This is a genomic window from Hymenobacter psychrotolerans DSM 18569 (assembly GCF_900142395.1).
Lineage (GTDB): Bacteria > Bacteroidota > Bacteroidia > Cytophagales > Hymenobacteraceae > Hymenobacter > Hymenobacter psychrotolerans.
Map to the genome: position 1 here is coordinate 57,672 of NZ_FRAS01000012.1, position 55,404 is coordinate 113,075.

Here is a 55,404-nt window from a genome sequence, read left to right on the forward strand (position 1 = left end):
TAGTTGATTTTGAACTCAACCGTGGAAACCAGCTCGCCGCTGGTAAATGCCTGAGAAAGGGCGGCGGCACCGAGGGCAGCATCCATCAGGCCCGCCACTACGCCCCCGTGGCAGGTACCCGGCGACGACAGATGCTCTTCCCTGATAGTCATGGCGTAGAGCACTTCGCCGGGCCCGGTCAGGGTCAGTTGCATGCCGTTGGTGCGGCCGTAGGTGTTTATCTGATTATAGAGGGCTACCAGAGTAGCTACATCAGGAAGCTGTTCCATAGAAGCAGGCAGGAGCGTGAAAAGAGGCGCAAAAGGTAGCTACTTTGGCCTACTTCTGCTGTCATCAGCTTTGCGCCACTCCCCCACTGTCCCGTGTCCAAAGGCTGCTCTTGACCGGTTTGGCTTCGGCTCCTGCTCTATTCATCAGGCAGTTGCTTGCGCATGAGAAAGTGCGGAATCACGCCGAACAGCAGGTGCGACGGGGCCACTACAGTGTACCCGAGCCGCTCATAAAACGGCACTGCTTCTTCGCGGGCATGTAGCACCAGCTCGCGCAGGCGCTGCCGGCGGGCAGCCGTTTCCAGAAACGCCAGAATCCGGCGCCCGACGCCCTGGCCCTGGGCGGCGGGCGCTACGGCCATAAACCGCAGCTGCCCCTGCCCGGCGCCCGACGGATGCAGCCGCCCGACTCCCAGCGCCTGCCCATCGGGAGCGAGCAACAGGGCGTGCGTGGTGGTGGAAGCCGCGTCGTCGTCGGCTATTTCCGAGCCGGGGGGCTGCTGCCAGGGCTGGCGGAGCACTTCGTAGCGGAGTTGGTAGTAGGCGGCCCATTCGGTGGGCGTGGCAGGCGACTGAACGGTCATCATGAGGGCACAATAGCAAGAGTAGAATATATAAAAGTAGCCGCGGCCCAATCATACGCAACGCCTACCTTTGGCGCTTGCCCAACCGGCCCGCCGGTTTGGCGTATGCGCTTCCTAACCATCCTTCTTCCCATGGCATCCTTCGACATTGTAAGCAAAGTAGATCCGCAAACTCTGGAAAATGCGGTGAATACGGCCAAAAAAGAATTGCAGACCCGCTACGACCTGCGTGACACGAAAGGCGGCATCGAGCTGGACAAAAAGGCCAACACCATCCTGCTCAGCTCCGAAAACTCTATGCGCGTGAAGGCGCTGGAAGATATTCTGCTGGGCCGCGTAGTAAAGCAGGGCATCGACGGTACTGCTCTCGACTTCTCGGCCGAAGAGCAGGCCAGCGGCAACCTCGTCAAGAAAACCATCAAAGTGCGCGCTGGCGTCGACAAGGATACGGGCCGCAAGATCAGCAAGGCCATCAAAGACGCGAAAGTGAAGGTGGAAGTGCAGATGCAGGACGACCAGATGCGCGTGACGGCCAAGAAAATCGATGAGCTGCAGGCTGCCATTGCCGTGCTTCGCCAGCACTCTGCCGACATCGGCCAGCCGCTGCAGTTCGTCAACATGAAAAGCTAACCCAGTGGCAGCTCGCAGCAGACGTTCCGTGCTTAGTTTCTAAGCCATTAGCTGCCCACTGCTGCAAAGCTGCTCCCGAAACTTTCTATTCACCTTCCCCCACATGGACTTCGACCTCTCGGTATTTTCCAGCTCCCAGGCCTGGGTTAGCTTGCTCACGCTAACTTTCATGGAAATTGTGTTGGGCATCGACAACATTATCTTCATTTCCATCATTGTCAGCCGCCTGCCGCGCGAGCTGCAGGGGCGCGGGCGCACCATCGGCCTCACGCTGGCCCTGTTGTTCCGCATTGGACTGCTGCTGAGTATTTCCTGGATTGTGGGCCTGAAAGCGGCCCTCTTTACCGTGGAGCTGCCCTGGATGGAAGGTCCGTTCGGCGTCTCGGGCCGCGACCTTATTCTGCTGGTCGGCGGCCTGTTCCTGATCGGCAAAAGCACCACCGAAATCCACACCAAGCTGCAGGGCGAGGAAGAGGGCGACCATGCGTCGGGCAAAGGCACTACGTCTATGCGCAGCGTCATCTTCCAGATCATTCTCATCGACATCGTGTTCAGCTTCGACTCCATCCTGACGGCTGTGGGGCTGGTCGATAACGTGCTGATTATGATTCTGGCCGTAGTGCTTTCAATGGCCGTGATGATGGTTTTCTCGGGCGTGGTTGCCGACTTTGTAAACCGCAACCCCACCATCAAGATGCTGGCCCTCTCCTTCCTGATTATGATTGGGGTGATGCTGGTGATGGAGGCCTTCCACAAGGAAATCGAGAAAGGCTACATCTACTTCGCCATGTTCTTCTCGCTGGTGGTCGAAATCCTGAACATGCGCCTGCGCAAGAAAACCACGCCGGTGCATCTGCGCGACTCGCAGTACGACTAGTGCCCAAATCCAAATCATCCGAACCAGAAGGGCCCCATCTGCGTGCAGATGGGGCCCTTCTGGTTTACAGCCAACGCCAACTGGCTATTCGAAAGACGCCAGAAATATCAGACAGAGGATGCAAAGCACGCCACTCAGAAATGCCAGCCTGAACACATACTCAGCAGGTTGCTTTGGCCAGAGTGCCGCCGCCGCTGCCACGCCCAGCAGGAGCGGCAGCAGCCACACATTGGTATACACGTTGGAAGTGGCGAGGACCGCACCGGCCATTTTCCCGGAGTCTACTTTCACTTCCCATACCTGACTGAACCACGGGCTGTGGTATACTACTACCTGGTCGTCGGGCGCCAGGCTGTCTGCTGAGGCGGAAAACGAAAACTGCTCCGTGTTTATCTGGCAACCATCTTGCTGGCAGCGCATGTGGCTTACGCGCTGCACACTGGCTTCTTCCTGAAAGGCATCGACACATAGCAGCAACGCCAGCAAGAGGCCGGCCGCGGCCACCAGCCGCATAAGTGGGGCAAGTCGGGCAAACTCCTGTTTATACTGCGCCGGCTGCGTTGGCACGTGCCGACGCCGGGCGGCCGGGCGGCCGCGCCGCCGCAGAGCCGGGTCACGGTGTACCGGCGGCACTGGTGCTGCCGGCGGAGCCGTTCCGGTAGCAGGAGCCGACGTCGGCCGTAAGCCAGCATCGTACTGCTGGCGGCGGGCGGCACTGCTCAGGGTTTCGTAGGCTTCGTTGATGGCCAGATAGCGACGGTGCGCGGCCGGGTCGGGCGTGCGGTCGGGGTGCGTGAGCAGCACCAGCCGCCGGTACGCCCGCCTGATTTCCTGAGCCGTGGCCTGCTCACTTACTTCCAGCACTTCGTAGTGGGTCATAGGGCCAGCGTCAGGGCTACTACCGTGGCGGCCTGGTCCTGCACGCGGCGGGTAGCCAGTTCCAGCAGCCGGCGGTTCAGCTCGGAGCGGTGCTCACGATAATACGCCAGCTCGGCGGCCGTATACAAGCCGCAAATCAGCCCTACTACAGTGTAGCGCAGCTTGGTATTGCGGGTCAGCAGTTCTGCCAGCAACCGGTGCTGCTCAGTAGCCGAAGCCCCGGCCAGCGCTATATGATGGTCGCGCACGAAATCGGCCACTACGGCCAGCAGCACGTCGTTTTGCAGCTTTAGCACCGGGCGCAGCGTGTGGTGCAGGAAGTCGGCGGGGGTGGCGTTGCCGGAGGGAGGAAGCACCGCCGGCAACACTGGGCGCAGGGCCAGCAGCGCGGCATCAGGCCGCCCGGCATCAGAAAGTTCAGCAGACATGGTATGGGAGTTTCAGGAAGTAAATAGCATAGAAAAACCCGTCCGGCACAGTGCCAGACGGGTTTTTCTATGCTACTCAACAGAAAGCGGGCAGGCTTAGTGCTGCACAGCTACTTTCTTGGTGATAGTGCCTTCCGACGTGGTGATGCGCACCACGTAGACACCGTTTGCCAGCTCGGCGGTGTTCAGCTTCACGCCAGCCTGCTGCAGCGTAGCAGCCGATACCGACGTAGAGCGAACCACCTGGCCCATCAGGGTCAGCATTTCCACCGCAACGGCCGATTTGCTGCTCACCTGCGTGCGAACTACTACCTGCTCACGAGCGGGGTTGGGGTATACTTCCAGCAGCTGCTCGTTGAGGCGCTTGCTGGTGCTGAGCGTCGAGGGCAGCGCGAAACCGGCCGTGTTGTCGGTCACGTTGGTTGCCAGACCCTGAATAGCGTCGAAGCCCATGCCACGACGGGCGAATGCGCGCCAGATGATGTCTGAGTTGGAAGCACCGTAGAGGATGGAGTCGGCTTTCAGGATGGCGTTGCGGCCATCCAGCATGCCGGGCGTGCAGGGCTGCAGCTTCATGCCTTCCAGCACGAGGCGCAGGGCCATGTTGTTGCCGCCGGTCAGGGCGCTGAAGTCGGCGTTGTAGCCGTGGCGGGCAATCATGGCCCAGTTCATGTCCCAGAGGGCCGTGCACCAGATTTCACCTACTGCGTGCGTTTCCGTGTAGCCAGACGTACCCAGGTTGTCGTAGGTCAGGTCGCTGATGAGCATGTCGGTGCTGTAGCGCTGTGTACGGATACCGTCGCCGGCAACGGGCTCCGACGAAGCGTACGTCCCGATACCACGGGGCGTAGTACCTACGTCGCCGGGCTTGGTGGTCATCCACAAGCCGAAGAAGTCGCTCCAGCCTTCACCCATCGTTTCGTAGCCGGAAGTGTTGGGTAGGCAGCTGGAGTTCAGGCGGCCGCCGGTGAGGCGGGTTGAGATGCCGTGGCCGTACTCGTGCGTGATGATGCCGTTGTCGAAGTCACCGTCGCGGCGGGGCGTAGTGCCGGCCGTGAGCGTCACGGTCTGGCCGGCCGTGATGGCGGCCAGCAGACGGGTACCGTCTACGTAGTTGATGAACAGCGACGGAATCCGGATGCCGATGGAGTCGGGAGCCGTGCCGGCCATCGTCACGAGAGCCGTAGAGCCCACAATGCTGTCCATTACCACCACGAGGCGGGCACCGGCATTCTGGGCATTCTTGATTTTAGCCGAGAAGTTGCAGCTGCCCCGGCGAATGAACGCAATGTTGCCGTTGATAGCCGCGGCATTCACGAAAGGCACGTTGCAGCCGCGCATGGGCTGAGCCGATCCATCGTTTACGGGAACCAGCGTGCCCGTGATGGGGCCAACTACCGACAGCGAGCGGCCTTGCGCGCCTTCTACGGCATTGAGCGGACCTGCTACCGAAGCCGGGGCCGTTACCGTCACCGACGTCACCCCCGACCATTCAAACATCTGCATCCGCGGCGCTGAGCCATCGGGAGGAGTTGAGAAGTTGGCGTTGTTTAAGTTAGGAGCAGTCTTCGCAGCACCATCCTGCGCTTCTGCCAATACCTGGTCATTACCCCCGGGCAGGGCCGTGCCACCTACGGTAGTATAGTTCCTACGCTGAAAATTGCCAGCCGCCTCCGTGAAGCCTTTGGTAGCCATCACATCGTGCACCACGTTGTTCCAGTAGAACAGATTGGTTACGGCTGCGTCCTTGTTGACTTCCGGCTGAGCGGTGGTCGTGAAAGGGAAGTCGAAGATTTGCGTGGCACCGCCTTCAGGGCTGGCACCCTTGCGGAAGATATTAGTACCGTCTCTATCCAGATAAGCAAATACGTTGTTGCCTTTGGTGTTGGTGGAGTCAGCACCGGCCACGCCGTTCACATCGTGCCAGCCGAAGGGCGAGAACGTAGAAGAAGCCGGGTTTACGAGCAGCTGACGAGCACCGTGGCTGGGGCTTTCAATCGTAGCCGGGAAAACGTTGTAGGAATTCGGGGCGGTGGTGCGGTTGGCCGTGGTGGGGGCCGGAGTTGCCAGCACCTGCTGCCAGCCGCGCGTTGCCAGCGCCTTCTGGGTCAGCTCAGCAAACGACACCGGCTCCGATATCGTGTAGTCGTACTTCTCAAGCAGCTGGCCGCTTTGCGCATCTACGCGCACGTTCCAGTGGTGCTGGGCATCCAGCGGAGCCAGCGTCACGTCCCAGGCCAGGGCCAACTCGCCGCCAGCCATGCGCTGATATACCAGCTTCACTGGAATTTTCTCCAGCGAAATACCGCCTTCATTGAACACCATACCAGCGGCTGGCGTACCCTCCTGCTCTACGCTCAGGGCGCGGGGCGCGGGCATGCTAAGGGCGCGGGCAGCGGCAGCCACTGCCTGCGTAGCCGTGAGGGCAGGTGTGGTAGAGCGTACTCGGGCTGCTACTCCGGCCACAAAGTTGTGGTGCATGGTTACCACGCGGCCGTTGGCACCTACGTGCACGTTGGCTACGGCATTGTGAATCTCAATGCCCTGATGACGCTGGCGCAGGTAAACGTGCGTCAGGCCGGTGCTGGCATCCGTATAGTGGCTCGTAACAGCCGGGTTGGCCAAGTCCTGCTCGCTCAGCCCCTGGCGCGAAGCTTTAGTCGTCAGCGCCGACAGCGCCTGAGTCAGCGGGGCTTGTTGAGCAGCCGCCAGCCCAGGTACGGCCAGCATAGCTGCCAGCAGCAGTGCCCGGCTGCCTGGCAGTGTAAAAGTTGATTTCATCCGTTAGGAAAGTAAAAATGGGAAATTTTAAGGGTCGTTAGAGTGAAAACCGGCCTGCTGCCAGGCGTCTCGTTCCAAATCTACACAGGAAATTGGAAATTTCAGGCATAGCACGAAGCGGACCTTACAGCTTGCCCAGTGCCCGCCAAAACTAAGCCGCACCATAGGCCAAGCCGCTGACTTACTGCCCGTTTTGCCAGCCCATCTTGCTCATAAAATCCCACAGCACCACTCCGGCCGCCACGCTCACGTTCAGGCTGTGCTTGGTACCAAACTGCGGAATCTCCACCGCTACGTCGCACAGGGCCAGCACTTCATCTTCCACGCCAAACACCTCATTGCCCATCACTAAAGCATAGGAACGGGCCGGATCGGGCTGGAAGGCGGGCAGCGGCTGGCTGCCGGTAGTTTGCTCCACGGCTACCAGCACGTAGCCAGCGGCCTTCAGCTGGTGCAGCGCTTCCAGCGTGGTAGGCGCGTATTCCCACACCACCGATTCAGTGGAGCCCAGCGCCGTTTTCGTGATTTCGCGCTGGGGCGGCCGGCCAGTGATACCGCACAGCCAGATTTTCTCGATGGCAAAGGCATCGGCCGTGCGGAAGGCGGCGCCCACGTTGTGCAGGCTCCGCACGTTGTCGAGAACTAGGGTGAGGGGGAATTTTCGCGTATTTTTGAAGTCTGCCACCGTCAGCCGGTTCAGCTCTTCCATCGAGAGTTTGCGCATGGCCGCAAAGGTAGGAACGCCCGGCCGGGTGGCCGCTGTTAGGGTTGGACGGTTCATGCGAACTGGCTGCCCTCCTTACCGCGTGTCATCCTGAGCGGAGCGAAGGACCTTGTCACAACTGAACAGACCCTTGCCCGGATGTTGTTTCCATGCCGGTCGTTTTGGTGTAATAAGGTCCTTCGCTCCGCTCAGGATGACAGTGCCCGCCCCCATATTCCTGAATTTCCGTTTTTCCGTGAAAACCAAAGTCGCCGATTCAACTAAAAAGCCTGTCCGCACCCACGGCACCCTGGGCCCCGCTCCCGTGGTCGATACGCCGCTGATGCGCCAGTATTATGAGCTCAAGCAGGCGCACCCCGGCGCCGTGCTCCTGTTCCGGGTCGGCGACTTCTACGAAACCTTCGGGGAAGATGCCGTAACGGCCTCGCGCATTCTCGACATTACGCTCACCAAGCGCGGCGCGGGCACGGCCTCCGAAACGCCGCTGGCCGGCTTTCCCCACCACGCCCTCGACAACTACCTGCCCAAGCTGGTGCGCGCCGGCCAGCGCGTCGCCATCTGCGACCAGCTCGAAGACCCCAAGCAGGCCAAAGGCCTCGTCAAGCGCGGCATTACGGAGCTCGTGACGCCCGGCGTGAGCCTGCACGACAACGTGCTGGACCGCCGTTCTAATAATTACCTCTGCGCCGTGCATTTCGGCAAGCAGGAAGCGGGCATTTCGTTTCTGGATATCAGCACCGGTGAGTTTCTGGTGGCCCAGGGCACTATTGATTACCTGGGTAAGCTGCTCCAGAACTTTCAGCCGGCGGAGGTGCTGTTCTGCCGCAAAAGCCGGGCGGAGTTCGAAGGGCATTTCGGTCCCGACTTCTGCCATTTTGCGCTCGACGAGTGGGTGTTCGGCTTCGACTACTGCCACGACACGCTCACGCGCCACTTCAACACGGCTTCGCTCAAAGGCTTCGGCATTGACGGGCTGCGTGAGGGCATCACGGCGGCGGGCTGCATCATGCACTACCTCGCCGAAACCAAGCACACCGACGTAGGCCACATCGGTAGCGTCGGGCGGCTGGAGGAAGACAAGTACGTGTGGCTCGACCGGTTTACGGTGCGCAACCTGGAGCTGGTACAGGCCCAGCACCCCGGCGGCGTGCCGCTCATCGACATTCTCGACCAGACCGTGACACCGATGGGCGCGCGCCTGCTGCGCAAGTGGGTGGTGCTGCCCCTCAAGGAGCCCGCCCAGATTCAGCGCCGCCTCGACACGGTGGAGGCCCTGCTGCAGACGCCCGAGCTGCTGGAAGACCTGCTGCAGCACCTGCGCCAGATCAACGACCTGGAACGCCTGATTTCCAAGGTGGCGGTGCGGCGCATCAACCCGCGCGAGCTGCTGCAGCTGGCCCGCGCCCTGGAAGCCATCAGCCCGATTCGGGAGCAGCTGGCGGCCTCCGGCATCCGGGCCCTGCAGAAGCTGGCCGACCAGCTGAACCCCTGCGCCGCGCTGCGCGACGAAATCCGGGCTAAGGTTCGGGAAGACGCCCCTATTCTTACCAACCAGGGCGGCGTGCTCAACGATGGCGTAAATACGGAGCTGGATGAGCTGCGGGCCATGGCGTTTTCGGGCAAAGACTACCTGTTTCAGCTGCAGCAGCGCGCCGTGCAGGAAACCGGTATTTCGTCGCTGAAAGTGGCCTACAACAAGGTGTTCGGCTACTATCTGGAAGTCACGAACGCGCACAAAGACAAAGTGCCTGCTTCCTGGATCCGGAAGCAGACGCTGGTGAATGCCGAGCGCTACATCACGGAGGAGCTCAAAACCTACGAGGAGAAGATTCTGCACGCCGAGGAGCGTTTGTTCGTCATCGAGCAGAACATCTACAATGACCTGGTGCTGTTTGCGGCGGAATACGTGGCCCAGATTCAGCAGAATGCCCGTGCCATTGGAGTAGCCGACTGCCTGGCTTCCTTCGCGGCCACGGCCCGCCAGCACCGCTACGTGAAGCCCACCGTCGACGATTCGACGCTACTCGACATTCGGGCTGGCCGCCACCCCGTGATTGAGCGTCAGCTGCCCCCCGGCGAGCAGTACATCCCCAACGATATCTGCCTCGACCAGGACGACCAGCAGATTGTGGTGATTACGGGACCCAACATGGCCGGTAAATCGGCGTTGCTGCGCCAGACTGCCCTGATTGTACTGCTGGCCCAGATTGGCTCCTTCGTACCCGCCGATGCGGCTCACATTGGCGTCATCGACAAGATTTTCACCCGCGTCGGTGCTTCCGACAACCTGAGCAAGGGCGAAAGCACCTTCATGGTGGAAATGACCGAAACCGCCAGCATCCTCAACAACCTCTCCGACCGGAGCCTCGTGCTGATGGACGAAATCGGGCGGGGCACCAGCACCTATGATGGTATCAGCATTGCCTGGGCCATTGTGGAACATCTGCACAACTCGCCTAAAGCGCGCGCCAAAACCCTGTTTGCCACGCACTACCACGAGTTGAACCAACTGGCTGATGACTGCCCGCGGGTGCGCAACTACAATGTAGCTGTGAAGGAAGCCGATGGCCGCATTCTGTTTCTGCGCAAGCTGCGCGAAGGCGGCTCCGAGCACAGCTTCGGTATTCATGTGGCCCGCATGGCCGGCATGCCCACTTCCGTGGTGCTGCGCGCCAACGAAATCATGCACCATCTGGAGCAGGAGCGCACTTCGGCCGGCATAGACCCCGACACGCCCACCGAGTTTGACGACGTACTGGCCGGCCTGGAAGCACAATCTGACGGCAAGATAATTCCGCTGAACGGCGCGGCGGCCGCACCGGAACCGACCCGCCGCGGCCCCAAAGCGCAACCGGCTGCAGCCGTGCACACTGCTCCCCGCCCCAGCTTGCAGCTTAGCATGTTCGAGCCCGCCGACCCGGTTATGGAACGAGTCCGGGAGCTGCTGGAGAAGCTGGACGTCAACACACTCACGCCCATAGAAGCCCTACTCAAGCTTAATGAGCTGAAGCTGGCCGCCGGTGGCAAATAACCAAGCGGCCTCCGCAGGCCCTGAGCAGACTAGTTCCAGCGGCAAAAGGCCCTTTCATATTGTTGTTACTTTCTCCCTCTTCGATTCCGGCGCGCATAGCGCACAACAAGAGCAAAATTTTTCTCCCTGATACTGAGCAAAAACCATCTTGCCGGAGGAAAAAAACGCGTTTTTTTTCAGCGCAGGTCTTGACAGAAAGAAAAGTCGTTGTACCTTTGTCACATCAAAACGCCACTACGGCGCCAAGATCAAAAGCGAGAGTAGCTCAGTTGGTAGAGCGCGACCTTGCCAAGGTCGAGGTCGCGAGTTCGAACCTCGTCTCCCGCTCAAAAAGGATGTTTCTTCGGAAGCATCCTTTTTTTGTTTTATGGTGGCTCTGTTTCAGCTAAAAGCGGCCGCCAGAACAATAATTCAGAGTTATTTGCCCAACTTGCCGCCCTGTCTCCTTCAGGCGACGGGCAACTGCCAGAGTGGTGTAATGGTAGCCACGAGGGACTTAAAATCCCTTGCCCTTGGGCGTACGGGTTCGAGTCCCGTCTCTGGTACTTTTTAGCCTCCGGGCACCTTTAAAGCCCCTTTCAACCTCGTTTCCAAGCTGGAAACGCAGGTTGAAAGGGGCTTTTCTGCGTTCATTGTTTAACACCTGTTTAACACGTGAGTTTAACAGCTACCATCAGCCTCCGTAAACCTGCGCAGAAAAACGGCCTCAATACCGTGCGCCTGCAGGTCATCATCAACCGGAAAGTGGTCATCGTGCCGTTGGACCTGAGCTGGCCGGAGCGGCTGTTCGACGAGAAGTCGGGCCGGTGCCTGGACAAGCTGCCCCGCGATAGGCAGCCAGCCGGCTATAAGGAACTGCTGCGGCACACGGAGGCACTGATGGGCGAGCAGCTGGAGCAGAAGGCCAGCGACAACAACCTGATCATCGGACAGGCCCGCAGCAAGGCCAACGAGATATTTGTCGCTTACCGGCTACAGCCGGAGCTGGTGCTCACGGTAGATGAGTTTCTGCGCCAATACCACAGTGGTGTCAGCAGCACGGACTTTTTAGGCTACATGGAGGCCCGGATAGCAGAGCGTGCCAAGAGAGGGCAGATTTCGGAGTGTACGCGTATCAAGCACGTGACCACGTGGCGTAAGGTGCAGGAGTTTGCGCGGACGCTGCCGATAAACAAGGCCAGCGCCAAGGATAGCAGCCGCCTGCCGGTCCTGCCCTTCAGCAGCTTCACCCATAAGTTTGCCAGCGACTTCGACTCGTGGCTGAAGAAGGTACATAACAGCTGCACCAATACCCGCTCGGGCCGGCACCGCAACGTGAAGGCGTACTTAGAGCTGGCCCGGCGCGACAAAATCACCTTCGAGAATCCCTACCAGTACTTCACCAACACCACGGTGGCCGGCAAGTGGAAGGCGCTGGCGGAAGAGGAGCTTACCGCGCTGGAAACCTACTATGCCAGCACGAAGCCGGGAGATACGCACCGGCGCATGCTCCAGAAGTTCCTCTTCAGCTGCAACTGCGGGCTGCGCCTGGGCGACCTGAAGCGCATGGACGAGGCCAAAGTAACGGGCCAGCTGGTAGAGCTGAAGGTGCAGAAGACGTTCCGCTACGATGAGAAGGAAACGCTGCTGCCCATCACCAAGCGGGCGCTGCGCTACCTGAATGACAGCCGGACCGAAAACGGCACCGATGGCTTCTTCCTCTACACTGACCAGTACACCAACCGCACCCTGCAGAAAATAGCCGACTGGCTAGGCATCAAAACCAAGCTGCACCACCACATCGGCCGCGAGACCTTCGCCACCAACTTCATTCGGCGAGGCGGCAAAGTTGAGGTGCTGCAAAAGCTGATGGGGCATAAGAAGCTGAGCATGACAATGAAATACGTCCATGTTGACGAGGCCATGAAGCAGGCCGAAATAGACCGGATGGATGCGCTCGACGACGCGGCATAGAAAAAGCCCGTTCCAATCTAGGAACGGGCTTTTTCTGTTTTATATCTATGCCTGATCGGCTATTCTCCTACCTGGGTCGATGTGCAGATCAGCCCTGCGCTTGCCCTTGATGTGGTAGAATTTGTACCACCGGCCGTGTACCTTCTTTTTTCGGCCCACTAGCCTGGGTGGCCCCCGAAACTTTGGCCCGTCAATCTGGCCCACGCCCTGAATGGCACTGGTCGGAGCAGCTGGCTGAGCTGGCACCGGCACCACGGCCATCACTGGCACTACTGGCATCACCAAAGCGGTTAGTTCAACCAGATAAACGGGAGCCTGCACCAAGTAGAGGTAGGCCACCTTTTCAGGCGTTGGCCTTACATCGGGAGGTGGCTGAGCCAAAACTGGCCCCGACAGGCTAAACACGATGACCATGCCACTGAGCAGCGCGGCACTGAGTAATGCTCTCATAGGATAGAGAAAAGGTGAATAATGAGTTGAAGAACCCAAAACTCACCTTGGCTCTATCCGAGAAAAAGGACAGGAAACAGGAAGGCTATTCGTTATACAGGTATATACCTTCTTTTAGTCTAATAACCCCTCTGGCTTTTACCTCATCTATCTTATCCTTTTTATTTAGAGGGTAATATGTTTCAAGTCTGTGAATCTTCTTTGCATTGGCATGAGTGCTTTCATTAATTAATTTTGTATGCACTGCAAAAATATCTCCCGCAAGATCTTTTTTAAAATAAAAGGTTAGCTCTTTAGAATTATCTCTAGTTACAGAATCTGGAATAACAGAAAATAAATGCTTCACGTTATCAATGACTTGCTCTAGGCTTGTCATATTAAGCTGAGACTTAGCTGATTCCAAATCTATTTGCAAGAAGCCGTTTCTAATCACATGCCTATTCAAAATATGCATGATAGATACCTTGTCAAACCGTATTGCCATGCCACGAAAGGCAATGTCCAATGTGGGGAGGTTGTGCTTGGCTAGATAGTCGTGATATAACCTGTCGGAGCGAATTCTCAGGTATTCCATCTTTGCCTTCAGATCGTTTGACTTCTGTATCAAATCCTCCCCAGAGTATTTCCTTTTAATTTCTTTCAATTCTATATTATATTCTTTTCTTACTTGTCTAATAAAGTCATCTGAGCTATTTGAATCGTACTTGGCCTCGAAATCCGCAACCCTCTTTGCAAGCTCAGCTACATGGTCGTAGTTTCTAGCTCTTGTGCTTATTACAGGATTGGGGGAAGCTTTTAGATAAAATCCCGTTATAAATGTTTGATCTGCACATAGGGCTTGGTACTTTTTGAATACGCCAGGATCATCGGATTGCGCTCCTATCAGAAATAAGCACAATCCTTCCTCCTCTTCATAAGTCAACGTCTTACCATTATTTGCTTTTTCAAGGGCTTTTTCAATGGATACCCCATTCATGACCGGAAGGCTCATTGTATTAAGTATTTAGATACGGTACTAGGTGAAAGTCCCAGGGCGGTGGCAATGGCCCGGTTCGAAATGCCAGTGGCCTTCAGCCGCTGCACTTGGGCCTGCTTATAGGTGTCGACACCCGGCCGGCCCAGCACCTTGCCTTTGGCCACGGCCTTCGACAGCCCAGCCTTGGTTCGCTCCCCGAGTCGCACCCGCTCCTGCTTGGCAATAGTAGCCAGGATGCTGATGATAGCATCCTTGAACATGCCCGTCGAGTCCAGGTACTGCTCGGTGTAGCTCTTGAACTGCACGCCTGAGTGCGAAAGACGCTGCAGGTGGTTGAGCGTTTCGATAACACCCTCCCGGCTGAAGCGGTCCAGCGCCCAGAACAGCACCACATCGAAACGGCGCTGGTGGGCATCGGTGAAGAGTTGCTTGAATTGCGGCCGCTCGGCCTTGCCGCCCGATTCGGTGTCGAGGTACTCTTTATAGATAGAGTAGCCCAGCCGCTCGGCGAAGGCCCGCAGCTCACGCAGCTGGTTTTCATTGTCCTGCCCTTTGTCACGAGTGCTCACGCGTGCATAAATGGCAGCTTTCATTAGAGTCCTGCGTTTGGAAAGAATTCGTGAAACCGTTCCTTATTAACGTAGTAATTAGCCATTTTAGTGACTGAGCTTATCTCTTCTAAGCTATGTTCTTGTTCGGTATTATCTATTGCTACAAATCTGTTCTCTCCTTTGTATTTGAGATAGGCATCTGCCCCGTCCTTTAGAGAAACCACGTCCAACTCGTAGAAGGGCGTTGTTATTCCTGCTTTCATAAACCCAAGGGTTATGTGGTGCTGTTTGCGAAACGATTCCTTCTCCAAATTCTGCGGTTCAAAATTCCGAACCCCAATAAGATTAGCCAGTGCATCCCAAGATTTCAGAGATACAGAATCTGAGTTCTTATCATTTTGCCAAACCATCAGGTGTGGAAGTGAGCTAGAGGCTGCCATGTGCTAGAAAAACGGATGAGCCTAAAGCTACAAAAACCCCGTCCAAAAAAGGGTATGAAAAACGCTCCCAAGAAACCGCGTTTTTGAGTGCGTAGAGCAGGGTACTAAAAGTGTCCAAGAATCGACCGGTTTTTGGACGGGGTTGCTCAAAACAAAACTGCCCCACCCGGGAAGGCGAGGCAGTCAGAAGCGGTCACGAGCAGCGAGTAGAAGTTAGTCTGCCACCTGTATCTCCTTAATACTGTCAAGGGCCGTGGCCAGATCAGCGACCAGATTGAACATGCGGCGCAGAGTAGCCGCATCCTGTTGCTGTTCGGGCTCACGCATCAGGTAGTTGGAGAGCTGGTGTAATTCGCCTACCAAGTGCTCCCGGTCACCATTATGCTTTGCGTACAGCATCGACATAAAGGGACGCACATCTATAACGGATTTCGATACAGGGTCCACAACGGGTAGCGGACCATCAGGAAGTTGGGGCACCATAAGTAAAAAGAAAAGGGTGAGGGGCTGGGCGTTGCTCTTGCTAACATATTTAGTATAGTGCTAAAAGTATTATAAAGTTTCGGAAAGTGTTTCCCTCTGCTTCATTATCCGTCAAGATCCTACCCTTCTAATCCTCAGGGAGGCACGCTAATCGCCCTTTCGAATGGCCGACTGCGCCTTCAGCGTTGACAACTGCTGCTGGCTCTTTTGCAGTTCCTGCAGACTCAGCTTTACCTCCAGTTCCCGCTGCCATTGGTCGATGCGGGCATTTTGCAGGCGCTGCTCTACCAGGATGTCCTGCAGCAGCTGCACGGTTTCCGTCGTCGCGGAACCCGTGGGCAGTAAGTCCGCCACCATCCTCCGGCCGCCACCATCCGTCGTGGCCCCGCCTTCCGCGTAGCCGCGTAGTCGCCGGGCCTCCAGCCAGCTTTCAACGGCCAGCACCTGCGGGTCGGCCCGCATCCACTTCGGTATCACGTACTCATCCTCGTGCACAATGCCGGCTACGGCGAAACCAGTATTGTCGACGAGTCGGCCACTGGCCCCGACACGCATATCCGACAGGTTCATCATGTTGCTGAACGCCTGAGCACCCTGCGCACCAGCCATCATGCCGGCTCCAGTGCGCCCACCCTCGGCAAAGCTGAATTTCTGCAGCTTGGTCAGGGCAAACGTCGTGCGGGCCACGGCCAAACCGGTCTGCAGCGCCCCGATAATAGCGCCCACTGTCCCCCCTGTTGGGCCGTTGGCCGGGTTTTCAGCCGCATACCGCCAGATTGCGGCCACTTCCTGCGCCCCATCCATGATTAGCTTCGCCCCGCTCAGGGCCGTGTACATATTGTGGTGCTTCTTCCGGGCCGCTTCGTCCTGGAACAGAATGTCGATAGTGGTCTGCAGGGCCGCGCTGCCAAACTTAAGCGTCATGTCGACGGCATCCATCTTGGCTTTCTCGCGCTTCTTGGTGTTGTCCTCTATCTCCTTATTGTGCTCCTTTTCCAGCTTGGTTAGCTCACGCCGGGTTTTCATGTAGAGCGTGGTGGTTTTGCCACCATGCGCTGCCTCCATTTCCAGTTTGGCTTCCAATGACCGGCGCTTCGACTCATACAAGGCCAGGTCGCGCGACTCCTCGGACAGTAGCATCTCGTCGAACATCACTTGAATGGCCAGCTCCCGGTCCTGCTGAGCGGCATCCTCGTCGAGCAGACTCTTTTCGAAGCGGGTTTTGGCATCCTCGTCGGCCTTGGTCTGATACTTCTCCGACAACGCGGCCAACTCCCGGTTCTGCTCATCCCGGATGGCCATCAACTGCTGCTGCTGCTGGGCCTCGGTGCCTTCTACCAGCGCCGCTTTACGGCGGTACTTGAGCCGCACCCCCGCTATTTCACGCTCATGGTCGTCTTCGATGGCCAGCACCCGCGCATCTTCCAGCTTCATTTCCAGTGCCACCTGTGCCTGCAGGGCTTTCAGCCGGGCCAGATCGGCTTTGTCCTGCGCTGCAGCGACTTTCTTCAGCCGCGCTTCCCGGTCCTTGTCTGCTTTGGCCTCATCCGCTTCCGTCATGCCCGTCCCGGCTGCCCTGCGCGTGGGAGCCTCATTTCCCCCGTTGCTCGACGTGGCGCTGGCGCTGGCCGAGCTGTCGCCGGCAGCCAGTGCTGCGGCAAACGCCCGGTTGTATTCCTCGCCGGCCGTGGTGCCGATTTTTCCGAACTCTGCCTTGGCTCCCGCGAAGTCGCGGTTCAGGATGCGCTGCCACGCCCGGCCGATTACGCCGAAGCTGGCCTCGGCTGCCGCCGAAAACCCGGCGAAATAAGCCGGCCCGTTGGTGAGCAGCGCGTAGAGCGTGCGGACCGGGGCCGTCATCACCTGCAGCGCGGCCCGCGCCAGCTCCGATTTCTTGGCCCACTCCACCAGGGCCACGGTGATGTCGGCCAGCACGCCCCACAGGGCTTTGGTTGGCGCGAAAATCAGCCGGAAGATTGCGCCCAGCGCCTCCCCGACTCCTTTGGCCGTAGTGCCTTCCTGGCTGATCAGGCCCAGCGACTGGCCCAGATCCAGCAGCGAAGCCCAGATGCGCTGCACCGGCTCGGCCAGTTCCCGGAACGTGGCTCCCAGCGAGACGAGCAAGGTGTAGAGCACCGTCATGGCCCTGTTGGTCACCGTGCTCATCATCGTGCCACCGCCCTCAAACGCCTTCGCCAACTCGTTCTGCGCGTCGGCAAGCTCCTTTTCCGAGCGGAGCTGCTCCCGCTGCCGCTGCACGTAGACGTTGGTTTTATCAACCAGCTCATCCACGCCCCCGCCCACGTTGCGCAGGGACTTCAGATAGTCGAGGCCCGCATCCTCGCCCGGCCCGCCGAACACGTCGGCCACCACGGTCTGCAGCTGCGATGCGGGAATCTTGGTGTCGTTCATCTCCTGCGAGATGCGGCGCAGCGCCTCTATCGACGTCATGCTGCCGGAATTCACGCCCTCCAGAATCTCTTTGGTGAATTCCGGCCCGAAGGCGGCGTACAGGGCATCCTTGGTAGACTTGGTCTGCTCCGTAATGCGCAGCCCGAATTCTTTCACTACGTCGGCCCCCTTATCGGAGAAGATACCGCCCGTCACCGACTGCGAAATGATGCCGATGGCTTCGTTGGCACTCACGCCGGCAGCCTTGAACTGCGGCCCGTATTCCTTCACCTGGTCGAGAAACTCGCCCGACGCATCAGCCCCCGACAAAAAGCCCTGCTCAATCAGGCGCATGGCTTCCTGCTGGCTTACGCCCATCGTTTTGCTGAGCGAGTTGCTGGCTACCAGCACCTCGTTGAAATCCTTGCCGAAGGTGCGGGCCACGGCCATCACCGAACTGGTAAGCCCGTCCAGCTCCGCGCCCGTCGCGCCTGTCAGCCCGTTGATGCTGGAGCGCAGCGTCTGCACTTCCTTGGTGGTCTGAATGACTTCCGCCCCCAGTTCCTTAATGCCGTCGATGATAGCTTCCGCGCCCACCGTTACGCCCGCAAAGGCCATAGCCTGCTGGAACACGCTGGCGGACTCCTTCACCTGGCCCAGCTCCTTGCGCACATCACCGACGCGCTCCTTCAGGTCGCGGTAGTCCTGCAGCAGCTTGGCCCGGCCCGGATCATCGGCCGAGAGCTTCTTGAACTGATTGTAGAGCACGGCGGCTGCCGCGTCCATCTCCTTCAGACTGGCATTTACTTTCTGCCCATTAACGACGATTTCTATCGTTCTCTTTTCGGTTTCACCAGCCATACGACTTTACTTATAAGTTAACCTCGATTGATTTTGGAAGGCCCATGCTCACCGTGGCGATGAGCGTGCGGCCACTGATATCACTCATTAATTCCCCCAGGCGGTGCTGCTCCCGCGCCAGCTGGCGGCTCTGCCAGCGCTTGGCCTTGCGCTGGTGGCGGTGCAGCTTGCCCTTGCCGTTGCGCAGACGCCGGTAGTCGGCCCCCTGGTCCTTGGTCACGCCCGCCCCCATACCGCGCCCCACGCCCATGTCGACGTACATGCCCTGCAGGGCGTACACCAGGCGCAGCTTCAGCTCATCGCCGCCCGCCGCACCGACGAGTGCGCCCCGGAAGCTCTCGTACAGCTCGCCGGTGGAGCCGATTTTGAGCTTCTTTATATTGGCCCGGAAATTCTGGATCGTGATATCCAGCCAGGCCAATGCCACCCGCTGCCGCTCAGCCGCTATATCCGGCCCCTGTTCCTGCTGCGGCCCGCTCATCGCACCTCGTGGTAAAGGATAGTGGCCCTGCCCAGCTTGCGCTGCACGTCTATCGTGAGGCTGATCTGCTTCCACAGGCGCAGGTGCGCGTCGACCATTTCCAGCCGGCCCGGATCGAGGCTGCGCAGATCCGCCAGGTTGAAGGGCATCTCGTACTCAGTCTCCATTGCCCGGCTCCGGAACGCATACCACGCCTTGCCGAACTGCTCATGCAGCCCCTCGGCCCCGTCCCAGAGCAGGGTGAGCTGCCCGGCCTGGGTGCCCCCGTAGCTCACATTGCCCGACGAGCCCAGCGGATATTGCCCGGCCCGGCTGTCCTGCTGCATGCCCCGGTTGAAGAGCAGCCGCAGGCCCGTTTTGCTTTCCGAGCCCAGCCCATACGCCTCGGACGCACCCTTCGCGCTGATAGCCGGCACCAGCCACTCGCGGCCGGCGACCAGCGGGTCTTCTTCCACCACCATGTGCAGCGTGCCGGCTTCCACAGTGATTTCCTCCCCTCCCGCCCCGAGGCGCAGCTTCTGCCAACTCGTGTCGAGCACGTCGTCCAGGTCGTCGTTGTCGTCCGGACTCTGCACCAGCACCCAGCCGTTGGTGCGGTTGGGCACACTGCGCAGCAGCTGGCCGCTGCGCTCCTGGTAGTCGGTGCGGGCCAGCTCCCGCCCCAGCCGGCGAATGCGCAGCACGCGCCGCTGGGTGTCGAACTGGTAGCCCAGCGTGAACAAGCCCTGCAGGGCCAGCAGCAGCGCGGCCACCGTGATGGTGGGCACGTGGCGGGCCAGTATGACCGTCGCCGGCACCAGCCCGTCGCTGTCCTCATGCGCCCGGTCACTGTAGATGGCCAGCGTCTGAATTTCCGGCTCGTCGAGAAACTCGCCCACTACCGTCCAGCCGAAGTGCTGCATGACTTTCCGTAGGACCGACACCAGGTAGGGCTGCGGCGCGAAGGCGTGCTGCACGCTGCTGCCGATGGGGTAGCCGGCCGGTCCGTAGTAGTTGAGGATGCCCTTGAAATCCTTGTTTTTATCGCCGTAGAACTCCGGATTGCGCACCGGCAGCAGCGCGTAATCCGGCCCCGTGTTGGTACGCAGAAACGGCACCTCACCCAGGTCCAGATCGGAAATCAGCACGCCCTTTATCTGCTCCCGTAACGCGCCGGCATCGGCGGCGAAGTTGTAGGAAAGCTGCTTTTTGGCCTCGTCGCAGTCGATGTACTTCAGCGCCCCCAACTGCCAGAGCGGCCCGTCAATGAAGAGCTGCACCGGCAGCGGAGCTGGCCCGCCACTGGCTTTGGAACGGTGCGGAAAGCCGAGCCCGCGCAGGTTGTCGCGGGTCCAGCTGAAGCCAAACGGCAGCGACGTGGTGCCGGGAATGGATTCCTCCTCGAAATAGGGGTTGTTGATTTCCAGGCTGAGCGAGTCGCCCGCCAGCTGCAGCTCCTCGCCGCCCATCGTGAGCATCCGGATCATAGCTGCCCCCCTTCTCCGGCCGCAACGGGCCGGGTATTCGCCGACGTGGCCACCGGCAGGCGCGGCGTAAACACGCGCTGGCGGGGCAACTCAAAGTCAAAGGCATAGCTGCGCGTGGTGTCGCCGTCGTTGAAGGCTTCGAATGCCTTGGGCTTCACCTTGCCCGGCCAGTAGAAGCCGTCGCGCACCATGGTAACGCGGCGGCTCAGCACGAAGTCCTGCAGGCCCAGCAACTCGCCCCGCGTCAGCGCCCCGACCTGCACGTTCAGCACCATCGTGCCGGAACGGTCCAGGACCACGGCATCGCCCAATTGCGGGTCGTGGCCCGGATTGGGGCCGCGCTGGGCCTCTTCCTGCACCGGCGTAAGCGTGCCCGTTGCCTCGCCGGTGCAGGCCAGCGTGTTCACGCCGCCCAGCGAGTTGGTGTAGAGGAAGTAGCGCTTCTGCGGAAAGTAGCGGTAGTCCAGCCGGTAGCGGCGCTCCTCGGACTGCGGCACGCCGTTGTCGTCGACCACCTGCACCGACCAGCTCAGCACGCGCCGCGTGGGCGAGTCGAAGCGGCGCAGCACCAGCGCCTCGAAGCCTACCGGCAGGCAGAACACCTCGTAACGGCGCGGCCCTGGGTAGGTGCCGGCAATGAATTCTTCGCTGCTGCCATCGGTGCAACTCACGCGCACCCGCACCGAAAACGCGGCCAGCGCAAAGGAATCGGCCATGAAGTAGAGGTACTCCGGCTGCTCAGGATGACAGTTCCGGTCGTTGGGCTGCCAGGTAAGGAACGGCTTCACTGCCGCCTGATAGGTGTTGAACCAGGTGCGCGAAGGGTACTCGAAGAAGTCCAGCCCGCCGAGCACCACGTAGTTGGTCTGCTGCAGCTGCTGCGGCCCGTCCTCCGCGGGCTCCCCGTACCGCTCCCAGCTAAGCAGGTAGAAGCGTTTGAACAGCGAGTCGGCGCGGCTGATGTCGCGCTGGCCGAGTTCCGGCAGGTGCTCCTGCAGGTAGGTATCGAGCAGGGTCTGCACTTCAAAGCGGGTGCGGCCGTGGCGGTCAGCCGGCTGCTCTATCGGCTCCCCGATTCGCACGAAGTTGCCGCTCATGTATTCCGGCTCGATGTACACCTCGCAGCAGAAGCTCAGGTTGGGCTTCCCTCCCGGGTCTTCCCGGTACTCCGGGCCGGCGTCCATCGGCAGGACGATGGGGTTGAGCGAGAAATAAAACTGAAACTCGGAAATGGTGACCGAGACTTCATCCGTCGCGCCCACCGAGTCGGTGATGCGGCAGGTATAGGTGCCCGGCTCCAGGTCCGGGCGCGTGGCCTCGGTGGTGCCGTTATCCCAGAGGAAGGTGTAGGGTGCCCGCCCGCCCGACACGCGCAGCGTCACGTCGTTTTCGTAGCGGTCCACCACTACTTCGAGCTGGTCGTCCTGGCGCACCAGAATGGTAACCGAGAGGCTGACCCCGCTGGAGTCGGCCACCACGCAGGTGTAGCGGCCGGCCCGCAGGTTGCTGCGGCTGGCCGTAGTCGGCCCATCGGCCCAGGTGTAAGTGTACACCCCGTTGTTGCCGTTGCGGGCCGTGAGCGTAATGGCACCGGTGGCCGAGCCGAAGATGCCGGCCGGCGTCACGTCCTGGTCCACAAAAACCGGGCGGATAGTGCCAATGGGCGCACTGACGCTGAACAACCCCGGCCGCAGCTGCAAGCAGGGCTGAAAGTCGTATCGCAGGTCGTAGAGCGTGGCCTCAATAATGAAACCGAGCAGCATGTTGCCGAACACCCCGCCAGCAGGTGAGCGGTGTTCCCTCACGGTATAGGGCAGGCTCAGACTGGTGATGCGCTCCTGCACCACGCGCATGGCATCACTAATTACGCCGTCACGCCCTCCAGTCTGCTGGTAATTGGCGTTGAATATGCCATACGCCGGCACGCCTGTCAGCGTGCCGCCACTGAAGGCCGTGAACTGATGATAGGCACCATCCAGCCAAATCTGAACCCAGTCGCCGGTGACACCCTGCTCAGGCACCATGAAAATATATTGTTGCGCTAAACGTTCGCCGGCCATCAGTCGAGGAATTTGGAGGGTTTATAAGTCAGCGCCTGGGTAGCGGCGCTGCGGAATACATAGTTGAAGCGGCACCCGACCATCACCTGCGCAATCGGCCCCACGGCCTCCTGGAGCACGTCGTCGGGCGAAATCTGCAGGCCCGCCTCGCGGAGCTGCGCGATGATGGCCCCCATCAGGTCTTCGCCGATTTCCTCGCACTCGTCGATGACGGCGTCGCGGCCGTCGAAGTCGCCCGCCTCCGTGAGCTTGAGCACCAGGAAGGAGCTGTGGTGGTACTTGGCGTAGAAGTCGCCGTCGTTGTCGCCGTAGTCGGCCTGGTAGTTTTCCAGAATCAGGGCCGCTTTGCCCTCGCGCAAGTCCAGCTTGTTGCGCAGACTGGTATAAAACTCGTTCAGGTCGAGCTGCTTCTGGATGGGGTCGGAGCTGATAAGAATGCGCAGGAAGCGGCACTGCTCCGGCGAGTGCTGAATGGCGACGTGGCGGCGGGCCAGCTCCCGGCCCATGTTGGTGTACTGTTGGTGGCGCATTAGTGGGGGGCTTGTTGGCGTTGAAGTTCCCGCTGCCGCTTGGCGGCTTCCTGGTCGTCCTGCATCTTGGCCAGCACCATGCGGGCGTGCTGCTGGCTGGTTTCGGCCAGCGAGCCGAACGCGCCGCCCGATACCTCGCGCAGCACGTAGTCCCAGCCTTTGCTGCCGGCCTTCTCCTCATGGCCCGAGCCGAACACGTCGGGATGCTGTCGGGCCAGTTCCAGTCGGCAGCCGGTGTACCAGGTGAGCACAGCCAGCTTGATGGCCAGCGGCAGCGCGGCCAGCTCAGCGGCCCGCGACTCGATCAGGTGCTCGTTGAAGTCTTCGCGCCGGTCCCCGCCGTAGTCGGCCCGGTCCGGATGGTAGGGCTTGCGCTGGGGCCGGTAGAGCACGGCCACCAGCTTGTCGAGCAGGGCTTCCTGCCGGTCCGCGCAGAAGCGCATGAAGTAGCTGTCGGCGAAGATGAATTCCTTGAACAGCAGGTTGCGGAAGTGCTCACGCGGGCCGTAGAGCAGCCGGCCCTTGAACTTGATGGCTGGCAGCAGTTGGGCCGTCAGCTCGTTGCTTTCCAGCACGAAATCGGCCTGCGGCAGCAACTGCGCCAGTTGCACGGGCGTGCAGGAAAGCAGCGTCGGAAAGGGCAGCTGCAGCAGGATGCTGAGCAGGTGCAGCCGCATATCCATGCGGGTGCGGTGCTGGTAGTTCAGCGTCTTGACCACCTGCAGCAGCTGGTGCTCGGAAAGCTCGTTCCAGCAGGCCGGCACGTGGCGCTCAGCGGAGCTGAAAAGGACGTGGTGCATAGAGGAGGATGTTGTTTCCTCAAAACTCCCCCACCCTGCACCGGCAAAAAAGGACACAAAAAAGCCCCAGCCGGAAGGGCCAGGGCTTGTTGCTTTACTCTTTTGCTTTAGTTGCGTTCCGATATGAATTTGTTATACTCTCCATTAATGTTTTAAAATAGGAAGATATAAATTCGGTTACCTCTTCATCTTTTATCTTATCCTTATAATACTTAGTAATATAAAATTCATTTACTGCATTATGTATTTTATATTCACCTCTATAAAAATCTAAAACAATATACCCATTCACAGTTTCCATAGCTGCATTAGCTTTAAAAGCCGAATGTTCACTTAAAACAACAATTCTTAACATCCTATTTACGGTATAATTGTCTCTATAGTATTTAATAATCCTTTCCAAAAAAGTATTGTTATGCATCCAATAGGTCCATATATCAGAAGCTGGCAGGCTAGACAATTCGCTTATTGAAGACCAAGCAGTATCAGAATCATCTTTTAAATTCTTAACTACAAACCTTACCTTAATTATGTTATCAAAAAACAAAGAATTTATCTTTCCCTCCTGCTTGGAAAAGGCATATAATAGCGGTGGAAATGATTGCATCAACGCTGTTACGAAATTATCTTCAGATATAGCTTCCTTTTTTATTTCTTCTTCACTGAACCCTGCCACGAACAAGGCAATTTCTTTGTCTATATCTGTTGGCTCAGAAATATCTTCTCCCTTAGCCCCCTTAATATATGTTTCTAGCGAGCGAATTAAACGCTCAGCGAAATGCTGAATGAGAGGTTCTGTTACACCAACGTCAGCTTGACTGAGGACACCATAGTACTCGCTTTTCTCATCTTGACGGATAATCAAGGGAGGAAACCCGGACCGCATCAGGATTAAGTTAGAGAGCAGCCGTGTCATCCGCCCATTACCATCGTCAAAGGGATGTATGCCCACGAACCTGTGATGGAACAGAGTGGACAACACCAATGGATGCATGGTGTCCCGATTTTCGCGGTACCACTCGATTAGTTCACGCATCATGATGGGCGTGTCCTCTACCGAAGCGTAGTAATGGATAGCACCCGTAGCGGTCTTCACGTGATTAGGAGACGATTTATACTCTCCTAACCGGATAGTCTTAGTTGTTGGGTGTCCTTCGGCTGTCTGTGCTTCATTCTGGTAGGGCTCTACCAATATCATCGTATGCAGAGCGCGAATGTCCGCTTCTGTTAGCTCGGAATCTTTGCGCTGAAGAGCAAGCAGAAAATCAATGGCTTCATTGTGGCCTTTGATATCCAGGTGGTCTTTCAACGGCTTGCCTTTGGCTGTAAGCCCTTCCATGAGGAAGGCAGCTGTCTCGCCGTAGGTTAGCTTATTGCCTTCGATAGAGTTGGAGTTGTAGTTCCAGTCAAGGCGAAACTTCTGGAAGATACGGGCTTCTTGTTCTGGCTTGATAGGGCGCAAGGCATCAATTTCCAGCTTCATAGCATCAATTCGCTGAAGTAGTGCCTGCGTTTCTTCGGAATAGTTTTCCATTGGGATTGGGTAGGGAATGGGAATGAACATTCAATCTATAAAAAAGCCCCGCTGAAACCAGCGGGGCTTTTGCTTTACTCGGGGCGGCGGGTGCCGCGCCCCAGGTCTTCGACGAGCTGCTCCAGGGCCGCGATGACGGTGCAGAGCTTGTACTCGGTGAGCGTGGGCGGAGTGAAGGGGATGCCGTATCGCTCGTAGAGCAGCCAGAGGGCATTGTCGGAGAGGTTGGTGACGGGAACTACGGGCAGGTTGGGCTGCTCTTGCCGGGGTTCTTCGGGCGTGGCCATAGCGTTAGGCGGCAAGCGTTACGGGTTGGGGAAGGGCAACGTCCGTCAGGTCGGCCAGGTCGAGCAGGGCCAGCAGCAGCGCCTGGTAGGCTGCCTGCTGGCGGCGGGTGCCGGGGCCGGCTTCCTGCACCACGAGTTGCGAGTGGGCTTCGGCCAGGCACTGCGCGATGCGGCGCGGCGGGTAGTGCTGGAGCAGCTCGTGCAGCTCCTCCAGCGCGGGCGCGGGGACTGGGCTGCGGAGGGCGAAGCGGGCAATGAGCGAGGCGGCTTCGTGGGCCGGGGCGAGTACTAGCGTCGGCTGGCTCATGCGCGGTGAGCCTTGCGGGTGGTGATGCTGTCGATGGCCGTGGTGAGGCTATTGACGATACCCAGGATGCGGCGCAGCTTGCGGGCCGAGTCGCACTCGGTTTCCTCATGGATGAGGTAATGCGACAACTCTTCCAGCGCTTCGACCAGGTAGTCTTTGTCGCCGCGGTACCGCTCGTAGAGCAGCTTCAGGAAGGGCTGCATGTCCAGCTCGTTGCGGGTGGCTGGGTCCGTAACGAAGATGGCTCCGCTCGGATACTCTTGGACTGTTTGCGTGTTGTTTGGCATTTGGGCAAACTGTTAAGGGTGAAAAGAAAAAACAAAAAGGCACGGAATCACCTGGGTAGGATTGCCAAACAACACGCGGTTATTTCGTGGGCCTCTCGGATCCCACGTTCCTCCCAGGCTTTTCCGTGCCTGAAAACGGGTACAATCGTACGAATCGACAGAAAACAGTTCTGCCGCTTGAAAAACCCGGCTAGTTTTTGAAGCGGCAGTCGGCACCGCGTATTGTTTGGCGGGTCAAAGGTGCAGGGTTGTTGAGAAGTTTGCAAGGGCAATTGTGAGATTTTTCACACAATGTGAGAAAATGTGAGACGGTTATGAGACTGTTGTGAGACAGTTAGTAGCTTTAGGGACAGCAAATTCCTACTATCCCTACCCACCGTTTACATGGAAAATCAGTCAGAGGAGCAGCAGTCAACAGGTCTCATCCGCACCCGTTCATCAAACAGTGGGTCTGGGCTGTTTGGAAAGCTATTTAGCAACGTTGCACAACCCGCCGCCTTGAGTACTGTAAGGGCGCTAGCGAAGACTTTCGACCTCTCTAATGCGCTAGACAATCCTTCTTGGATGCAGGATGGAAGTAATAGCTATAAGAAGCAAGTATTTCAGCAAAACATGAATGCTTTGCAGGAAAAGATTGGCGTTATACCCGAAGAGAAGGTGTGTGAGGTGCCACCGGAAATCGGTGTACCTACTATTGAAAAACTCACTTATACAACCAATGAGCAGCTACGCAATGCTTACTTGAACCTTCTCGCAAAAGCCTCATCTGAGGATACTGCTGCACTAGCTCATCCTGCTTTCCCAGGTATTATCGAAAGGATTTCTGCTGACGAAGCAAGGATCATTGAGTACCTAAAAGGCAAAGACTTTGCCCTGTTTTTGGAATACAGAACACGTAATAAATTAGATGGATACAATGTTATAAAGCGTTTTGCTACAGGAATAGAATTCGATACAACACTTGATTTTCCAAGCAATATAGATGCTTACCTTCAAAATCTACTTACAATAGGCATTATTGATTTTAGACCTGGCATTTACAAAATAGAAAAGAATATATATGATGAACTAGATGAGAAATACAAAATTTTAAAACAAAATGAAAATGATAAAATAAATTTGCTTAATGAATTAGCTTCCCAAATTGAATCTGGAAAAGCTAACGCAACTCCTGATGCACTAGTAGCTGTAAGCAAGATGCTAGAAAATCGCGCAACTAAAGTTGATATGGACAAAGGCTTTTTTGATATTACACCTTTTGGAAAATTGTTTATACAAGCCTGTGTATCATAATTAAAGCTAAGCTCCATGTCAAATACCCTTGATGCCAAACCTTTTGTTATAGAAAATGCAGACAAGTTGCTTTTGCTATTTGTCCCATACCTTATTATAGTATCATGCTTGTATTACTATGGGTATTGGGGCACTCTTGGAATAGATATTTTCCCTTACATGGGTGTGGAAGACCTCATTAAAGGTGTTGCTTTCCCACTGCGAATATCTCTAATCAGACTTGCTTTCTTTGCCGGGCTAATCATACTTCTCTGCTATGCAATTTATCGGGATGAAGTCAGTGAGGCATCAGAAAAACAAGCCGCTGATAGCACATCCACTAAAAAGGAAATGAGTGGCAAATCACGGTCAATCCAGATACTTATAAGCCTAATTATTTCAATTCTATTTATCTACTATATCTACCTATCGGCAACAGATGCCTATGACATGGCTACCGGCAACTACATCAAAACAGGAATACCAAGCTTCGTAAGCTTTTTACTATTATTTGCAATCATGCTTATTACAGACAGAATTGCAATTTCACAAGGGTACGCTTTTCAAACGCATATAGAGCATGGCAAAATAATACATAACAACATACCAAAGTCAACTTTTGTATTTACCTCAATATTTATCATCATATTTCTTATACCCTACTCCTTCATAACCGGCTACTATGATGCAAGGGACATTACTGAATACAGACAGTACTCTTATGTAAAGAGACCGGCATTTCAAGATAACGAACAGCTGAACAAACGATACAACAGCCTTCTATATCTAGGCAAATTTGGTGACTATCATTTCTTTTCCACGGTAGATCAAAAGCAACGCATTATCATAAACAGTGATTCACTTCCAACTCTTTTGCTTTACCATTACAATGTGGAAATAGAGGCTGAACGTAAGGTCAAGGAAGAAGCAAAAAGCCCGGCTAAGTAGCCGGGCTTTTTGCTTCTCTCACTTATCCAAACACGTAGTACCAGCACCACTTAAGGCCGGCATATATCAACGCCAGAAGGAAAACGGCCAAGCATCCTAGAAGAAAGCCGCCAAATAACTTGTCGCCCCAGTTCCCTCCCCGGTTGTAGTAACGTCCCATATGCTAATGACATGTAGTGTACTGGAAGGTAATAAGTAGGCCAATATGGCCAACAGCAGAATCAGACCGTAACGCCGATTGCCCACCTGAGCAGCCCCGGCCCGAACTGCCGCAGGCCGAAGCCCAGCACGGTGCCGCCGAGCAGCCACTTCCACCAGGCGCTGGGGGCCGGTGCCGTTACGGTATTCCCGTCGCCGGCTACGGCTGGCCCCTTGCGGGAACTGGCCGCCTGGTTGCCCTCGCCCACGACGACGGGCGCACTGGCCTTCCTGGCATCGGTGGCCACGGCACCGGTTCCGGTGGCCACGGAGCCGGGCTTCGTGGCGGCGCTGGCCGTGTTGCCGTTGCCGTAGATGATGGTCGTCGGGCCTTTGTACTTCACCACGGACTTGGTTTTGCCAGCCCCGCCGAACACGCCGGCCGAGATACGCTGGAAGAAGTTCTGCTTCGGCAGCGAGTCGGGCCGGCTGGCCAGTGAGTCGCGGTGCAGGGCTGTTACCAGCGCCGGAATATCCTCCGGGCGGGGCCGGCTGGCTGTACAGCTTGTTAGGGATGAAGTAATAAGGCCAGCCCAAACGATGAAAAGGAAGAGCCAGTACCAAGGGCTTGTCAGGAAGCGGTACACTGCTTCTACGTATTTATCTGTATCCATAACGCTCAGCACTATGCTTTAGGAACTACACCACCGGGAATACCCAGTGCCTTGGCGGCTACCAGGAAGCGGTTCAGGCGGTCAGCATAGCCATTGGTGCCGCCGTTGATGCGCTTTGTGATAGTGTCGAAAAAGTTACCGTCCGCCATAGCGTTCAGGCTGCGGCTGTTCCAGTACCAGCCCGCTGACAGGGCTGCGTAGGTTGGGCTTTCCAGCAGCAGCGGGTTGGCAATAAAATCGACGTTGAACGCCTTGCTCAGTGCGTAATAGTTGGCCCGGCCGGTAATCTGGATCAGGCCCCGGCCCCGGAACTTCACCCCATCGCCTTTCACAACGTTGCCCAGGTCTTTGCGGCCCTCGTAGGCTACGCCTGATGCGTATTCGCGCACCGCATCCAGGCCGCAGGACTCGTGGCCGATTTGTGCCAGGAAGTGCGCTACGCGCAGTGGCGTGTTGATGTGATAAGCGGCCAGCGTCTGGTTGATCGGGCCGAGGAACTTGTCGGCCTCAGCCGCCGTGGTACCCACCAGGGCGGCCATCAATAGTTGTTTGGTAAGCTGCATACTTAGCTAATTGTGGCACTTGGTGCCGGTTGAAGGATAGTGTCTGGGACCGGCAGGGATTCCGGCATAAGGGGGGCCGCGCCGTCGGGCGCAGGAGGCACGGCCAGCGCGAGGGCAGCAGCGGCAGCCTGCGGGTCTTCGCTGAATTGGGCCAGTCGCTTCAGCAGCGCCTTGGGTATCAGTGTCGGCTCAATAGCGGCCAGATTTTCCAGCACGCTCAGCGCCTCGCGGGCCATCATGGCGCAGTAGATGAAGGTGTCGAACCACTTAAACACCATGTTTTCTTCGCCCTGCACCTTGAAACTGGTCATCACGTGGGCCAGAATCAGCAGCACCATGTAGATGAGCACTTTCAGGAAAATGCGGCTGAAGGCCCGGCTGCTCACCTTGTGCTGCCGCCAGCTGCGCAGCACGCCGGTGGCCGTGTCGACGACGATGAGCGTGAACAGGAAGCCGGCAAACTCCCAGTCGTCGAACAGGTACTGCCGGATGAGCAGCGCCCATGGCGAGGCCGACAGCGCGGCCGTCAGCACTTCGGTGGTGCGCGGGCTCGTCATGGCCAGCAGCACCGAATGGAAAACCGCCCGCATTACAGCCAGCCGTAAACAGCGCCGTCGGGCGCGGTGCGAACCACTGCGCGGGGAGCAGTCGGCGACTGGTACACGCTGGAGGCGAAGTAGGTGGCGTACTTCGTGGCCGAGGCGTTGGCGTTGAGGTACTTTTTCAGGCGCTCCAGGTACACGTTGGCATCGGCCAGCGCCTGCTCTACTTTCATGGCCAGCAGGCTGTCGAGCGAGGCATCGGCCTCTTTCTGGTTGGCATCGTCAAGGCGGTACACGTTCAGTTCAATGGCGTCGCCGTTCAGGCCCAGCCCGATTTCAGGCACGGCCTTGGCAACGACCAGGTGGGCCAGCGCCGGCCGCACGAACTGGTCCAGCACCCGCACATTGTCGGCCGACAGGTCGCGGTCCATGATCTGCTCCTTCAACTCCAGATAGTACTCGCTGCCCAGCACCGGTTCCAGGCTGAAGCGTTCCATTTTCCGAAGCGTCGGCAGCAGGGCCAGGTACGTGAGCCGCGAGGAGCCAATGTTGTAGTGCTCGGAGAAAGCCGAAGCGGTATTCAGGAAGAACTTGTGCGAGGCCGTAGCAGCGGCGGAGGTGGCCCAGGCGGCAAACTCAGGCGCGTCGATGTGCTCGTCGAGCAGAGTCAGCGCCTTTTCCAGCGCATTGTAGCCCTTGCCCTGCAGGTTGGCGCGAAACTGGTTCATCTGCCACTGCGCCGGATTTTTCTGGTCCGTAGTCTGCGTGACCGTTACGCCCATATCCGTAATCTGCAGCTGGCCGGCCGGCAGGTAGCTGACCATTGCCAGCGTGGCCACGGCCAGGCGCAGCAGACGCAGCACGCTGGTTTCGGCCGCTGTCAGCTCATCGCCGGCCTTCACCTTGCTTTCCATCTGGTAGAAGAAGGCCCGACCCACCAGAGGCTTGATGCGGTCTTCTTCTACCAAGTCCATGTCAGGCTGAATAGAGGATAGGCTGAAGGTATTCTTGTTCACTGGGATGTATTCCCGGAACTGTTCGATAGTGGTAATGAGTCCCATAGTGCTATTTGGATTCCTGTTGTTTCGGCTGGCTTTCGGCCTGCGTCATAATGAATGGGTTGAGGAAGCGCCACACCACCGGCTTGCCATTGACCTGCCAGCCGTTGTAGCGGGAAATCAGGTTGAGCGGAGCCAGCAGCAGGTCGAGGTGGAATTGCGAGGTGCTGACGAAGTTGTTGAACAGCACGCGGGGCTCCGAGCCGCCCCCGGCACCGCCACCCATCCCCTTGCCGGGGCTCACGCCCATCAGGCTAGGGGCCACGCCCACGGCGGTATAGATGTGGCTGCTGGCCTCCTGCGAGTCTTCGATGTAGATACCATCCTTCAGCTTGTCGTCGATAGCTGTAATCTTGAAGGCGGCCACCTCCTGGTTGGTTTTCGGGTCCATGATGGTGGTCGTCATCACGGTTTTGCCGGCCCCGTTGGTGCCCTGCATCACGTCGTTGAACGCCTGGATTTCGTCCTCCAGCAGCTTCTTTTTCTCGTCGCGGGTCAGCCCGTCCCAGTCGCCGTACTTCCACACCCAATAGGCCGAATGCACCTCAATCAGGTATTTCACCGTGAGCTGGTTCTTAAAGAGCATCTTCTTGAACTCCGGAATGGCCGCCGCCACGTCGAGCCAGCCGGAGCGGCGCACTGAGTTCCACGAAGCCAGTTGGTAGAGTGCCTTGTCGGGGCTGGGAATGCTCAGCGGGTAGATGTACTTGAAGCCATCCGTGCGGCTGCGCAGGTTGCCCACGGCATCGAAGTAGGGGTCGATGGTGGGCACCGTCGTCGAGAACTCGTCGCCGGGCTTGCCACCGTTGTCCCAGTTGGCATTGATGACCACGCCGGGCAGCGTGCCCTTCTTCGGCTTCAGGTAGCGGCACCACGCGGCCTCCTGAATCGTGATGAGCTTCACCTTCTGCCGGTTTTTCGACAGAATCAGCTCCGGGAAGGCGTTGGCAAAGGTGCTGATATCGTGCAGCCCCTCGAACGCGTAGCGGTCCAGCCGCGAATACTCAATGAATTCATCGACTTCCGGCAGCGTCTGGGCTTCGAAGATGGGCCGGCCATCCTTTTCCTTGCCGGTGATGATGCCGTACACCAGCCCACCGCCATACATCATGGAGGTTTTCTTCTCCAGCACCGAGGGCAGGATGGTGTTCTTCTCAATATCCTTGATGACGTTCTGCGGAAACAGGTTGTCATCCCCCCAGGGCGCAATTTCGTCGGAGCCCTCCGGCTTCTTTTCGGGGCTGGTGGGAGTTACGCCGGGCGCGTCAGCCCCGGACGAGCCGCCACTGCCACCCGGCGCGGCGGCACTGATGCCGGTGTTGAAGATATAGCCGCTGTCCGACGCATAGGCGACGGTCAGGTCTGCATTAACTACTACACTCATGATAGCACTACTTTTTTACCATTGAAGGCCAGTATCAGCCAGATATGCACTTTTCGTATTTGGGTGCTTTTGCCCTGCACCACGTTGCGGGTCGCGTTGGCGAAGTGGGCAGGCTGCCGGCCGGCACGCGGCGCGGCCTCCTCGGCTGGCACCAGCTTCTTGCGCTGGCCCTGCTTGGGCCGCGAAAAGCGGCAATGGTGCCACTCCACGATTTTGCCGGCCTTTTTGCGCTTGCGGTCTGCCAGCACAAAACGGAGCGTGAACCCCGTTTCGGCCTGCTCCATTTGTTGTAATGCGTCAGCTAGTCGGATAGAATTCGGAATCATCAGGACGAAATTCCGCCGCCTGGAAAGCGGGAAAAAGGACAGAAAATCAGCCAGTGAACAGGCCGAAAAAACCCAGTCTCACAGCATAGTGCCCTGACGATAGCAGGAAGGCCGTTTTTGCCCTCTCCGAATCCGTTTTAGTCTCAAATTGTCGTTGCGCACCCCGACGCGCACTGTCGCGTGTGGAAATTTCCACGAGAGCCCCCAGGGGATATACCATTAGGCTATTGAGCACAAAAAGCCCGTTTGCAGGCTGCAAACGGGCTTTTATCATTGTTTCCTCTCAACTAACCGACATGGATGTCGGTCACATGCCGCTTAGCTGCTCACGATGAGCAGTCCCTGGCTCTCGGGAGTCGAGCGGACTACATGCTTGTCGATGCTCAGGAAGTGCAGGTCCACCGTGTCGGTGAAGTGCGTCGCCTCCTCCCCTGGGATGGTCTTCTTCCGCTCACTGCTCTTATCCTTCTCAATCTCGCCCTTGCTGTTCTCCTTCAGTGGGGCCATGCTCATGGCCGTCAGCGTGTGGCGGCAGTTGACCTTGTTGAAGCGGATGAGCAGTTGCCGGGCGTCCTGCTCACCGAGCAGGTCGATGCCCAGCTTATAGCGGTGGGCATAGCTGGGCACGCGGCCCTGGTTGAAGTGACGCACGCGCCAGCCCCGCAAGCGCAACTCCTCGGCGAAAGCCTGGTTGTAGGTGAGCTTACTATCGGGCTTACGGGCGTTGCCCCACTCACTGTCCTCAATGAAGTGGAACTCCTTGCACAGATGGTGGGCATAGTAGTCACAGAACAGCTTGGCCAGGTCTTCAATCAACTTCGGGTGCTTGACGTGGAAGTCCTTCAGGAAGCGGTACTCGCCGGCCTCCTTATGAATCTGGCCAATGAGCAGGCAGCTGATCTTGCTGCCCCAGTCCACCGCCCCACGCAGGGGCAGGTGCGCCAGGCAGTCCGCATCGAGCATGCAGCCCGGCTCCCGGAGCTTGGCCATGTTGAAGTTCAGACCGGTGATGTAATCGTTGGCCATGCACTCCTCGGCATGGTGGGCAATGTTGAGCCGCGGATAGAAGCCGGCCTCTACCGTTGCGGGCCGCTGGTTAAGGATTTCAATCAGGAACACGAAGTCCGACAGCTCCCGTCGCTGCTCCTCCAGGTAGGGAATGCCGATGTTGCCCAGGTTATCGAAGATGTTGGCCTCCGAGTAGAGCAGCCCTTTGGGCGTTTCCTGCTTGGCCCGCTTCATGGCCTTCGGATTCGGGTAGAAGCGCAATTGTCGGCTCAGTTCCAGTATTTCCTGGTAGAGCTGCATGCGGGTGCTCATGCTGCGGGAGTCGACGAACTCCAGCTGCAGCTTGATCATGCCGTTGCGCACCGTCTCGAAGCCGTTACCGTCCCGCTCATAATAGAGCGAGTCCTGCAGCAGCCATTTGCCCTGGTCGCCCCACGGCATCGACGAGAACAGGAACTTGCCGTGGTGCAGGTCGCACCCCTTCCAGTAGTCCTTATTGCCCCGGTTGGAGGCAATCACGTCGGTACCGAGCTTCTCGCGGTCCAGCAGCAAGGCTTCGTCACCGATGTACCCGTCCAGGTTCAGACCACGTGAGCTGGAGCCGTTGCCATCCTGCGAAATCAGATGAAAACCGGCCCCGGTGTAGAAAACAATGAAGTGCTTATAGCTGACCGGCCTCTGGAACGGCTCAGGCCAGTTCCAGTTTTCGGGCGGCTTGCGGCCGATGAAGTAATGCACGTCCTTGATGTAGCCGAGCTTTTCGAGTTGGGCTATCGTCGAGGGCAGCGTGCGGGTCAGCAACTGGCCGTAGGTAGAACCAACGATGCCCCAGCAGCTGCGGGGCATCTTGGTTACAATCATGTGGATCAGCCAGGCGATGATGGTCGACTTGCCGGTGGCCCGGCTCCAGAGCGACACGGCCGAGGCCAGCTTCGAAAGGATAAAGCGAAGCTGGGGCCGGTTGAACTTGAGCGGCTTAACGTCCGGTTTATTCATCGTCATCACCCTCCTCCCCATCCTGGGCCTCCAGCAGCAGGCCGCGCATCTCTTCCAGCCCCACGTCGCTCTGCTCCACCGCCTCTACCACCTGGGCGTAAGTTTCCCCGTCAATCTTGTTCAGATTGCCCAAATCGATGGTTTTCGTTTGCCCGTCGCTGCCGGCCAGCGTGATGTTGAGCACGTAGGAACGGTTGGCCAGCACTTCCGGCGTCAGTGCATTCGAATCGTCCTTGTCCAGCCCTTTCAGGATGGCCATGTTCTTGATCGAGGCGTTCATGGCCTTCAAATCCGGTGGTTTCGCCGTAGCCGCCAGCTGGAATACCTTCATGGCAAACTCGTACAGGATATGGCGAATACCATCCTTGTAGGAGCGCGTCACGTCGCCAAACAGCCGAATAGCCTCGGTGCAGCGCCGGTACGCGGTGGCCCGGCTGATATCAAAGCGCCCGGTGAGCAGCGGAACGGCCTGCTCCATGCTGTGGTAGTTCACCAGCAGGCCGTGGGCGGCTTCCAGCTGCTCCTTGCGCTTTTTATCGTCGTCGGTCAGCCGCTCCTCGGCCCCCTCGTTCAGATAGGAGGCCCGGATGCGGTCCAGCGCCGTTTCAGTGGCGTTGGAGTAGTTCGGGTTACTCGAAGAGGGCAAGTTGCTCATGGGTCAGCTCCTCTCCGTTGCGCGTCACCGTGAAGCGGCGCTGGTTATCACGCATAAACTTCACCCAGCGGCGCACGTCCACGTCGACGTAGCCCGGATCGAGCTCTATCACGTGGGCTTCCCGATCCAGCTTCTCACAGGCCACCAGCAGGGAGCCGGAGCCGCTGAAGCCGTCGAACACCACATCTCCGGGCTTGCTGGAGCACTCCAGCAGGTATTCCAGAATGGGCAGCGGCTTCATCGTCGGATGCTCCGCATTGCGCTGCGGACGGTCGAAGTTGAGCACCGTGGTCTGCTTCCGGTCCGAGTACCAAGTATGGGCCGCGCCTTCCTTCCAGCCATACAGGATGGGCTCATGCTGCCAGTGGAAGTCCTGCCGGCCCATCACGAACTGCTGCTTCACCCACACCAGACACTGGCTGAGTTTCAGGCCCGCGTCCTGCATGGCCAGGCGGAAGTTGGCTCCTTCCGAGTCTGCGTGAAACACGTAGATGGGCGCACCGGGCTTCATGAAGGTGAAGCAGTTGGTGTAGTAGTCATAGAGAAACTCGCGGAACGAGGCATTATCCATGCTGTCGTTCTCAATCTTGAGCGCATCCTTGGTCTTGCCCTGGTAGTTGACGTTGTAGGGCGGGTCGGTATTGACCAGGTCGATGAGTTTGCCGGCCAGCGCCCGCGCTACTACGTCCGAATCCGTCGACGAACCGCACACGAGCACGTGCTGCAGTCCTCGCGCGTCGCTGCTCAGCTCATAGACGTCGCCGAGCACCGACACCGGTTCTTTGGGCGGCGTGGGATCGAATTCCTGCTCTTCCGAGGGCAGCAGCGCCAGCGCCTGATTGGCCAGTGCTTCGAGGCCGGCCAGCATGCTGGTGTCGCCGATGGCACCCAGGTCGATGTGGGCGAAGTTGTCCTGCAGGCTCTGGTAGTCCCAGATACCGGCCCCCACATTGGAGGTGATGTTGTACTCGTCGAGTTCTTCCTTCGTGAGCAGCCGGTTGGGCATCCGCACGTCGATTATCTCGTCGCCACGGCCCAAATCGAGCAGGATGCTCAGGCGCTGGTGGCCGGCCAGCACCACGTCGTCGGTGTTGATAGCCGGGATTTCGGCGAGGTTGAACTTCTGGATACTGCGCATGAGGCGCACGCGGCCCTCTTCGGTCAGGATGCGCGGGTTGTAGCTCAGGGGCACCAGGTCGCGCACTCGGCGCTGCACGGTGGTCCAGGATAGTGGGGCTAGTTCTTCGGTCTGCATTATTGGGATAGTTTGGATTCGAGTAAGTCGATGTTGGCCAGCACCTGCGCCAGGTCGGCGGCGCGGTCCGGGCGGTCCTGCAGCTTGCTGCGCTGGGTGCGCAGCAGCTTCAGGCGGTACTGGATGTCGGGGCGGGTGGTGAGCTGCTCCAGCGCCGGCTCAGGCGCGGCGACGGGTGGCGGCTCGGGCAGCGTGCCGTGCTGGGCGTAATATGCCTCGGCCGCGTAGCTCTCCTGCAGCTTATCCCCGAGGTCGAGTATGCGCAGAGCCGCTTCGCCCCGTTCGGCTTCGGTGAGCAGCTCCAGCCGGGCGTGCAGGTACTCCCGCTCACTGAGCAGCGGGCGGCGGGCATCTCGCAGCTGCTGCACCACGTCGGGCGTGGTGGCAGCAGGCGCCTGGGGAGGATGGGTATGGGAAGGAGGGGCCGGCGTGCCGGCGACGAGCTTGCCCAGCTCCCGGGCCAGCACCTCGCGGCTGTAGCTGGTGCAGCTGGCAGCCAGCAGCCGTTTGATCAGGCCGCTGGCACCGTGCTGCTCATAGAGGGCGACACCAGTTTCGTAGTCCTGCTCCGATGCCAGCCAAGTGGAAATTTCCGCGTTCATGAAGCAAAGCTGCCTCGGATGGCCACGGCTAAAAAGGACGCAAAAACGCCCCGACCTATCAGGCCGGGGCGTTTCATCAACAGCTCCTTCTCTCCTACTTCCCTTTTGCCGCAGTGGAAGCTGCTGATGTTGTGCGGCGCACCTTCCGCAGCTTCAGGTACGTCGACTCGCCCTGCTTCACTACCAGCTCGTCGGCCTCGGCCACACTGAGGGTACGGAGGTCGATGGTCTGGTAACCCAGGGCGCGGACCACGTAGCGGCCCGGCTCCTGAGTTGCCTCGTACTTGGCGGCTACGTCCGGGCGCAGCAGTTTTTGCCAGTCCTTGTTCACGGCTTAGCCTCCTGCGGGCGTTACCACGCCGGTGCTGGCTGCGATGGACGAGCCATCCTTCAGCTTGATGTCACCTTCGTAGAAGAGCAGGCCGTTGGCATAGCCCTCTACTTTGAACGTGAAGCCGTTCCGGCCGCTGCCCAGCGTACCAGAGTCGTACTCGCCCAGGATTTCCACGCCCAGACCTTCCTGGCCCAACTGGAGCACCGTGCCATCGGCGGTGGTCACCAGCATGATAGCCGAGTGGTTTTTGATCTGACGATCAAACTCAGCCGCCTCCTTCGCGTTGCCCGGATGGAAGAACGTGAAGTCGATTTTCTTGCCGCGGCCGTCCCGTTCACCCACGTTGCCCAGTTTGAGTTGGGCGGTGCCCAGCGTGCTGTAGCACTTCACGAAGCCTTTGCTGGCAGCAAAACCGTGCGTACCATCCACCGTTACCGAGTCGCCGGCACCCGTACTGGTCTTCACGCCCTTGATGGACGTGAAGTCCTGCTCAGCAGCAATGAAGAGGTTCTGCTTCAGGCCCGGCGTGTTGTCTTTGCCCTGTGGGCCTTTGAGATCAAATAAATCCATAATTCGGATCGGATTGACGTATAAAACTTATGAATTCAGCCTGCTGACGCGGGCTTACTTAGCGGCTTAGACTTTGCGCAGCAAGCCCGAACCAGTCTTCACCAGCGCGGCCAGCACTTCTTTGTTCTTCTGCAGGTCTTTGGCTTTCACCTCGGTGCCTTCGTAGTTGAACTGCTGCGCCAGCACCTGGTACTGCGTCTTGTCGTGCGTCACCACTACCAGCGTCGGCGTTGCGGCCTCGGCGTTGGAGAGCTTTTCGCTCAAATCACCAATGGCCTCTTCGGCAGTGGCGTTGTCCTGCTTCAGTTGGGCGTTTTCAGCTTCCAAGCGAGCAATTTTCTGTTCTGGGGTTTCAGTGTCCATGATTGTGGCTTAATGACAATGAGAAATATGACGGTACTCGGATGACGAAGGCCGGCACCCGCGTGGGGTGCCGGCTCGTCGGGGCGCTTAGGCCAAGTCCTGGTCGTTGGTGTAGACGATTTCCGGGATGATGAAGCCCACACCCTTGCTCCAGTCGCTGTACACCTTCACCTGACGGTCTACATTCTCCACCTGGAACTTGCCCTGGTTGCCGGTGCGCTTGCCCAGCACGAGGGCGTTGGCCTTCGGCGTGCACCAGATTTTGTTGGCACCCGACATCGAAGGCAGACCAACCACCGTGATGTTGGTGTTGTTGATCTTGTCGCCCAGCATGCCTTCCACTTTCGTGTTCTTGCCATACTTGCGCTCCTGGCCACGCAGGAAGCGGCGCTGCACCTGCTCCGACACAGCCAGCTGCATCGGGATGCTCCAGTAAGCCTGGCCGATGCGGTCAGCGAACTGCTCCAGCTGCTCTACCAGCGCTTCGGGGTCCGTTTCCAGCGCACCCGTCACGATAGGCGTGATGCGGCCGGCCGTGATGTGGGTGTTGATGGTCTTCTTCAGACCATTCATCGACGTACCGGCAGCGCCAGGCGTGCCAGCAGTCGGGGCTACATACACGCCGTTGTACACCTCCAGCAACTCGTAGTCCTGGTTCGACTGCGGAATCAGATACTCTTCGATGTACCAGCGGATGAAGGGCCACGACTTGCGGTCAATGCCTTCCCCCGTAAGGAAGCCGAGCCACGAGGCTTCCAACTCGTCGGGGTATTCGGCAGTGTCGATTTTCATCTTGAACTGCTCGATGCCAACGGGCGTGAACGTCACGCTGGCCAGCGGCGTGTACGCCTTCTGGAAAGGCTGCAGCACGCGGGTCATGAGGGTTTTGGCCGCACGGTACACGGTTTCATCCGTCAGGATGGGCGTGAGCAGCGAGTCGGTAACACTCGGGCGGAACAACAGCTTCGCGAGACGCTGCAGGTTTTGGCCCTGGTTGATGTAATACGCGCCGAATTCGGCGATAATAGCGGAGGTTTGGAGGCTCATCGCTTCGTAGTGATAAAATGAAAAGTTGGAATCGTTGGTAGCTAGTGGGACAACCCGCGCCTAGTTGAAGCGCGGGTCGTTGTCGAGAGCCTTGTTGTGGTCGAGTTCGGCAATGGCCTTGTTGTGGTCCACAGCACCGGACTCTGCTACATCGGACTTCTCCTTTGCAGCGCTGGTGGGCACTTCGCCGGGCTGGTTGCCGTACTCGTCGGCCTTGGCTACGGCCTCATCACGCTGCTTTACCAGCGCCTCAATCGAGTCGACACCGGCAGCAGCCAGGGCAGCGGTGGTAGCGTTGTGGGCGGTGGTGGCAGCTTCGAAGGCAGCCAGCGCGTCGGCCGACACGATGCCGGCTCCTTTGATGTTGGCCGCGTCCAACTCCTCGTTGGCAGCGTCGACGAGGCTGGCCGTTACGGCCGCACCCGTCAGGCCGGCCAGTGCAGCGACGGCCGGGAAACGTTTCAGAAAACTCATAGTATTGGAATTGGAATGGTTGGCTTGGGTAGCGCCGGCCTCAGTGGGCTCAGCATCAGTGCCGGTGGCCAGCGCAATAGCGCGCTGCACGGCATAGTCGAAGGAGCCCACCGCCGTGATGAGCCCCATTTCTTTGGCTTCGGAGGCGAAGAACATGCCGCCCTTCAGTGCCTTTTCGGCCGTTTTTGGATTGAGCCGCTCCCCAATGGCCGACTTCACATGGTCGTGAAAAACAGCCCGCAACGGGTTGAGCACGTTGGCCTTGTAAGGCTTGTAGTCGCCACCCAGCGCGGCGAAGAATTCGGAGTTCTTATCCTCCGAGCCATCGGCCACCATGTCGTGAAACTTCACGCCCAGCTTCTCCAGCGCGGGCTTGATGTCCTGAAAAGAGGCCATCACCCCGATAGACCCGATGCGGCAGGTTTCGTTGTTGAGGATGATTTCGGGGCAGGCAACGGCAGCCCACACGGCAGCCGAACCAATCATACCATCCGAGTAAGCAACGATGGGTTTGTTCAGCGCGGAAAGGCCTGCGGCAAACTCTGCTGTCCCATCCACCGAACCGCCGCCCGAATCGATATCGAGCACGTGGGCAATGACATTGTCGTGGCGGTCAGCCGCCTGGATGGCACGCAGCAGCGACGCGGTGCCGGGCACATCGGTACACAGGCCGACCTGGTCCTGCTTCATCATCACGCCCTTCAGCTGGTGCACGGCCACGGCCCCATCGGGCGCGTCGTCGTACTTCTTGGCCTTGGAGCGGCCACCACCAGAAGCGGCGGCGAACAACACGAAAGCCTCCTCAGCCGGAGCAGCCGGCGCACTAGCTGTGGCCGGCTGCCCACCATTGAGCATAGCCGCAATCTGCGGCAGATAACCGAACACCGTCTCGCTCTGGATAGCCCAGGGCGAACGTAGTATGGCGGACAAAAGATGATTGACTTGCATCGACTTGGGTAAAGAATCGATACAAAGCTGCCGGCACCGCTTACCGGGAAAAAGGACAGAAAAAAGCCCCAGCCGGGCAGGCTGGGGCTTTCATTCGTCCAACTCCGTATGAGGTGGTTATTGCACCCCGACCTGCCCCTCCGGTGCAGGCAGATCGGGCTCCTGCGTAGCAGCCTGCCGTTGCGGGTCAATGACCGGCACCACCTTGCCGGCCACTATTTTCTGGCCCGCCAGCACGTCTGACAAATGCATTCGGGTGCCAACGGTTACGGTGCCCTGCAGCGCGTCCTGGTATTCTTCGATTACTTCTACCAACATCAGAGTACTATTTCGCGGGTTCCCCCGTCCGTGAATGTCATTTCGCCGCCTAAGCTCCCTTTGTTCAGGGCCGGGCCATCGGCCTCATTAAAGTCAAACTCAATCAGGGCGACGCCGTTGGCCTCGATCAGCAGGTAGTCAATCATGCCGACAAACGCGGCATTGCCCGTTCGGCCCGCAATATAGAAAACAGCATTCTGCACTACCGTCGGCGCGAAGTTGGGAACGGTGATAGCGCCACTGGCCCCTCCATCCAGCAGGCCGTTCAGCTGGCTGCTGGCATACCCGTACTGTATTTCGTGCAGGCCCTCGTCTGTAACCGTGGCGTTCAGCGGCATGCGTACCTCAACGCCCGTGGCATTGGCCGGCGAATACAACTCGTATTTGCCCGCATTGAAGTTGTAAATCATCGACCAGATGTCGGAAGGCCCACTTTGCACCCCGAACACATACGCGCCCGGGCTCTGGAGCTGCTTCAGGCGAACCACCATGCGCCAGTTCAGGCCCAGCGTTAATCCGGCCCCGGCCGTTTGCAACGTCCCCGTCGCGCCCGGCCCCACCAGCACGCCCCGATTGATAGCGCCGAACGAACGGAAGCCGCCGGCAGATTTTCTAAGTGGAATCGGCATCAGGAAAGTGTAAAGAGCGTGTAAGCATTAAAGGCGGTGTTGGTGCGCTGCGGCACCACGACGAGTACCACATCTGTGGTGCCGGCCGTGGCGAAGGCGGCGGCTATATCCGCCGTCACGTCCGCATCACTGGTGCGTTCCGGGCCCCAGGCGGTGTTGTCGCCGGACTTGAGTACCTGCGCTTTGTAGCCGCTGGCATTCACGTTTCGCACCACGGCGAAGGTTTTCGCCGTGGTCAGCACGAGCTTATCCGTGCCGGCGCTGCCATCGGTGGTGGCCTGGTAGGGCTCGGCGCTGGTGCCGCCGGGAGCCGCCACCACCTGCGTGCCGTTCAGAATGGTGGTACCCGCCGGCAGCACGCTGGTGCCCTTCAGATACACCTTGCCGCCCCCGCTGAAGGTGTTATCCTTCAGGCCCACACTTTCCAGCGTCAGCTCCTTGCCGGCCGGCACCTTGAAGACAACTTGCGGGAAATAGCCGCCAATGAAGTGGGTGCCGCCCAGCCCGTTTATCTCAATAGTCCCGTTCTGCGCCACCAGATTAACCACTCTGGAATATTCGCGCACGAACAGCGTCAGGCCGTTCAGCTCCTGAATGTGCGGGCCGTTCTCCAAGTAGGTACCGGCCGCCAATTGCGCGCTGGAGAGTAGCGTGAAAGCGTAATTCAGCCGCACCGCCCCGAAAATACCCGTGAAACTGAGCGCATCCGCTAAGCTGGTGCCCTGGTACTGCCCCCCGCCTAAGCTGGTGGCATACACGCGCGGCATCAGCGGCCGGTTCAGCTTGTTCTGAATGCCGACCGATACCTTGTCCTCCGTTACTGCGCCGTTCTGCAGGTGGCCGGTGGCTACCGCCTGCCCGTGCAGCGTGCCGTAGTGGCGGATTTCATCGTTGTTGTTGGCATCCTCCACGGCCTCGAAGTGAATCTGACTTTCCGAGTGCGTGGTGGCAGCTAGTTGCTCAGGCGAGAAGCTGCCGCCAGTGGGCACATCCGCTGTCAGCGAGGCAAAATTGATGTAGTTCGGGTCATCATCCTCGCCCGTTGGTTCCGGATTCCAGGGTGCCTGCCCCGGCAGCGGCACTTTCTTCTTCAGCTCCAGCAGACGGGTTTGCCCGTTGCCGAAGGTCCATTTCACCACGTCGCCGGCTTCGAAAGGCTGATCCTCCAGTACCAGCGTCGGATAGGAATTTACCTTATCATCTTCTGAGCCCGAAGTCTGCACCCACAGGCACATGACCTTCTCCACGGTTTCGGGCTTCTCGTCCCGATATGCCTCAATGGTGCCCAGCGAGTGGCGGCGCAGCTGAAAGTAGATGGGAGGCAGGTCGATGCCGGCCAGCTCTGACGTCACGACTTGGCTGGCGGTGCCCCCGGCCACAGCCACGGCCGTCATCTCCGCCACCAGCATATACGTTGGAATCGTGGCCAGCGCATCCAGGTTGGGAATGCGGTACAGGCCACCACGGATATCGTTGGTGGTCGTGGCCAGCCGGTTCAGGAAGTTGCGCCGAATATCCTTGACAAACTCCTGGAAGGTGGCCTCCGTGATGTTCTGGAACTCATTATCGGCAAACCGGCCCAGCCACTTCGTCTCGAACTGCTGGGGTGATAAAGAGGGATTGGGAATAGGTACGGCCATTTAGTTATTGAATTTGCAGAGCAACCCGGAAGCCACTCTTAATAATGATTGTCTGGCCGGCCTGCACCGTGGCCATTAGCTCCCCTTTGCGGTTTTTCACCGTCACAGAACCCGTTCCTGTAGCGGCCCCAGTGGAGCCGCTGAGCACGCCGCCCCCGACCAGTGGCAGGGCTCCAGCATAGTACACGGCCGGGCGCGACAGCTCCCCGGTAAACTGCAGATCAATGCCGGCGCGGGCGGAGGGGCTGCTGCCCTCGCTGCCAGAGCGGAACACCAGGAAAGACTCGCGGCTGCCGACCAGCCGCAGCCGGCCGGCCATGTCACGCAGCATCACCAGGCAGCGCCGCCCCTGCAGCGCCCAGATTGCCGCACCCTCGTCGCCGTTCTGGGCGCGGGTGGCATTGACCTTGGTGGCATAGGTTGTCACGCCTCGGGCCGCTTTCGGGGTCTCATCGAACTTGATGGTGTTCTGCGTCACCTTCAGCTCATACCAGCCAGTGTTGGGAGCCAGCTGCAGGTTGCCCAGGATGGTGCTGCCGTCCGTGGCCGGGTCAGCCAGCAGGTATTCCACCGGCAGGCAGTACAGGTTGAGGAAGCCCACCAGCCCGCCAGCCGTAGCAGCCGGCAGGGGCTGCGGCGTGAAGGGTGTGGGAGCCAGCACCTGGTCGATTGCGGAGGGTTGAGTTGAAGCCACGAAGCCGGGGGACAAAAGTCAATTTTGAAGGGACAAACGGTGGAGTGGTTTTCGGCCCTTTTTGAAGAAATAATCAGATAGTCGGGCGAGGTGGTGCGCCGTTCACCACAATGGGCAGCTTAAGCAGCTCACGGCGCACTACCTTCACGGCCTTCAGCGGCGAGACCCTGGCCGACACCTTGCGGCTCCGGTCTTCCTTGCGCTGACGCTGGTAGCTCTTCTTCACGGCATCGAACGATTTGTCCGTGTCGGAGAAGTCGTACTTGGCCCGCCACTCGTTGATCGAGTCGTGCAGCCCCTGCCCATTGGCGACGTTGGTAGCTACCTGCCCATACATCTCCTTCAGCATCACCTCGTCGACGAACTTGCCAAACAGGTAGATAGTGCCGGTAGTGAAGCTGCGCAGCCCCCACTTCTGCGCCGGATACCCATCCGTGCCAAAGGAGAACTTCTCGGTGTACTCGGCCATGCTGCTCTCCTTGCGCTTATCCTTCAGCGGCCGGCGCAGCAGCAGCACGAGCATAATGCCGAACTGGTCCCCCATCGAGAGGTCATAGTCCTCGCCGAGATGCACCAGTAAATACTTTTTGACGTGGGGTCGAACGGGAATTTGAAGGCTGCTCACAGACAGAGTTGCTTAGGAGAAACAAACGTAAGCCCAGCCCCAGCCGAGCAAAAGGACTGATAAACACTGTGAAGCATGCAGAAGAAAAAGAGTAGGAGTTGACCCATTTAAGGCAATACAGATTCGTAAACAATTAATGCAATTATCGCGGATTGCTTACAAAAATGTATCAGCAACAATTCCACCAACTTCCGAACCCGACCTTTTTTGCATTCCAAAAAGAAAAACGGCTCGGCGGCAGCAGCACGGTTTTTCACCCGTCCGCGCTACGTAAAAAAGCAGCGGGCACTTTTCAGCTATAAATGCCGAAAACACCGACCTACACGACCTACACAACCTACATTCTTGAAAAACCTTTATTCCAGACTGTAAACAACGTTTTGTCTGTAGGTCGCCTGTAGGTTGGCGGCTGTTTTTGTAGGCTTCAGGAGGTTGAGGCTAAAAGGCCCAACCTACACCGACCTACAGAAACCTACAGCCAACCTACAGCCAGAAGAAGAGAACAGACCCTTAAAACCTACTTTATAGAGAATAGAAATACTTTTTACATAATTGTCTCACCCTGTAGGTTTGTAGGTCGGTGTAGGTTGGTATTTATAAGGGGGCACCGTGCATATCATATTTTTTACTGCATTGTCGCCTTAATGCGCCCGCCCGCCCGCCCCTGCGCCCGCGCCCCTACATTGTACTATCTGTAGCACCTGCGCCCCACTAGGCCCACCCGATAGCACGAAAAAAGGGCAGCGCGTCTGCGCTGCCCTTGTGCCAGGTCGTTCCCACCTGGTAATCTGATCCGGCCGCTACTCCGAATCAAAAATCGTTGCCAATGTGCCGACCTACGCCGGCCTCCTGGCCTACTCGATATCCTGCGTCATCACATCGCCGGCACTGGAGGTGAGGTCGATGCCAAGTTCGTCAAATTTAAAGCCATAGCAGCTAGTCGGGTTGGTTTTCAGCACCGGCGAGCCAGCTGGCATGTCGAAGCGTAAATCCTTCTTTTCCAGGAAGGCCGGGTCGTTCTTCAAATAGTAGTCCAGCGTCGTCTTGTCCAGACCCGGTACGTTGTACTGGTTGCGGTGTTGCTGCATGTACGGCGGATGCACGTTGCCCAGGCGGATGTACAGGTTGCCTTTGTAGAAACGGTAGTCCTGGCCCTCGATAATAAGCGGCATGGGCTTGTGGCTGACCAGGCCCACGAACACGTCCCAGAAGCGGCGGCTGTCGGTGCTCTGGCTGATCTGCTGGTGCTGGCGCAGGATGATCTGCACGGCCATATCGTAGAGAGTATCCACATCGAAGGGAAACTTGAGCAGGTTCGCCTCCAGCAAGTACAGCGTGGGAGTCAGAATGATGGCCATGTTCTGAATCATGCGGTCTTCCACGTCCACTTTATGCTTGGCCATGAGCTGGCGCAGGTTGTCGCGCACGACCTTGAAGAAGTCCTTGTACCACTTCACGATGTCGGCCCGGTGGCGTAGTACCTCCAGCGTGATGCTGGTCAGGCTCTTTTCCTGCATCTTCTTCAGCCGATCAAAGCTCTCGTAGTCCCGGTCTCCCGCCAGGAATTCCAGCAGGATAGTGCGCGTGAACAGGGCGTTGTCGATGTTGGGCATGTCCTGGCCTGATATCCACACGGCCGAGCGGGGCTTGGTCACCTTGGTCTGGTTGTCGTTGCTCTTCACGCCGGTGGTGCGGCCGAACCCGTCGTAGAAGCCCTTGAGCATGCCCACCGTCTTTTTATCGACGCTGTTCTTATACTCGTCGAGCATCACGATGCTGTTGGTGAAGTTGGCCAGCGTGCGAATCACGCCGATAACCGTGCTGGGGTTTTCCAGCGAAATAGAGTCCTGGGGCGTGCCAAAGAGGTGTTTGAAGCTGTCGGCAAAAACCGACTTGCCGGACTGGCGCTGGCCGAAGGCGTAGAGCATCGGGAAGCTGTTGTGGGCCTCAAAGATGTAGTCGCGGAACAGGCTGCTGATGTAGAAGCACATGCCAATGGCCCCGTTCAGCCCATAGACCTTATAAATGAGGTCGGCCCAGCCCTCGAATTTCACAGAGCTGTCCTTGTGGCTGAACTTCTTCTCATTGATGTAGGCGTTGTGGTCGTCGTTGATGCCGCTGAAAAACGGCAGGAAGTAGTTCAGTCCGTCGTGCTCGACGATGCCGTACTCGTCGGTCTTGGTCCACTTACTGTTGAATATGCCGTTGCTGAAGGCATAGAATTGGCCGCGCTCGTGCCAGCCCAGCGTCGTGATTTCCGTGGTCACCTTCTCTTCCCGGAACAGCTTTTTCTTCAGGCGAGTCAGGTCGGTTTCGTTGCCTTCGAACACGAAGTTGCCCACCGACTCCACGTATTTCTTGAACGCCCCCAGGCCCACAAACGCATCCGTCGGCAAATCCAGCGTAGTGGTGTAGCCATACTGGTTTTTCAACTCTACGATCCGCTTGGGGTTGTCCTTCGATTTCACCAGGTAGAGCACCTTGATGGTAAAGCCGCACACCATTTTCGGCCCGTCCTTGGTGACCGAGTAATAGGCGTTGTCGTGCTCGTAGAAGCCGTGCTTGAAGTAGTCCTCGGGGCTCACGCCTTTCGGCAGCATGCTGCGTAGCTCATCCTCCTCGCTCACCTTCTCCTTCAGATCAGATAGCTGGATGTTGTAGTGCTTGCCGATGGCGAAGAATTTGGCTGGCGACGAGCAGATGGCATTCTGCAGCGCCTCGTCGAAGAGCGCATCAACGTCCTGCTTGGAATAGGTCTTCTCCGGCCGGGCCAGCCGGTGCAGCAGCTCCCGGCCGTGCTCCCGGAAGATGGCCAGCGAGTTGGCCGTGTTTTCCCAGTCCTCGTCGTTTTTGCCAATCCAGATACCGCGGCGCTCAAATTCCTCAATGAAGAGGTTGGCCTTGTACCAGTAGTCCTTCATCTGCACCGACCAGTTGTCGACATCGGCGGGCAGTACCGGCAGCTCCTTGGCCTTTTTGGCTTTGGCTTCGAACTTGGGCTTGGCAGGCGCCACGATATCAGGCCGCACACCGTCGCGCAGCGCGTCGGCAATGTCGTAGCCATCGTGGCGCTCGGGAAATAGGTCAATCACTACGAAGTCCTGCTTGTAGGATTTGAGCTTGCGCAGGCTGCTGTTGTTGCGCCCGCCCTCGGTCAGCACCTGTTTGCCGTTGCGCATCTCCGGCTGGCCGTCCTTCAGCTTCGGTACGTTGCCGTCGGCATCGGCCAGCCACCAGATCGGGCGGTTGAACAGTGCCGAAATCTTCTCGTCGGTGATGCCGTTGGCCGCGCCGCAGGCTACCCAGTCCAGGTGTGGGTAGAAGAATGAGGCCAGTACCGCCGATTTCTCCGATTCCACCACGCATATGGGCCGTTCGGGGTTGTCGTGGCGCAGCAGGTGCTCTCCGAACAGACAGAAGGCGTAGCGGGCCGATTTCTTCTTTTCCTCGTCGGTGCTGGCGAAGCTGTAGGGCTGGGTGAGCTTGTCGCGCCGGCCGTCCTCGGTGTACTTGAACCACTTGGCATTCACCAGCTGCTTCTCGCCGTTCAGGTGCAGGAACACCGTGCGGTCCCGATCCGTGGCGACGGCCCACTTTTCCAGGTGCTCAGCCGGGATGGTGAGCGTGCGGGCGTACTTGTGCAGGTTGCTGCTGTGGTCCTTGGTTTTAGCCAGCAGCGTCGCAGCCACGTCGGCGGCGGGCTTCAGGGTTTCGGCCTCGGGCGCATCGGCGGCGGTGCCGGTAGCGGTGAACAGTTCGCCCGAGGGGCGGTGGTCATAGCCGCATTTGGCCTGCCGGTCACAGATGCCATATTGTTCGTCGAGACGGTTGCCGTCCTGGTCCTGGAAGAAGCGGAACACCTTCTTCTGGCTGCAGTTGGGGCACGTGCCTTTCGGCTTGGGGTGCTTTTCGAGAGAGTAGCGGGCTGACATGGGAACGATAGTCAGAGGATAAGGAAAAGTCTAGCGGTGCGCAGCAGTAGCGGTGCTGCGCAGCGAATGAGGAAATACCAGTTCCAGCCGGGGGTGCCCAGGCGGAACGGCTGGATGGTTCTGCCGACGGCGTCTCAGGTTGTCGGCCCGATCGAAGGAAAGGTGGCAGTGCTGGCATAGTAGCATCAGCCGCTCATCCCGCACCTGCCAGTTATGCTCATCATGATCGAGATGGGCCACCGTCAGAATGATCTTGAGCGCCTTCGGCCCCAGTTGCAGGCCGTCCTGAGAAAAGAGTTGGCCGGCTGTGGCCAGAACCGGTGGGTCTCCCGGATGAAATTGACCTGAAACGTCGCGCCAGCCATACGCCCAGGCCGGCACGTGGCACTGTTCACAGCGCCCGCCAGCTCGTAATCGGATGCGGGGAACAATCTCCGTTTTCCAGTTCGGGGGATACAGGGCATAATCAATGGGCATGGGGCAGGCCGCTCATGCGTTCGGAGTATCCGCTGCCCAGCCGGCTGGCAGCGAAGGGGCCGGGAATGCCGCCTCCAGGGCATTTTCAATCAGGGCCAGATCCGCCCTGGCCTCCTCGTACTGGCACTGCCAAGCATCCGCATGGCCCTGCTCATAGTAGAGTAGCTTGGCCCGGTTGAGATGAGCGCACCGCTGCTTGAGCGAGCGATGCGCCCACGCCAGGGAATGGAGCTGAATCTCCGGGGCGCACTGCGCCAGTTCCTGCAGGGCATTCAGAATCATGTTTGTCGGCATGGCTATAGCAGCTTTTTGAGGGAAGCCGCCGCCTGTTCGGCCCGTTGGTCAGCTGCCTGCTTATTGGCCTCCGCCAGCTGCACGATATCCAGCATGACCTTATTCTTTAGGTCGAAGGCCTGGATAATCCGGTAGTAGGTGGCCCGGCCAATATGATGCCTGGCGCATATTTTTTCCTGGTCCGCGACGGTCAGGTTTTTCCGCAGAGCTTCAATCTGTTGCTCTCGGGTGAGGGGTTCCATGCCGGGGTCGGGATGAACACTTTTTGTAAGTACCATAATTTCTTGGCTTAGTCCTTGCGAGACTGGTGTGAGACTATTTGATACGTATTTGAGACAAATATGTACCACAAAAGCCAATTAATCCCAAGAAAACGTAAAAATTATGGCAGATGATTACCGGTAAGGCCTTTCCAATTTTGTCTCACACTGAGATCAAACCGCCCCGCATGGCCAAAAGTGGAGAAAAGGCTTCCCAGACCAAGGACTCGAAGCATCGGGGAGAAATCGTTGCGAAAGCCGTTCATCAGAGTGGAGTCAAGCTCACCAAACTGCATACAGCCCTGGGGATCAGCCGCCCTACCCTGTATCGCCGTTTTGAGGACAGGCACCTGGACTTCGAGTTCATCCGTGAAGTCGGCAAGGCTATCTTTTACGACTTTGGTGAAGAGTTTCCCGAGTTGCGGCTGCACCGTCCCCTAGTAGCAGAGCCGCTGGTCCCCTACCAGTTAGACAGTCTTGAAGGATGCAAAGACCAGTTGCTGTACGTGTATGGACTCTATACCGAGGCGCTGCAGAAGTACAACGCACTGCTTCAATCGACTCAGAAATGACCGCCACTATCACTGAGGCTTTTTGCGAAGCAGTAAAGCGGGAGGAGATTCTCCTTCTCTCCAACGATGCCCAGCAGCTCGATGCGGTGTTTGTGCCGGGCCAGCCTGTACCACCCTTCACGGCCTATGTCTGGAATGCGTCCGCCGATGAGTGGTTCGTGCGTTTCGGCACGGCTCTCGACGAGCCGACGATGGGCGAGTTAGTGGCCCTGCAAACCGTCCCTCCCTCCGATTGGGAGCCCAATGTTTAACACCTGTTTAACACGGGCCTTGTAACTAACTGATTTCAAGAACATTCATGTACCTCCGTCTCTGGTACACAAAAAAGGCCCCTTCTCAGTTGAGAAGGAGCCTTTTTTGTGTAGTACAGCTTTAGCGACCAGTGGCTGGCGCGTACCAGCGCAGTAGTACTACCAACCCGATTACGGGCAGCGGCGATACGATAAAATCGATGAGGCGGCGGCCAAGCTGGTAGATCCAGGGAACGTCGCCGGCCAGGCGGCCGACAACCAGCAATACGGCACAGCACCCAAACACAGCCCCGTACAGCAGCAGTATCAGCCGCATGTGCCGGGCCGGCAGTAGCAGGCGCAGCAGCAGCAGGCACACGCCGGTGTAGAGAAGCGCGTACGTGAGGACAGCAGGCAGGCTACGTTTCGTGACTTCGCCGCTCACGCTTTGCTGAACAGCCGCCAGCTGATCAGTAAACCCTAGCATCGTTAGCACCTTCTGCCAGGCCTCGGTCAGTTCTGCAAACACTGCTTCATCATAAACTCCTGCCCAAAACAGAACCGCAACCAATACCAGAACCGCTATAGCGCGACTTGCATAGGTTCGGCGGGGCATGGTGCGAACGGGCGGCGTACTACTACCTAGCATAGCGCAACAACTAACCCAGTACTGGCGCAGTGGAAACAGAGAGGCGTCTGGCCCAGAGCATCCAGAGCAGGAAAATGCAGCCGTATACTACAAAGGTGAACGTGTAGTGGTGGTTGAAATCGACGGACTGGTGCGCGTAGAAATGGTTGAGCGCCAACGCCCCTACCCGCACCACGTTCAGCGCATAAATGGCCAGAATACCCGCCGGAATAAACCACAGCTTACGCTGCACCGGCCCCGGGTAGGCCAGCACGAAGCCCGCAAACAGCACGTACAGCACCAATCCGTTGCACGGGTTTCCGACAAACACCGCCATTTTTTGCTCCATCATCAGCAGTTGCGGATTGTCGGCGGCGAGACTGGCGGGGAAGCCCAGCAGTTGCAGCGCGGCAGTAGACACCTTGGCAATATTGATGGAGAGGAAGGTATCGAGCCGGTTGTCCTGGCGGAGCCATTGCTCGTAACCGAAGAACCAGACCAGATACAAACCGACGGCCAGGAGCAGAAACCGCCGGAGCGGACGAGCGGACGAGGGAGAAGCAGCAACAGACATAAAGCGAAAAATAGAGGTTTCTGGCGCAAATCGGCCGGCGCTCAACTTCAAACGGCCCCGCCAAAGAAAAGGCGGGGCCGCTTACAGTACGAGGTTTGAAGTAGGCCGGACTTAACGGCGGCGCTTGTCACGGAGCTTTTTCAGGCCCAGCCCTACCCCGGCGGCAACCAGCAACGAAACCCCACCATCAATAGGCACAGCGGTGGGCTGCTGAGGATCGGGGTTGGGGCCACCCGAACCGGGCCCCTGAGCCACCGCCAGACTGGTTGCCAGGAGCACCAGAGTAGCGGCGAAAAGGTGACGTACAAGAGAAGTCTTCATAGACGAAAAAACAGATGGAAAGACAAAGAAAAGACCGGCACCGACAGCAGCGCCGGTCTTTTTCACTATATGTGGCGCTTACTCCACGGTTACGCGCTTGGTAACCGGGCCGCTGGCCGTTTCCAGCCGCAGAATGTAAACACCCTGGGCCAGGTGCTGCACCTCAAACTGGGCCTGCACGCCAGTGGCGGTAACCGGCAGCGTCCGCTCGGTCATTACCTGACCAAGGCTGTTGAGCAGCGTCGCCTTCACCGATTTGCCTGCTACCAGCGCCGGTATGGTCAGCTGGAAGCTGTGGTGCGCGGGGTTCGGGAATACGGCTACCTGGGCTGCCAGCAGGCCATTGTTGGTGCTCAGGGCCGTAGTGCCGCGGAATACCAGCGAGAAGCGCGTGCCGGACGTGGCAGCTCCCAGCGTGAACGTGTAGCTGGGCTGCTGGCTCAGGCTGTTCAGCGTGCCGGTCTGGGCATCGCGCAGCAGCACCTCGGCACCAGCGCCAAAGTTGAGGAGCTGAGCAGCTTGGAAGGTGTAGGTACCAGCCTGGGGCACCTGCAGCTTCAGCGGCACCACTACTTCAGCGCCCGTGAGCGGCGCCAGGCCGTTGATGCTCATTTCCTCGGAACCGGCTACGGTAGAGAGGTTGGCAGACGTGTTGCGCAGCTTGTAGGCATCGTAGCGGTCATCAATGCTGGCCGTAGCGCCCTGCTCGAAATACACGTAGGTATCATCCAGCGAGGTGCCGGCGGTGGTGCGCACGGCCAGCTGGAGCAGCGGCCGGGTTTCAGGCCCCCGGTTGAAGCTTACCTGCTGCCCGAAGGACGTCACGCGGTTGGCGTTGGTCAGGGTCAGCGTAGGCGTAGCGCCGGCGGTGCTGGTCCGCACGAAGAAGCCCTGCGACGAGGCCACCAGCGGGTTGCCGCCGATGCCGTTCTGGTAGCTGCGGTAGCTGGTACCGTACTGGCTGGGGCTCTGGTGCACATAGATAGCACCGTTCAGGCCGGCCGGAACACTCACCGTGCTCCAGTCGAGCGGCGACGGATAGGGGTTGCCTACCAGATGCCAGCCGGCATCGGCCTGCGGACCACGGGCCAACGGACCCGTGCTGATGCTGCCGTTGTTGAGGTTGCCCACAAAATCGACCAGTGCCGAAGCTGCAATGTTCACGGTGTAGCCACGGCCCACAGCCATAGGCTCACCGGTAGAGTTCGGCGACACCCAGCCTTTGTCGAAGTTCGACAGGCCAGCGCCCTGGTTGGTGGCCACGCGAGCCTGCTCGTAGCCGAACACCGTGGGGAACGGCGTAACGGCCAAAGGCGTGAGGCTGGTGTTGTAGGTGGCGTTTGCTACCGGCGAGAAGCCGGCTGTCGTCAGGTCAGCAACGGTAGTGCTTTGCACCGGCGACGAGTAGTGGCGGTACCCCAGGCCGCTGTTCAGGCTTGGGTCGATGTAGCGTTGCACAGTGGCCGTGCCATTGACTACGCCACCTGTGTTGTCGACCAGTGCAGTGCCGGCGGCGCTGGAAAGCAGCGTCAGGCCGTTGCTGTTCAGCGTGAGGTTGCCGCTGGTGAGGCGCACTACTTCAGCCACGCTCAGCGGCTGGCTCAGGCTCAGGCCGCTAGCATTGTTCACCGTGAGGTTGCGGACACGAGCGGGCAGGCCGGGGCCGGAGCTTTGCGGCACCGTACCGTTGTACACATAGTTGGCATCATTGCTGAACGTGCGGGAGCCCGTCACCTGCACAGCGCCTGTGCCACCCGTGGCCGCAATACCGGCCGCGTCGCAGATGCGCAGTTCAGCCCCGGCCTGCAGCACGAAGCTACCCGGCCCATTGATGGGCTGGCAGTTTTGGGCCAGCGCACCGCCGGTCTGTACCGTAAGGGTGCCGTTCACTGTCAAGACACCGGTGAGAGTGGCAATGCCCGTGCCTGTGATGGTCACGTTGTTATAGGTACCCTGCACGTTCTGGGCGCTGCTCACCGTCAGATCCTGCGGGGCGGCAGCCAGCGTCGTGAAGGAAGTCGTAGCGGCCGAAGACGTCAGGCCGCCGGCGCAGTTGCTTACCACGACTACGCTATAGAGCGTGCCGGGCGTCAGACCCGTCAGGGCCACCGGCGAAGTCGTCGGGTTGGGGCTGATAGTCTGCGGCGGAACGCCCTGCGTGGTATACGTTACGGTGTAGCTGGAAGCCGACGCCGAGGTGTTGAACGCCAGGTTTGCCGAAGTGCTGGTAATAGCGTTGACGTTCAGGTTGGTCGGCGCATTGCAGACCGGAGCCGCAGGCGTAGTCACACAGATGGTGAAGTCGCCGGAGCCAGCCCCTGTGGAGTATTCAAATACCCGCACGTAGTATGTAGCACCGACGGTTAAACTGTTGGCGGTAATGGTTTCCGTGCCGCCGTCGCCGCTGTTGTCCTGGCAGGAACCAATGTTGACGCCAGGGCAGGCGCCGGAGCGTAGGTTCACTACCGCATCGAAGCTGGAGCTGCCCACTACTCTAATCGTGTGGCTGGTGTTCGTCGCCACGAAGGAGTACCACACATCATCATCGGCCGTGCCCACACAGGTACCCGCTGCCGTAGAGGCTGTGCCACCCGTTGTCGTGCCGCTGACAGCAGAACAAGCGGCCCCTGCCGCGCCCGGAGTCAGGGCAATGGCATCAGCGCACTCGTCATTAACAGGCGGCAGAGCCAGCGTGGTGAACGTGATGGCCGGCGCAGAAGTAGCCGTCTGGCCGTCGGCGCAGGTACCCGTCACGGTCACGCTATACTGCGTGCTTGGCGTCAGGCCCGTCAGCGCAATCGGCGAAGCCGCGCCCGTGGCCGTGATGGGGCTGCCTGTGGTAGGCGTAGCCGTCACGGTGTAGCTGGTGTTGCCGTTACCGGCCGTGAATGTCACGTTAGCCGAAGTGGTGCTGATGGTATTGGTGGCTACCACCGAAGGGGCCGCGCAGGCCGCCGGTTCTGTGATGCAGATGGTAAAACCGCCGTTAGCCG

General features: G+C 58.5%; 58 protein-coding genes and 2 tRNA genes (2 of these 60 running past the window's edge). 11 read left to right on the forward strand and 49 right to left on the reverse strand.

Annotated features, from left to right (window positions below):
• A protein-coding gene (locus tag BUE15_RS11995; protein ID WP_073285152.1) for a PaaI family thioesterase crosses the window boundary here: on the reverse strand, window positions 1-269 show its 5' portion. 208 nt of this gene lie to the left of the window's left edge; 269 of the gene's 477 nt are visible here — the first part of the coding sequence; it begins with the start codon at window positions 267-269; its stop codon lies off the left edge, out of view.
• A 137-nt stretch (window positions 270-406) separates the two neighbouring features.
• Entirely contained in the window at window positions 407-856 is a 450-nt protein-coding gene (locus tag BUE15_RS12000) for a GNAT family N-acetyltransferase (protein ID WP_084549005.1), read from the reverse strand.
• 129 nt (window positions 857-985) lie between these two features.
• Between BUE15_RS12000 and BUE15_RS12005 the strand changes: the two genes are divergently transcribed.
• Both BUE15_RS12005 and BUE15_RS12010 read left to right on the forward strand, forming a co-directional pair.
• On the forward strand, window positions 986-1,483 hold the full coding sequence (locus BUE15_RS12005; protein ID WP_073285157.1) for a YajQ family cyclic di-GMP-binding protein: 498 nt from the start codon (window positions 986-988) through the stop codon (window positions 1,481-1,483).
• Between the two features lie 103 nt (window positions 1,484-1,586).
• On the forward strand, window positions 1,587-2,360 hold the full coding sequence (locus BUE15_RS12010; protein WP_073285160.1) for a TerC family protein: 774 nt from the start codon (window positions 1,587-1,589) through the stop codon (window positions 2,358-2,360).
• 84 nt (window positions 2,361-2,444) lie between these two features.
• On the opposite strand, the gene BUE15_RS12015 is transcribed toward BUE15_RS12010, so the two are convergent.
• The 4 genes from BUE15_RS12015 to BUE15_RS12030 form a co-directional block, all read right to left on the reverse strand.
• A complete protein-coding gene (locus tag BUE15_RS12015; protein ID WP_073285163.1) occupies window positions 2,445-3,239 on the reverse strand; it encodes a J domain-containing protein in 795 nt (264 codons plus the stop codon).
• Complete coding sequence (locus BUE15_RS12020; RefSeq protein ID WP_073285165.1) at window positions 3,236-3,667, reverse strand: hypothetical protein; 432 nt, start codon at window positions 3,665-3,667, stop codon at window positions 3,236-3,238. Before BUE15_RS12020 ends, BUE15_RS12015 begins: the two co-directional genes overlap by 4 nt.
• Before the next feature lie 96 nt (window positions 3,668-3,763).
• Entirely contained in the window at window positions 3,764-6,448 is a 2,685-nt protein-coding gene (locus BUE15_RS12025; RefSeq protein ID WP_073285168.1) for a T9SS-dependent M36 family metallopeptidase, read from the reverse strand.
• Window positions 6,449-6,629: 181 nt separating this feature from the next.
• Entirely contained in the window at window positions 6,630-7,172 is a 543-nt protein-coding gene (locus BUE15_RS12030) for an RNA methyltransferase (RefSeq protein ID WP_073285171.1), read from the reverse strand.
• 322 nt (window positions 7,173-7,494) lie between these two features.
• Here BUE15_RS12030 and mutS point away from each other — a divergent pair, with 322 nt between their 5' ends.
• The 4 genes from mutS to BUE15_RS12050 all read left to right on the forward strand — a co-directional run bounded on the left by mutS (window position 7,495) and on the right by BUE15_RS12050 (window position 12,156).
• Entirely contained in the window at window positions 7,495-10,203 is a 2,709-nt protein-coding gene (mutS, locus tag BUE15_RS12035; protein WP_244535944.1) for a DNA mismatch repair protein MutS, read from the forward strand.
• A gap of 254 nt (window positions 10,204-10,457) precedes the next feature.
• Window positions 10,458-10,530: transfer RNA gene (locus BUE15_RS12040), tRNA-Gly, on the forward strand.
• A 137-nt stretch (window positions 10,531-10,667) separates the two neighbouring features.
• Window positions 10,668-10,748, forward strand: a tRNA-Leu gene (locus BUE15_RS12045).
• 109 nt (window positions 10,749-10,857) lie between these two features.
• Window positions 10,858-12,156 (forward strand): tyrosine-type recombinase/integrase, encoded by a 1,299-nt coding sequence (locus tag BUE15_RS12050; protein WP_073285174.1) that lies wholly within the window; start codon window positions 10,858-10,860, stop codon window positions 12,154-12,156.
• 45 nt (window positions 12,157-12,201) lie between these two features.
• Here BUE15_RS12050 and BUE15_RS12055 read toward each other — a convergent pair whose 3' ends face one another.
• From BUE15_RS12055 to BUE15_RS12125, 15 genes are all read right to left on the reverse strand, one after another.
• Window positions 12,202-12,606 carry a hypothetical protein gene (locus BUE15_RS12055; RefSeq protein WP_073285176.1) on the reverse strand — a complete coding sequence of 135 codons (405 nt, stop codon included), beginning with the start codon at window positions 12,604-12,606 and terminating at the stop codon, window positions 12,202-12,204.
• Window positions 12,607-12,691: 85 nt separating this feature from the next.
• Window positions 12,692-13,597 carry a hypothetical protein gene (locus BUE15_RS12060; RefSeq protein ID WP_073285179.1) on the reverse strand — a complete coding sequence of 302 codons (906 nt, stop codon included), beginning with the start codon at window positions 13,595-13,597 and terminating at the stop codon, window positions 12,692-12,694.
• Window positions 13,594-14,175, reverse strand: coding sequence for a recombinase family protein (locus tag BUE15_RS12065; RefSeq protein WP_073285182.1), 582 nt, complete (start codon window positions 14,173-14,175; stop codon window positions 13,594-13,596). Before BUE15_RS12065 ends, BUE15_RS12060 begins: the two co-directional genes overlap by 4 nt.
• Window positions 14,175-14,573 (reverse strand): hypothetical protein, encoded by a 399-nt coding sequence (locus BUE15_RS12070; protein WP_073285184.1) that lies wholly within the window; start codon window positions 14,571-14,573, stop codon window positions 14,175-14,177. Before BUE15_RS12070 ends, BUE15_RS12065 begins: the two co-directional genes overlap by 1 nt.
• A 213-nt stretch (window positions 14,574-14,786) precedes the next feature.
• Window positions 14,787-14,972 carry a hypothetical protein gene (locus BUE15_RS12075; protein WP_211617642.1) on the reverse strand — a complete coding sequence of 62 codons (186 nt, stop codon included), beginning with the start codon at window positions 14,970-14,972 and terminating at the stop codon, window positions 14,787-14,789.
• A 231-nt stretch (window positions 14,973-15,203) separates the two neighbouring features.
• A complete protein-coding gene (locus BUE15_RS12080; RefSeq protein ID WP_073285190.1) occupies window positions 15,204-18,308 on the reverse strand; it encodes a phage tail tape measure protein in 3,105 nt (1,034 codons plus the stop codon).
• 10 nt (window positions 18,309-18,318) lie between these two features.
• Window positions 18,319-18,789 carry a hypothetical protein gene (locus BUE15_RS12085; RefSeq protein WP_073285194.1) on the reverse strand — a complete coding sequence of 157 codons (471 nt, stop codon included), beginning with the start codon at window positions 18,787-18,789 and terminating at the stop codon, window positions 18,319-18,321.
• Window positions 18,786-20,255 (reverse strand): hypothetical protein, encoded by a 1,470-nt coding sequence (locus tag BUE15_RS12090; protein WP_073285197.1) that lies wholly within the window; start codon window positions 20,253-20,255, stop codon window positions 18,786-18,788. Before BUE15_RS12090 ends, BUE15_RS12085 begins: the two co-directional genes overlap by 4 nt.
• The gene (locus BUE15_RS12095) at window positions 20,252-22,279 is read right to left on the reverse strand and encodes a SprB repeat-containing protein (protein ID WP_073285200.1); all 2,028 of its coding nucleotides are present in this window, start codon (window positions 22,277-22,279) and stop codon (window positions 20,252-20,254) included. Before BUE15_RS12095 ends, BUE15_RS12090 begins: the two co-directional genes overlap by 4 nt.
• Before the next feature lie 35 nt (window positions 22,280-22,314).
• Entirely contained in the window at window positions 22,315-22,845 is a 531-nt protein-coding gene (locus tag BUE15_RS12100) for a hypothetical protein (RefSeq protein WP_073285203.1), read from the reverse strand.
• Entirely contained in the window at window positions 22,845-23,645 is an 801-nt protein-coding gene (locus tag BUE15_RS12105; RefSeq protein ID WP_073285205.1) for a hypothetical protein, read from the reverse strand. Before BUE15_RS12105 ends, BUE15_RS12100 begins: the two co-directional genes overlap by 1 nt.
• A gap of 94 nt (window positions 23,646-23,739) precedes the next feature.
• Entirely contained in the window at window positions 23,740-25,179 is a 1,440-nt protein-coding gene (locus BUE15_RS12110; RefSeq protein ID WP_170865246.1) for a Fic family protein, read from the reverse strand.
• Window positions 25,180-25,253: 74 nt separating this feature from the next.
• A complete protein-coding gene (locus tag BUE15_RS12115) occupies window positions 25,254-25,466 on the reverse strand; it encodes a hypothetical protein (RefSeq protein ID WP_073285212.1) in 213 nt (70 codons plus the stop codon).
• Between the two features lie 4 nt (window positions 25,467-25,470).
• On the reverse strand, window positions 25,471-25,773 hold the full coding sequence (locus BUE15_RS12120; RefSeq protein WP_073285215.1) for a hypothetical protein: 303 nt from the start codon (window positions 25,771-25,773) through the stop codon (window positions 25,471-25,473).
• Entirely contained in the window at window positions 25,770-26,060 is a 291-nt protein-coding gene (locus tag BUE15_RS12125; RefSeq protein ID WP_073285218.1) for a hypothetical protein, read from the reverse strand. Before BUE15_RS12125 ends, BUE15_RS12120 begins: the two co-directional genes overlap by 4 nt.
• Window positions 26,061-26,444: 384 nt before the next feature.
• On the opposite strand from BUE15_RS12125, the gene BUE15_RS12130 reads away from it, so the two are divergent.
• Window positions 26,445-27,353 (forward strand): DUF4393 domain-containing protein, encoded by a 909-nt coding sequence (locus tag BUE15_RS12130; RefSeq protein WP_084549007.1) that lies wholly within the window; start codon window positions 26,445-26,447, stop codon window positions 27,351-27,353.
• Between the two features lie 15 nt (window positions 27,354-27,368).
• Complete coding sequence (locus BUE15_RS12135; protein ID WP_139252252.1) at window positions 27,369-28,280, forward strand: hypothetical protein; 912 nt, start codon at window positions 27,369-27,371, stop codon at window positions 28,278-28,280.
• Between the two features lie 221 nt (window positions 28,281-28,501).
• Here the strand turns inward: BUE15_RS12135 and BUE15_RS12140 are convergent, their stop codons facing one another.
• The 20 genes from BUE15_RS12140 to BUE15_RS12235 all read right to left on the reverse strand — a co-directional run bounded on the left by BUE15_RS12140 (window position 28,502) and on the right by BUE15_RS12235 (window position 45,123).
• Window positions 28,502-29,092, reverse strand: a complete 591-nt coding sequence (locus BUE15_RS12140) for a hypothetical protein (RefSeq protein ID WP_073285228.1) — start codon at window positions 29,090-29,092, stop codon at window positions 28,502-28,504.
• An 11-nt stretch (window positions 29,093-29,103) separates the two neighbouring features.
• Window positions 29,104-29,655, reverse strand: coding sequence for a glycoside hydrolase family 19 protein (locus BUE15_RS12145; protein WP_139252253.1), 552 nt, complete (start codon window positions 29,653-29,655; stop codon window positions 29,104-29,106).
• A gap of 2 nt (window positions 29,656-29,657) precedes the next feature.
• Entirely contained in the window at window positions 29,658-30,245 is a 588-nt protein-coding gene (locus BUE15_RS12150) for a bacteriophage holin (RefSeq protein ID WP_073285233.1), read from the reverse strand.
• Window positions 30,245-31,258, reverse strand: a complete 1,014-nt coding sequence (locus tag BUE15_RS12155) for a DUF6712 family protein (protein ID WP_073285237.1) — start codon at window positions 31,256-31,258, stop codon at window positions 30,245-30,247. The genes BUE15_RS12150 and BUE15_RS12155 overlap by 1 nt, the downstream gene beginning before the upstream one ends.
• 4 nt (window positions 31,259-31,262) lie before the next feature.
• Window positions 31,263-32,639 (reverse strand): hypothetical protein, encoded by a 1,377-nt coding sequence (locus tag BUE15_RS12160; protein ID WP_073285240.1) that lies wholly within the window; start codon window positions 32,637-32,639, stop codon window positions 31,263-31,265.
• Window positions 32,636-32,965, reverse strand: coding sequence for a hypothetical protein (locus BUE15_RS12165; RefSeq protein ID WP_139252254.1), 330 nt, complete (start codon window positions 32,963-32,965; stop codon window positions 32,636-32,638). The genes BUE15_RS12160 and BUE15_RS12165 overlap by 4 nt, the downstream gene beginning before the upstream one ends.
• A gap of 318 nt (window positions 32,966-33,283) precedes the next feature.
• The gene (locus tag BUE15_RS12170) at window positions 33,284-34,969 is read right to left on the reverse strand and encodes a hypothetical protein (RefSeq protein ID WP_073285246.1); all 1,686 of its coding nucleotides are present in this window, start codon (window positions 34,967-34,969) and stop codon (window positions 33,284-33,286) included.
• Window positions 34,962-35,615, reverse strand: coding sequence for a hypothetical protein (locus BUE15_RS12175; protein WP_139252255.1), 654 nt, complete (start codon window positions 35,613-35,615; stop codon window positions 34,962-34,964). Before BUE15_RS12175 ends, BUE15_RS12170 begins: the two co-directional genes overlap by 8 nt.
• Window positions 35,599-36,879 carry a DNA modification methylase gene (locus tag BUE15_RS12180; protein ID WP_073285251.1) on the reverse strand — a complete coding sequence of 427 codons (1,281 nt, stop codon included), beginning with the start codon at window positions 36,877-36,879 and terminating at the stop codon, window positions 35,599-35,601. Before BUE15_RS12180 ends, BUE15_RS12175 begins: the two co-directional genes overlap by 17 nt.
• Window positions 36,879-37,481, reverse strand: a complete 603-nt coding sequence (locus BUE15_RS12185) for a hypothetical protein (protein ID WP_073285254.1) — start codon at window positions 37,479-37,481, stop codon at window positions 36,879-36,881. The genes BUE15_RS12180 and BUE15_RS12185 overlap by 1 nt, the downstream gene beginning before the upstream one ends.
• 94 nt (window positions 37,482-37,575) lie before the next feature.
• Window positions 37,576-37,812, reverse strand: coding sequence for a hypothetical protein (locus tag BUE15_RS12190; protein WP_073285256.1), 237 nt, complete (start codon window positions 37,810-37,812; stop codon window positions 37,576-37,578).
• Window positions 37,813-37,815: 3 nt separating this feature from the next.
• Window positions 37,816-38,385: a hypothetical protein gene (locus BUE15_RS12195; protein WP_073285259.1), complete on the reverse strand. Its 570-nt coding sequence runs from the start codon at window positions 38,383-38,385 to the stop codon at window positions 37,816-37,818.
• A gap of 66 nt (window positions 38,386-38,451) precedes the next feature.
• Window positions 38,452-38,748 carry a hypothetical protein gene (locus BUE15_RS12200; RefSeq protein ID WP_073285262.1) on the reverse strand — a complete coding sequence of 99 codons (297 nt, stop codon included), beginning with the start codon at window positions 38,746-38,748 and terminating at the stop codon, window positions 38,452-38,454.
• 87 nt (window positions 38,749-38,835) lie between these two features.
• Window positions 38,836-39,795, reverse strand: a complete 960-nt coding sequence (locus BUE15_RS12205; RefSeq protein ID WP_073285265.1) for a hypothetical protein — start codon at window positions 39,793-39,795, stop codon at window positions 38,836-38,838.
• Window positions 39,796-39,855: 60 nt separating this feature from the next.
• The gene (locus BUE15_RS12210) at window positions 39,856-41,199 is read right to left on the reverse strand and encodes a S49 family peptidase (protein WP_073285268.1); all 1,344 of its coding nucleotides are present in this window, start codon (window positions 41,197-41,199) and stop codon (window positions 39,856-39,858) included.
• Window positions 41,200-41,334: 135 nt separating this feature from the next.
• Window positions 41,335-41,535 (reverse strand): hypothetical protein, encoded by a 201-nt coding sequence (locus BUE15_RS12215; RefSeq protein WP_073285271.1) that lies wholly within the window; start codon window positions 41,533-41,535, stop codon window positions 41,335-41,337.
• Window positions 41,535-42,164, reverse strand: a complete 630-nt coding sequence (locus BUE15_RS12220) for a hypothetical protein (RefSeq protein WP_139252256.1) — start codon at window positions 42,162-42,164, stop codon at window positions 41,535-41,537. The genes BUE15_RS12215 and BUE15_RS12220 overlap by 1 nt, the downstream gene beginning before the upstream one ends.
• The gene (locus tag BUE15_RS12225; RefSeq protein ID WP_073285277.1) at window positions 42,164-43,804 is read right to left on the reverse strand and encodes a hypothetical protein; all 1,641 of its coding nucleotides are present in this window, start codon (window positions 43,802-43,804) and stop codon (window positions 42,164-42,166) included. Before BUE15_RS12225 ends, BUE15_RS12220 begins: the two co-directional genes overlap by 1 nt.
• Before the next feature lie 4 nt (window positions 43,805-43,808).
• Window positions 43,809-44,498, reverse strand: coding sequence for a hypothetical protein (locus BUE15_RS12230; protein ID WP_139252257.1), 690 nt, complete (start codon window positions 44,496-44,498; stop codon window positions 43,809-43,811).
• A 73-nt stretch (window positions 44,499-44,571) separates the two neighbouring features.
• A complete protein-coding gene (locus BUE15_RS12235; protein ID WP_139252258.1) occupies window positions 44,572-45,123 on the reverse strand; it encodes a hypothetical protein in 552 nt (183 codons plus the stop codon).
• Between the two features lie 164 nt (window positions 45,124-45,287).
• Here BUE15_RS12235 and BUE15_RS21965 point away from each other — a divergent pair, with 164 nt between their 5' ends.
• The gene (locus BUE15_RS21965) at window positions 45,288-45,425 is read left to right on the forward strand and encodes a hypothetical protein (protein ID WP_170865247.1); all 138 of its coding nucleotides are present in this window, start codon (window positions 45,288-45,290) and stop codon (window positions 45,423-45,425) included.
• 552 nt (window positions 45,426-45,977) lie between these two features.
• Here the strand turns inward: BUE15_RS21965 and BUE15_RS12240 are convergent.
• The 4 genes from BUE15_RS12240 to BUE15_RS12250 are packed head-to-tail and all read right to left on the reverse strand — an operon-like array spanning window position 45,978 to window position 50,068.
• Entirely contained in the window at window positions 45,978-49,055 is a 3,078-nt protein-coding gene (locus tag BUE15_RS12240; protein ID WP_073285285.1) for a DUF6371 domain-containing protein, read from the reverse strand.
• Window positions 49,056-49,085: 30 nt separating this feature from the next.
• A complete protein-coding gene (locus BUE15_RS21570) occupies window positions 49,086-49,532 on the reverse strand; it encodes a hypothetical protein (protein ID WP_139252259.1) in 447 nt (148 codons plus the stop codon).
• Between the two features lie 12 nt (window positions 49,533-49,544).
• Complete coding sequence (locus tag BUE15_RS12245; RefSeq protein WP_073285287.1) at window positions 49,545-49,826, reverse strand: hypothetical protein; 282 nt, start codon at window positions 49,824-49,826, stop codon at window positions 49,545-49,547.
• 2 nt (window positions 49,827-49,828) lie between these two features.
• Window positions 49,829-50,068, reverse strand: coding sequence for a hypothetical protein (locus BUE15_RS12250; RefSeq protein WP_073285289.1), 240 nt, complete (start codon window positions 50,066-50,068; stop codon window positions 49,829-49,831).
• 206 nt (window positions 50,069-50,274) lie between these two features.
• Between BUE15_RS12250 and BUE15_RS12255 the strand changes: the two genes are divergently transcribed.
• Together BUE15_RS12255 and BUE15_RS12260 are read left to right on the forward strand one after the other, a co-directional pair.
• A complete protein-coding gene (locus BUE15_RS12255; protein ID WP_073285292.1) occupies window positions 50,275-50,658 on the forward strand; it encodes a hypothetical protein in 384 nt (127 codons plus the stop codon).
• Window positions 50,655-50,909, forward strand: coding sequence for a hypothetical protein (locus BUE15_RS12260; protein WP_073285295.1), 255 nt, complete (start codon window positions 50,655-50,657; stop codon window positions 50,907-50,909). Before BUE15_RS12255 ends, BUE15_RS12260 begins: the two co-directional genes overlap by 4 nt.
• Before the next feature lie 121 nt (window positions 50,910-51,030).
• On the opposite strand, the gene BUE15_RS12265 is transcribed toward BUE15_RS12260, so the two are convergent.
• From BUE15_RS12265 to BUE15_RS12280, 4 genes are all read right to left on the reverse strand, one after another.
• Window positions 51,031-51,537, reverse strand: a complete 507-nt coding sequence (locus BUE15_RS12265) for an XrtX-associated membrane protein (RefSeq protein ID WP_396276128.1) — start codon at window positions 51,535-51,537, stop codon at window positions 51,031-51,033.
• Window positions 51,538-51,547: 10 nt separating this feature from the next.
• On the reverse strand, window positions 51,548-52,090 hold the full coding sequence (xrtX, locus tag BUE15_RS12270; RefSeq protein WP_073285372.1) for an exosortase X: 543 nt from the start codon (window positions 52,088-52,090) through the stop codon (window positions 51,548-51,550).
• Window positions 52,091-52,201: 111 nt separating this feature from the next.
• Window positions 52,202-52,411 (reverse strand): PID-CTERM protein-sorting domain-containing protein, encoded by a 210-nt coding sequence (locus BUE15_RS12275; RefSeq protein ID WP_073285297.1) that lies wholly within the window; start codon window positions 52,409-52,411, stop codon window positions 52,202-52,204.
• A gap of 78 nt (window positions 52,412-52,489) precedes the next feature.
• Window positions 52,490-55,404, reverse strand: partial view of a beta strand repeat-containing protein gene (locus BUE15_RS12280; RefSeq protein ID WP_170865248.1) — the 3' portion only. Its footprint extends 1,060 nt past the window's final position; the window shows 2,915 of its 3,975 coding nt (coding positions 1,061-3,975); its start codon lies beyond the right edge, outside the window; it ends in the stop codon at window positions 52,490-52,492.

Excerpts from the sequence above, each read along its gene's own strand:
- BUE15_RS12000 (WP_084549005.1), bottom strand. The coding sequence starts at position 856 with ATGATGACCGTTCAGTCGCCTGCCACGCCCACCGAATGGGCCGCCTAC.
- BUE15_RS12005 (WP_073285157.1), top strand. The coding sequence starts at position 986 with ATGGCATCCTTCGACATTGTAAGCAAAGTAGATCCGCAAACTCTGGAA.
- BUE15_RS12010 (WP_073285160.1), top strand. The coding sequence starts at position 1,587 with ATGGACTTCGACCTCTCGGTATTTTCCAGCTCCCAGGCCTGGGTTAGC.
- BUE15_RS12015 (WP_073285163.1), bottom strand. The coding sequence starts at position 3,239 with ATGACCCACTACGAAGTGCTGGAAGTAAGTGAGCAGGCCACGGCTCAG.
- BUE15_RS12020 (WP_073285165.1), bottom strand. The coding sequence starts at position 3,667 with ATGTCTGCTGAACTTTCTGATGCCGGGCGGCCTGATGCCGCGCTGCTG.
- BUE15_RS12025 (WP_073285168.1), bottom strand. The coding sequence starts at position 6,448 with ATGAAATCAACTTTTACACTGCCAGGCAGCCGGGCACTGCTGCTGGCA.
- BUE15_RS12030 (WP_073285171.1), bottom strand. The coding sequence starts at position 7,172 with ATGCGCAAACTCTCGATGGAAGAGCTGAACCGGCTGACGGTGGCAGAC.
- mutS (WP_244535944.1), top strand. The coding sequence starts at position 7,495 with ATGCGCCAGTATTATGAGCTCAAGCAGGCGCACCCCGGCGCCGTGCTC.
- BUE15_RS12055 (WP_073285176.1), bottom strand. The coding sequence starts at position 12,606 with ATGAGAGCATTACTCAGTGCCGCGCTGCTCAGTGGCATGGTCATCGTG.
- BUE15_RS12060 (WP_073285179.1), bottom strand. The coding sequence starts at position 13,597 with ATGAGCCTTCCGGTCATGAATGGGGTATCCATTGAAAAAGCCCTTGAA.
- BUE15_RS12065 (WP_073285182.1), bottom strand. The coding sequence starts at position 14,175 with ATGAAAGCTGCCATTTATGCACGCGTGAGCACTCGTGACAAAGGGCAG.
- BUE15_RS12070 (WP_073285184.1), bottom strand. The coding sequence starts at position 14,573 with ATGGCAGCCTCTAGCTCACTTCCACACCTGATGGTTTGGCAAAATGAT.
- BUE15_RS12075 (WP_211617642.1), bottom strand. The coding sequence starts at position 14,972 with ATGCTGTACGCAAAGCATAATGGTGACCGGGAGCACTTGGTAGGCGAA.
- BUE15_RS12080 (WP_073285190.1), bottom strand. The coding sequence starts at position 18,308 with ATGGCTGGTGAAACCGAAAAGAGAACGATAGAAATCGTCGTTAATGGG.
- BUE15_RS12085 (WP_073285194.1), bottom strand. The coding sequence starts at position 18,789 with ATGAGCGGGCCGCAGCAGGAACAGGGGCCGGATATAGCGGCTGAGCGG.
- BUE15_RS12090 (WP_073285197.1), bottom strand. The coding sequence starts at position 20,255 with ATGATCCGGATGCTCACGATGGGCGGCGAGGAGCTGCAGCTGGCGGGC.
- BUE15_RS12095 (WP_073285200.1), bottom strand. The coding sequence starts at position 22,279 with ATGGTGCCTGAGCAGGGTGTCACCGGCGACTGGGTTCAGATTTGGCTG.
- BUE15_RS12100 (WP_073285203.1), bottom strand. The coding sequence starts at position 22,845 with ATGCGCCACCAACAGTACACCAACATGGGCCGGGAGCTGGCCCGCCGC.
- BUE15_RS12105 (WP_073285205.1), bottom strand. The coding sequence starts at position 23,645 with ATGCACCACGTCCTTTTCAGCTCCGCTGAGCGCCACGTGCCGGCCTGC.
- BUE15_RS12110 (WP_170865246.1), bottom strand. The coding sequence starts at position 25,179 with ATGGAAAACTATTCCGAAGAAACGCAGGCACTACTTCAGCGAATTGAT.
- BUE15_RS12115 (WP_073285212.1), bottom strand. The coding sequence starts at position 25,466 with ATGGCCACGCCCGAAGAACCCCGGCAAGAGCAGCCCAACCTGCCCGTA.
- BUE15_RS12120 (WP_073285215.1), bottom strand. The coding sequence starts at position 25,773 with ATGAGCCAGCCGACGCTAGTACTCGCCCCGGCCCACGAAGCCGCCTCG.
- BUE15_RS12125 (WP_073285218.1), bottom strand. The coding sequence starts at position 26,060 with ATGCCAAACAACACGCAAACAGTCCAAGAGTATCCGAGCGGAGCCATC.
- BUE15_RS12130 (WP_084549007.1), top strand. The coding sequence starts at position 26,445 with ATGGAAAATCAGTCAGAGGAGCAGCAGTCAACAGGTCTCATCCGCACC.
- BUE15_RS12135 (WP_139252252.1), top strand. The coding sequence starts at position 27,369 with ATGTCAAATACCCTTGATGCCAAACCTTTTGTTATAGAAAATGCAGAC.
- BUE15_RS12140 (WP_073285228.1), bottom strand. The coding sequence starts at position 29,092 with ATGGATACAGATAAATACGTAGAAGCAGTGTACCGCTTCCTGACAAGC.
- BUE15_RS12145 (WP_139252253.1), bottom strand. The coding sequence starts at position 29,655 with ATGCAGCTTACCAAACAACTATTGATGGCCGCCCTGGTGGGTACCACG.
- BUE15_RS12150 (WP_073285233.1), bottom strand. The coding sequence starts at position 30,245 with ATGCGGGCGGTTTTCCATTCGGTGCTGCTGGCCATGACGAGCCCGCGC.
- BUE15_RS12155 (WP_073285237.1), bottom strand. The coding sequence starts at position 31,258 with ATGGGACTCATTACCACTATCGAACAGTTCCGGGAATACATCCCAGTG.
- BUE15_RS12160 (WP_073285240.1), bottom strand. The coding sequence starts at position 32,639 with ATGAGTGTAGTAGTTAATGCAGACCTGACCGTCGCCTATGCGTCGGAC.
- BUE15_RS12165 (WP_139252254.1), bottom strand. The coding sequence starts at position 32,965 with ATGATTCCGAATTCTATCCGACTAGCTGACGCATTACAACAAATGGAG.
- BUE15_RS12170 (WP_073285246.1), bottom strand. The coding sequence starts at position 34,969 with ATGAATAAACCGGACGTTAAGCCGCTCAAGTTCAACCGGCCCCAGCTT.
- BUE15_RS12180 (WP_073285251.1), bottom strand. The coding sequence starts at position 36,879 with ATGCAGACCGAAGAACTAGCCCCACTATCCTGGACCACCGTGCAGCGC.
- BUE15_RS12185 (WP_073285254.1), bottom strand. The coding sequence starts at position 37,481 with ATGAACGCGGAAATTTCCACTTGGCTGGCATCGGAGCAGGACTACGAA.
- BUE15_RS12195 (WP_073285259.1), bottom strand. The coding sequence starts at position 38,385 with ATGGATTTATTTGATCTCAAAGGCCCACAGGGCAAAGACAACACGCCG.
- BUE15_RS12200 (WP_073285262.1), bottom strand. The coding sequence starts at position 38,748 with ATGGACACTGAAACCCCAGAACAGAAAATTGCTCGCTTGGAAGCTGAA.
- BUE15_RS12205 (WP_073285265.1), bottom strand. The coding sequence starts at position 39,795 with ATGAGCCTCCAAACCTCCGCTATTATCGCCGAATTCGGCGCGTATTAC.
- BUE15_RS12215 (WP_073285271.1), bottom strand. The coding sequence starts at position 41,535 with ATGTTGGTAGAAGTAATCGAAGAATACCAGGACGCGCTGCAGGGCACC.
- BUE15_RS12220 (WP_139252256.1), bottom strand. The coding sequence starts at position 42,164 with ATGCCGATTCCACTTAGAAAATCTGCCGGCGGCTTCCGTTCGTTCGGC.
- BUE15_RS12225 (WP_073285277.1), bottom strand. The coding sequence starts at position 43,804 with ATGGCCGTACCTATTCCCAATCCCTCTTTATCACCCCAGCAGTTCGAG.
- BUE15_RS21965 (WP_170865247.1), top strand. The coding sequence starts at position 45,288 with ATGTATCAGCAACAATTCCACCAACTTCCGAACCCGACCTTTTTTGCA.
- BUE15_RS12240 (WP_073285285.1), bottom strand. The coding sequence starts at position 49,055 with ATGTCAGCCCGCTACTCTCTCGAAAAGCACCCCAAGCCGAAAGGCACG.
- BUE15_RS21570 (WP_139252259.1), bottom strand. The coding sequence starts at position 49,532 with ATGCCCATTGATTATGCCCTGTATCCCCCGAACTGGAAAACGGAGATT.
- BUE15_RS12245 (WP_073285287.1), bottom strand. The coding sequence starts at position 49,826 with ATGCCGACAAACATGATTCTGAATGCCCTGCAGGAACTGGCGCAGTGC.
- BUE15_RS12250 (WP_073285289.1), bottom strand. The coding sequence starts at position 50,068 with ATGGAACCCCTCACCCGAGAGCAACAGATTGAAGCTCTGCGGAAAAAC.
- BUE15_RS12255 (WP_073285292.1), top strand. The coding sequence starts at position 50,275 with ATGGCCAAAAGTGGAGAAAAGGCTTCCCAGACCAAGGACTCGAAGCAT.
- BUE15_RS12260 (WP_073285295.1), top strand. The coding sequence starts at position 50,655 with ATGACCGCCACTATCACTGAGGCTTTTTGCGAAGCAGTAAAGCGGGAG.
- BUE15_RS12265 (WP_396276128.1), bottom strand. The coding sequence starts at position 51,537 with ATGCTAGGTAGTAGTACGCCGCCCGTTCGCACCATGCCCCGCCGAACC.
- xrtX (WP_073285372.1), bottom strand. The coding sequence starts at position 52,090 with ATGTCTGTTGCTGCTTCTCCCTCGTCCGCTCGTCCGCTCCGGCGGTTT.
- BUE15_RS12275 (WP_073285297.1), bottom strand. The coding sequence starts at position 52,411 with ATGAAGACTTCTCTTGTACGTCACCTTTTCGCCGCTACTCTGGTGCTC.